At 65.9% G+C, this 56,321-nt stretch carries 48 protein-coding genes and 1 tRNA gene (2 of these 49 running past the window's edge); 19 read left to right on the top strand and 30 right to left on the bottom strand.

The features are described from left to right. On the top strand, positions 1-1,456 hold the 3' portion of the coding sequence (locus tag AC56DV_RS17945; RefSeq protein WP_496315594.1) for a glycoside hydrolase family 43 protein. The gene continues 143 nt to the left of window position 1, outside the view; 1,456 of the gene's 1,599 nt are visible here — the last part of the coding sequence; its start codon lies beyond the left edge, outside the window; the stop codon is at positions 1,454-1,456. A 109-nt stretch (positions 1,457-1,565) separates the two neighbouring features. Beyond that, on the top strand, positions 1,566-3,203 hold the full coding sequence (locus AC56DV_RS17940) for a M28 family metallopeptidase (RefSeq protein ID WP_496315593.1): 1,638 nt from the start codon (positions 1,566-1,568) through the stop codon (positions 3,201-3,203). 193 nt (positions 3,204-3,396) lie between these two features. On the opposite strand, the gene AC56DV_RS17935 is transcribed toward AC56DV_RS17940, so the two are convergent. From AC56DV_RS17935 to AC56DV_RS17905, 7 genes are all read right to left on the bottom strand, one after another. Next, entirely contained in the window at positions 3,397-3,891 is a 495-nt protein-coding gene (locus AC56DV_RS17935; protein WP_496315592.1) for an SRPBCC family protein, read from the bottom strand. Then, entirely contained in the window at positions 3,888-4,217 is a 330-nt protein-coding gene (locus AC56DV_RS17930) for an ArsR/SmtB family transcription factor (protein ID WP_496315591.1), read from the bottom strand. The genes AC56DV_RS17935 and AC56DV_RS17930 overlap by 4 nt, the downstream gene beginning before the upstream one ends. Positions 4,218-4,340: 123 nt before the next feature. Then, positions 4,341-6,893: a TonB-dependent receptor plug domain-containing protein gene (locus AC56DV_RS17925; protein ID WP_496315590.1), complete on the bottom strand. Its 2,553-nt coding sequence runs from the start codon at positions 6,891-6,893 to the stop codon at positions 4,341-4,343. 279 nt (positions 6,894-7,172) lie between these two features. Continuing rightward, positions 7,173-7,415: a hypothetical protein gene (locus AC56DV_RS17920; RefSeq protein ID WP_496315648.1), complete on the bottom strand. Its 243-nt coding sequence runs from the start codon at positions 7,413-7,415 to the stop codon at positions 7,173-7,175. A 13-nt stretch (positions 7,416-7,428) separates the two neighbouring features. Then, positions 7,429-9,078, bottom strand: coding sequence for a M28 family peptidase (locus AC56DV_RS17915; protein ID WP_496315589.1), 1,650 nt, complete (start codon positions 9,076-9,078; stop codon positions 7,429-7,431). A 19-nt stretch (positions 9,079-9,097) separates the two neighbouring features. Beyond that, the gene (locus AC56DV_RS17910) at positions 9,098-9,796 is read right to left on the bottom strand and encodes a glutathione S-transferase N-terminal domain-containing protein (protein WP_496315588.1); all 699 of its coding nucleotides are present in this window, start codon (positions 9,794-9,796) and stop codon (positions 9,098-9,100) included. A 79-nt stretch (positions 9,797-9,875) separates the two neighbouring features. Then, entirely contained in the window at positions 9,876-11,519 is a 1,644-nt protein-coding gene (locus AC56DV_RS17905; protein ID WP_496315587.1) for an isovaleryl-CoA dehydrogenase, read from the bottom strand. An 82-nt stretch (positions 11,520-11,601) separates the two neighbouring features. Between AC56DV_RS17905 and AC56DV_RS17900 the strand changes: the two genes are divergently transcribed. Further along, a complete protein-coding gene (locus AC56DV_RS17900) occupies positions 11,602-12,249 on the top strand; it encodes a TetR/AcrR family transcriptional regulator (RefSeq protein ID WP_496315586.1) in 648 nt (215 codons plus the stop codon). 272 nt (positions 12,250-12,521) lie between these two features. After that, positions 12,522-13,166: a PEP-CTERM sorting domain-containing protein gene (locus AC56DV_RS17895; RefSeq protein ID WP_496315585.1), complete on the top strand. Its 645-nt coding sequence runs from the start codon at positions 12,522-12,524 to the stop codon at positions 13,164-13,166. Here the strand turns inward: AC56DV_RS17895 and AC56DV_RS17890 are convergent. Continuing rightward, entirely contained in the window at positions 13,163-14,068 is a 906-nt protein-coding gene (locus AC56DV_RS17890; protein ID WP_496315584.1) for a LysR substrate-binding domain-containing protein, read from the bottom strand. The genes AC56DV_RS17895 and AC56DV_RS17890 overlap by 4 nt on opposite strands. Before the next feature lie 111 nt (positions 14,069-14,179). Here AC56DV_RS17890 and AC56DV_RS17885 point away from each other — a divergent pair, with 111 nt between their 5' ends. After that, a complete protein-coding gene (locus AC56DV_RS17885) occupies positions 14,180-14,968 on the top strand; it encodes an SDR family NAD(P)-dependent oxidoreductase (protein WP_496315583.1) in 789 nt (262 codons plus the stop codon). Between the two features lie 38 nt (positions 14,969-15,006). On the opposite strand, the gene AC56DV_RS17880 is transcribed toward AC56DV_RS17885, so the two are convergent. Beyond that, the gene (locus tag AC56DV_RS17880; RefSeq protein ID WP_496315582.1) at positions 15,007-16,518 is read right to left on the bottom strand and encodes a histidine kinase dimerization/phospho-acceptor domain-containing protein; all 1,512 of its coding nucleotides are present in this window, start codon (positions 16,516-16,518) and stop codon (positions 15,007-15,009) included. Between the two features lie 216 nt (positions 16,519-16,734). On the opposite strand from AC56DV_RS17880, the gene AC56DV_RS17875 reads away from it, so the two are divergent. Continuing rightward, positions 16,735-17,370 (top strand): GIN domain-containing protein, encoded by a 636-nt coding sequence (locus AC56DV_RS17875; RefSeq protein WP_496315581.1) that lies wholly within the window; start codon positions 16,735-16,737, stop codon positions 17,368-17,370. 3 nt (positions 17,371-17,373) lie between these two features. On the opposite strand, the gene AC56DV_RS17870 is transcribed toward AC56DV_RS17875, so the two are convergent. The 3 genes from AC56DV_RS17870 to AC56DV_RS17860 form a co-directional block, all read right to left on the bottom strand. After that, the gene (locus AC56DV_RS17870; RefSeq protein ID WP_496315580.1) at positions 17,374-18,657 is read right to left on the bottom strand and encodes a hypothetical protein; all 1,284 of its coding nucleotides are present in this window, start codon (positions 18,655-18,657) and stop codon (positions 17,374-17,376) included. A gap of 10 nt (positions 18,658-18,667) precedes the next feature. Then, a complete protein-coding gene (locus tag AC56DV_RS17865; protein WP_496315579.1) occupies positions 18,668-19,564 on the bottom strand; it encodes a CsgG/HfaB family protein in 897 nt (298 codons plus the stop codon). 136 nt (positions 19,565-19,700) lie between these two features. Next, complete coding sequence (locus tag AC56DV_RS17860) at positions 19,701-21,155, bottom strand: cytochrome P450 (RefSeq protein WP_496315578.1); 1,455 nt, start codon at positions 21,153-21,155, stop codon at positions 19,701-19,703. Between the two features lie 71 nt (positions 21,156-21,226). On the opposite strand from AC56DV_RS17860, the gene AC56DV_RS17855 reads away from it, so the two are divergent. Beyond that, a complete protein-coding gene (locus AC56DV_RS17855; RefSeq protein WP_496315577.1) occupies positions 21,227-22,282 on the top strand; it encodes a hypothetical protein in 1,056 nt (351 codons plus the stop codon). 18 nt (positions 22,283-22,300) lie between these two features. Here the strand turns inward: AC56DV_RS17855 and AC56DV_RS17850 are convergent, their stop codons facing one another. The 4 genes from AC56DV_RS17850 to AC56DV_RS17835 all read right to left on the bottom strand — a co-directional run bounded on the left by AC56DV_RS17850 (position 22,301) and on the right by AC56DV_RS17835 (position 29,681). Then, positions 22,301-23,737, bottom strand: a complete 1,437-nt coding sequence (locus AC56DV_RS17850) for a sulfatase family protein (RefSeq protein WP_496315576.1) — start codon at positions 23,735-23,737, stop codon at positions 22,301-22,303. A 13-nt stretch (positions 23,738-23,750) separates the two neighbouring features. Then, positions 23,751-26,072, bottom strand: coding sequence for a TonB-dependent receptor (locus AC56DV_RS17845; RefSeq protein ID WP_496315647.1), 2,322 nt, complete (start codon positions 26,070-26,072; stop codon positions 23,751-23,753). 195 nt (positions 26,073-26,267) lie between these two features. Next, the gene (locus AC56DV_RS17840) at positions 26,268-27,671 is read right to left on the bottom strand and encodes an aryl-sulfate sulfotransferase (protein ID WP_496315575.1); all 1,404 of its coding nucleotides are present in this window, start codon (positions 27,669-27,671) and stop codon (positions 26,268-26,270) included. A 135-nt stretch (positions 27,672-27,806) separates the two neighbouring features. Beyond that, positions 27,807-29,681: a hypothetical protein gene (locus AC56DV_RS17835; RefSeq protein WP_496315574.1), complete on the bottom strand. Its 1,875-nt coding sequence runs from the start codon at positions 29,679-29,681 to the stop codon at positions 27,807-27,809. A gap of 108 nt (positions 29,682-29,789) precedes the next feature. On the opposite strand from AC56DV_RS17835, the gene AC56DV_RS17830 reads away from it, so the two are divergent. Next, positions 29,790-29,865: transfer RNA gene (locus AC56DV_RS17830), tRNA-Phe, on the top strand. A gap of 47 nt (positions 29,866-29,912) precedes the next feature. Here AC56DV_RS17830 and AC56DV_RS17825 read toward each other — a convergent pair. Both AC56DV_RS17825 and AC56DV_RS17820 read right to left on the bottom strand, forming a co-directional pair. Continuing rightward, the gene (locus tag AC56DV_RS17825; RefSeq protein ID WP_496315573.1) at positions 29,913-30,497 is read right to left on the bottom strand and encodes a histidine phosphatase family protein; all 585 of its coding nucleotides are present in this window, start codon (positions 30,495-30,497) and stop codon (positions 29,913-29,915) included. 126 nt (positions 30,498-30,623) lie between these two features. Further along, a complete protein-coding gene (locus tag AC56DV_RS17820) occupies positions 30,624-31,514 on the bottom strand; it encodes a LysR substrate-binding domain-containing protein (protein ID WP_496315572.1) in 891 nt (296 codons plus the stop codon). Positions 31,515-31,618: 104 nt separating this feature from the next. On the opposite strand from AC56DV_RS17820, the gene AC56DV_RS17815 reads away from it, so the two are divergent. Next, the gene (locus tag AC56DV_RS17815) at positions 31,619-32,329 is read left to right on the top strand and encodes a glutathione S-transferase family protein (RefSeq protein ID WP_496315571.1); all 711 of its coding nucleotides are present in this window, start codon (positions 31,619-31,621) and stop codon (positions 32,327-32,329) included. Between the two features lie 47 nt (positions 32,330-32,376). Here AC56DV_RS17815 and AC56DV_RS17810 read toward each other — a convergent pair whose 3' ends face one another. The 4 genes from AC56DV_RS17810 to AC56DV_RS17795 form a co-directional block, all read right to left on the bottom strand. Next, positions 32,377-33,912 carry a pectate lyase family protein gene (locus AC56DV_RS17810; RefSeq protein ID WP_496315570.1) on the bottom strand — a complete coding sequence of 512 codons (1,536 nt, stop codon included), beginning with the start codon at positions 33,910-33,912 and terminating at the stop codon, positions 32,377-32,379. 288 nt (positions 33,913-34,200) lie between these two features. After that, entirely contained in the window at positions 34,201-34,425 is a 225-nt protein-coding gene (locus AC56DV_RS17805) for a hypothetical protein (protein ID WP_496315569.1), read from the bottom strand. Beyond that, positions 34,422-34,835 (bottom strand): SRPBCC family protein, encoded by a 414-nt coding sequence (locus AC56DV_RS17800; protein ID WP_496315568.1) that lies wholly within the window; start codon positions 34,833-34,835, stop codon positions 34,422-34,424. The genes AC56DV_RS17805 and AC56DV_RS17800 overlap by 4 nt, the downstream gene beginning before the upstream one ends. Then, on the bottom strand, positions 34,832-35,155 hold the full coding sequence (locus tag AC56DV_RS17795) for an ArsR/SmtB family transcription factor (RefSeq protein WP_496315567.1): 324 nt from the start codon (positions 35,153-35,155) through the stop codon (positions 34,832-34,834). Before AC56DV_RS17795 ends, AC56DV_RS17800 begins: the two co-directional genes overlap by 4 nt. 165 nt (positions 35,156-35,320) lie before the next feature. On the opposite strand from AC56DV_RS17795, the gene AC56DV_RS17790 reads away from it, so the two are divergent. Together AC56DV_RS17790 and AC56DV_RS17785 are read left to right on the top strand one after the other, a co-directional pair. Continuing rightward, positions 35,321-37,006, top strand: coding sequence for a GH39 family glycosyl hydrolase (locus AC56DV_RS17790; RefSeq protein WP_496315566.1), 1,686 nt, complete (start codon positions 35,321-35,323; stop codon positions 37,004-37,006). A gap of 77 nt (positions 37,007-37,083) precedes the next feature. Beyond that, the gene (locus AC56DV_RS17785; RefSeq protein ID WP_496315565.1) at positions 37,084-37,335 is read left to right on the top strand and encodes a DUF1059 domain-containing protein; all 252 of its coding nucleotides are present in this window, start codon (positions 37,084-37,086) and stop codon (positions 37,333-37,335) included. A 48-nt stretch (positions 37,336-37,383) separates the two neighbouring features. On the opposite strand, the gene AC56DV_RS17780 is transcribed toward AC56DV_RS17785, so the two are convergent. Then, positions 37,384-38,193: a class I SAM-dependent methyltransferase gene (locus tag AC56DV_RS17780; protein ID WP_496315564.1), complete on the bottom strand. Its 810-nt coding sequence runs from the start codon at positions 38,191-38,193 to the stop codon at positions 37,384-37,386. Between the two features lie 70 nt (positions 38,194-38,263). Further along, positions 38,264-40,324 (bottom strand): beta strand repeat-containing protein, encoded by a 2,061-nt coding sequence (locus AC56DV_RS17775; protein ID WP_496315563.1) that lies wholly within the window; start codon positions 40,322-40,324, stop codon positions 38,264-38,266. Between the two features lie 156 nt (positions 40,325-40,480). Between AC56DV_RS17775 and AC56DV_RS17770 the strand changes: the two genes are divergently transcribed. From AC56DV_RS17770 to AC56DV_RS17760, 3 genes are all read left to right on the top strand, one after another. Continuing rightward, positions 40,481-40,876 (top strand): hypothetical protein, encoded by a 396-nt coding sequence (locus tag AC56DV_RS17770; protein ID WP_496315562.1) that lies wholly within the window; start codon positions 40,481-40,483, stop codon positions 40,874-40,876. Between the two features lie 150 nt (positions 40,877-41,026). Beyond that, entirely contained in the window at positions 41,027-41,368 is a 342-nt protein-coding gene (locus tag AC56DV_RS17765) for a DUF1840 domain-containing protein (RefSeq protein WP_496315561.1), read from the top strand. 62 nt (positions 41,369-41,430) lie between these two features. After that, positions 41,431-43,059 (top strand): glycosyltransferase family protein, encoded by a 1,629-nt coding sequence (locus AC56DV_RS17760; protein WP_496315560.1) that lies wholly within the window; start codon positions 41,431-41,433, stop codon positions 43,057-43,059. Here AC56DV_RS17760 and AC56DV_RS17755 read toward each other — a convergent pair. Continuing rightward, positions 43,031-43,702: an acetyltransferase gene (locus tag AC56DV_RS17755; protein WP_496315559.1), complete on the bottom strand. Its 672-nt coding sequence runs from the start codon at positions 43,700-43,702 to the stop codon at positions 43,031-43,033. The two genes, AC56DV_RS17760 and AC56DV_RS17755, sit on opposite strands and share 29 nt — an antisense overlap. 23 nt (positions 43,703-43,725) lie before the next feature. Beyond that, positions 43,726-44,568 (bottom strand): beta-keto acid cleavage family enzyme, encoded by an 843-nt coding sequence (locus AC56DV_RS17750; RefSeq protein ID WP_496315646.1) that lies wholly within the window; start codon positions 44,566-44,568, stop codon positions 43,726-43,728. 288 nt (positions 44,569-44,856) lie between these two features. Between AC56DV_RS17750 and AC56DV_RS17745 the strand changes: the two genes are divergently transcribed. Further along, complete coding sequence (locus AC56DV_RS17745; protein ID WP_496315558.1) at positions 44,857-46,437, top strand: isocitrate lyase; 1,581 nt, start codon at positions 44,857-44,859, stop codon at positions 46,435-46,437. Between the two features lie 76 nt (positions 46,438-46,513). Here the strand turns inward: AC56DV_RS17745 and AC56DV_RS17740 are convergent, their stop codons facing one another. After that, on the bottom strand, positions 46,514-47,482 hold the full coding sequence (locus tag AC56DV_RS17740; protein ID WP_496315557.1) for a GlxA family transcriptional regulator: 969 nt from the start codon (positions 47,480-47,482) through the stop codon (positions 46,514-46,516). Between the two features lie 106 nt (positions 47,483-47,588). Here AC56DV_RS17740 and AC56DV_RS17735 point away from each other — a divergent pair, with 106 nt between their 5' ends. Continuing rightward, on the top strand, positions 47,589-48,197 hold the full coding sequence (locus AC56DV_RS17735) for a cysteine hydrolase family protein (RefSeq protein ID WP_496315556.1): 609 nt from the start codon (positions 47,589-47,591) through the stop codon (positions 48,195-48,197). A gap of 4 nt (positions 48,198-48,201) precedes the next feature. Here the strand turns inward: AC56DV_RS17735 and AC56DV_RS17730 are convergent, their stop codons facing one another. Beyond that, positions 48,202-48,738 (bottom strand): DUF2058 domain-containing protein, encoded by a 537-nt coding sequence (locus AC56DV_RS17730; protein WP_496315555.1) that lies wholly within the window; start codon positions 48,736-48,738, stop codon positions 48,202-48,204. A 151-nt stretch (positions 48,739-48,889) separates the two neighbouring features. Between AC56DV_RS17730 and AC56DV_RS17725 the strand changes: the two genes are divergently transcribed. Then, the gene (locus tag AC56DV_RS17725; RefSeq protein ID WP_496315554.1) at positions 48,890-49,333 is read left to right on the top strand and encodes a nuclear transport factor 2 family protein; all 444 of its coding nucleotides are present in this window, start codon (positions 48,890-48,892) and stop codon (positions 49,331-49,333) included. 60 nt (positions 49,334-49,393) lie between these two features. Then, positions 49,394-50,662 carry an erythromycin esterase family protein gene (locus tag AC56DV_RS17720; protein WP_496315553.1) on the top strand — a complete coding sequence of 423 codons (1,269 nt, stop codon included), beginning with the start codon at positions 49,394-49,396 and terminating at the stop codon, positions 50,660-50,662. A 16-nt stretch (positions 50,663-50,678) separates the two neighbouring features. Here AC56DV_RS17720 and AC56DV_RS17715 read toward each other — a convergent pair whose 3' ends face one another. After that, entirely contained in the window at positions 50,679-53,666 is a 2,988-nt protein-coding gene (locus tag AC56DV_RS17715) for a TonB-dependent receptor (RefSeq protein ID WP_496315552.1), read from the bottom strand. Positions 53,667-53,830: 164 nt separating this feature from the next. Next, complete coding sequence (locus AC56DV_RS17710; RefSeq protein ID WP_496315551.1) at positions 53,831-54,979, bottom strand: sensor histidine kinase; 1,149 nt, start codon at positions 54,977-54,979, stop codon at positions 53,831-53,833. A 186-nt stretch (positions 54,980-55,165) separates the two neighbouring features. On the opposite strand from AC56DV_RS17710, the gene AC56DV_RS17705 reads away from it, so the two are divergent. Beyond that, a protein-coding gene (locus AC56DV_RS17705; RefSeq protein WP_496315550.1) for a TIGR04552 family protein crosses the window boundary here: on the top strand, positions 55,166-56,321 show its 5' portion. It continues 53 nt past the right edge of the window; 1,156 of the gene's 1,209 nt are visible here — the first part of the coding sequence; it begins with the start codon at positions 55,166-55,168; its stop codon lies beyond the right edge, outside the window.

The raw sequence follows: 56,321 nt of genomic DNA, 5'->3' as shown, positions 1-56,321 counted from the left end.
CGTGGGCGACACCTATTACATGACCTCGTCCAGCTTCAACAGTGCCCCCGGCCTGCCGCTGCTGCAATCGAAGGACCTGGTGAACTGGGAGCTGGTGGGCCACGCGCTGCCGAAGCAGGTGCCGGCCGCGCACTTTGACGTGCCCCGCTTTGGGGCCGGCGTGTGGGCGCCCTGCCTGCGCTACCACGACGGCAAGTTCTGGATCTTCTACCCGGACCCGGACTTCGGCATCTACGTCATCACCGCGCAGAACTTCAGCGGGCCATGGAGCGAACCGCACCTGCTGCTGCCGGGGCGCGGCCTGATCGACCCTACCCCGCTGTGGGACGACGACGGCAAGGCCTTCCTGCTGCACGGCTGGGCCAAGAGCCGCGCCGGCTTTAACAATGTGCTCACGCTGCACCCGATGACGCCGGACGGCAAGCGTGTGCTGGACCCGGCCGGCAAGGTGGTCATCGACGGCAACAAGCTGCCGGGCTACCGCACGCTGGAAGGGCCCAAGTTCTACAAGCAGGACGGCTGGTACTACGTGTTCGCGCCGGCCGGCGGCGTGGAGGAAGGCTGGCAGACCGTGTTCCGCTCGCGCAGCATCGACGGTCCGTATGAGGACCGCATCGTGCTCGAACAGGGCGCCACGGCGGTGAACGGCCCGCACCAGGGCGCGTGGGTGCGCGCGCAGGACGGCAAGGACTGGTTCCTGCATTTCCAGGACCGCAAAGCCTACGGCCGCGTGGTGCACCTGCAGCCGATGACGTGGACTGACGGCTGGCCGCTGATCGGCCAGCCGGGCCCCAAGCCTGGCGTCGGCAACCCGGTGGCAAGCTACCGCAAACCGGTGGCCGGCCAAGCCGTGAAGGTGCCCGCCACCAGCGATGAATTCAGCGGCAAGACGCTCGGCCTGCAGTGGCAATGGAACGCCAATCCGCAGCAGGGCTGGTACTCGCTTGGCGCGCGGCCGGGCCACCTGCGCCTGCCGGTGCTGGCGGCGCCGCAAGCGGACGGCTATGTGCGCGCCGCGCCCAACATCCTCGGCCAGAAGCTGCCGGCCGGCGCGTTCACGGTGGACACGCGCATCGAGCTGCACGGCGCGGCCGAGGGCGACCGCGCGGGCCTGATCCTGAACGGCATGAGCTATGCGTGGCTGGGGCTGCGCAAGCAAGGCGGCGACACGCAGCTGGTGTACGCCGCCTGCACGCCCTTCGCGCCGCGCTGCAAGGAGCAGAGCACGGTGCTGCTGCCGCAGGCGCCTGCCGCGCTGGCGCTGCGCATGGTGATGGCGGACGGCGCGCAGGCGCAGTTCCACTACAGCCTGGATGGCAAGGAGTACATCGCCGCCGGGGCGCCGTTCGCGGCCACCAAGGGGCACTGGGTAGGCGCGCAAGTGGGCCTGTTCAGCGTCGGCAGCGCTGCCGGCAGCGGCTACCTGGACGCCGACTACTTCCGCCTCGGCCGCTGAAGCCGGCTCCACGCCGGCCGCGCCGCCGTTGACCTCCGCAATGTTTAGGCCGATACTTGCAGCGTTTTTGCCTATCCATTACCCAAGGAGGTTCACAGTGAAAAACGCCATGCTAGCCACCCTGCTGCTATCCGCAGCTGCGGCGCAGGCCAACGATACGCCCAAGTTCGATCCGCAGCGCCTGTCGCAGGACGTCAAAGTATTGTCATCGGACGAATTCGAAGGCCGTGGGCCGAACACCGCCGGCGAAACCAAAACTGTGGACTACCTGATCGAGCAATTCAAGGCGGCCGGCATGAAGCCGGGCGGCGACCTGGTCAACGGCAAGCGCAGCTGGACCCAGGAAGTGCCGCTGGGCCGCTTCGAAATCCAGGGCCCGGTCACGCTGTCGCTGAACGACGCCAAGGGCAGCCAGCCCTTCCTGCAGGGCGACCAGATGGCCGTGCGCGCCGCCATGAACGGCGCCAAGCGGGTGGACTTCGACAAGGCGCCGCTGGTGTTCGTCGGCTACGGCGTGAACGCGCCGGAGCGCAAGTGGGACGACTTCAAGGGCGTGGACCTGAAGGGCAAGCTGGCCGTGGTGCTGATCAACGACCCGGACTTCGAGACCGGCGACGGCGACTTCGGCGGCAAGGCCATGACCTACTACGGCCGCTGGACCTACAAGTATGAAGAGATGGCGCGCCGCGGCGCGCTGGGCACCATCATCGTGCACGAAACCGCGCCCGCCTCCTACGGCTGGCCGACGGTGAAGAACTCCAACACCAACACCATGTACGACATCGTGCGCAAGCAACCGGGCAAGGCGCACGCGCCGATGGAAGCCTGGATCCAGCGCGACGTGATCGTGGACCTGTTCAAGCGCGCCGGCCTGGACTTCGAGGCGGCCAAGAAGCAGGCGCAAACGCGCGCCTTCAAGCCGGTGCCGCTGACCGGCCTGACCCTGTCCGCGCACTACGCGGTGGACACGCAGGTGATCAAGTCGAAGAACGTGGCGGCCCTGATGGAAGGCAGCGAGCGTCCCAAGCAGACCGTGATCTACAGCGGCCACTGGGACCACCTGGGCGTAGGCCTGCCGGACGCCAAGGGCGACAAGATCTACAACGGCGCGGTGGACAACGCCACCGGCATCGCCGCGCTGCTGGAGCTGGCGCGCGTGTACGGCAAGCAGCCCGCGCCCAAGCGCAGCGTGGTGTTCCTGGCCGTGACGGCCGAGGAAAAAGGCCTGCTGGGTTCCGAATACTACGGCGCCAACCCGCTGTACCCGCTGGACCAGACCGCAGGCGTGATCAATATGGACGCCCTGAGCCCGATGGGCCCGTCGCGCAACTTCACCATTTCCGGCAGCGCCAAGCTGGAACTGATCGACCAGACCATCGAGAAAGCCAAGCGCTGGAACATGGTCTATTCGCCGGATCCGAAACCGGAAGCGGGCCACTTCTTCCGCTCCGACCACTTCTCGATGGCCAAGCGCGGCGTGCCGGCGTTCTCCATCGGCTCGGGTGAGGACTGGATCGACGGCGGCCTGGCGGCAGGCAAGGCGGCCGAGGTGGCGTACAACACCAACAACTACCACCAGCCGTCCGACGAGTGGAGCGCGCAGTGGCCGTTCACCGGCCTGGCGCGCGACCTGGAGCTGCTGTACACCGTGGGCCGCGACCTGGCCGACTCCAAGGACTGGCCGAACTGGGGCAAGGACTCCGAGTTCCGCGCCATCCGCGACCAGAGCGCAAACAAGCGTAAATAAGCGCAAATAAGCCGCGCCATCGAAAGCAAGAAAGCCTGCGCGAGCAGGCTTTCTTTTTTTGTTGGTGCCGGTATATTTCCCGACCGCCGGCGCCGGTAGTAGCGTCTCTGTGTACGCTATGCCCGGTTGTCTCCTCCAACCTCCAACCAGACATTCATCGTAGCAATCCCGGCGCGCCGCGCCTTGATATTCGTCAAACAGCCTGCTTGCGCAGGTAGGCTTCCAGCTGGTCGAAAGTGCCGCCGTAACCCTGCTGCAACGACGGGCGCAGCTCGTCGAAGAACTGGTATTCGGGGGCGGTCTCGCCAAAAGGGATGGCGCTCAGCGCCACCGTGGTGACGCCGTCCTGCTCGCTGAACACCACGGTGTTTTCGATCTCCAGCGGACACACCGGGCTGAACGGCGCGCGCTCGATGCCGCAGTGCTCGTTGGCGAAGGAGTTCAGCCACACGATGCGCTGCTGCGGCGCGATCTCGCGGTAGTTGAAGCGGCCCCACATGGCCGGCGCGCCGGCGAAAAGCATGGCGTAGTGGAAAAAGCCGCCGGGGCGGAACTCCAGCCGCTTCACTTCCACCGTGCAGCCCTGCGGTCCCCACCACTGCTGCAGTCGCTCGGCCTCGGTCCAGGCTTGCCACACGGTGGCCAGCGGCTGCGGGTACTGGCGGGTAATGGTGAATGCTTGCTTCATGTCTGCTTCCCTTCCTTGTTGAGATAGTCGCCCAGCCGGTCGAAACGGTCTTCCCACATGCCGCGGTAGGTGTCCAGCCAGTCCGCCACTTCCTTCAGCCGCGCCGCCTCCAGCTTGCACGGCCGCGTCTGCGCCAGGCGGCTGCGCGAGACCAGGCCGGCCTGCTCCAGCACCTTGATGTGCTTGGAGATGGCCGGCTGCGTCATGGCGAACGGCTCGGCCAGTTCGTTAACGGTGGCCTCGCCCGACGCCAGGCGCGCCAGGATGGCGCGCCGCGTGGGATCGGCCAGCGCCGAAAAGGCGCGGTTGAGGGTATCGGGGTGCATGGCGTCGCTTTTGTATATAACCATGTTGGAATATAAGCCTGCGGCCGCGCCCTGTCAAACAAAAAAAACCGCCCGGCTTGCACCGGGCGGCTTGGGGGCGTACCCCGTGGGACTGCGTTGCGTTTAGAAGCGATAGTTCAGCGACGCGGCGAAGGTGCGGCCCAGCTGGCTGAACTGCGAACCGTCGTAGGTCACCATCGAGTAGCGGCCGTTGAAGGTGATCAGGTTGCGCTGCACTTCAGCCGGCGTCATGCCGTAGGCGTCGACGGCCTTGTTGTCCAGCAGCGCCTGGCCGGTGGAGTTCAGCGCGCGGATGCTCCACTTCGGCGTCACGTTGAACATATTGTTCACGTTGAACGACAAGGTGACCGACTTGTTCAGGTTGTAGTTCAGCGCGAAGTCGGTCAGGGTCTTGGTCTTGAACGCGGTTTCCAGGTTGGCGTCCAGGCCGGCCTGGCGGAAGTAGGTCGGGCCGAACACGGTGTTGTTCAGCGAGAAGTTGACGTCCTTGTAGTCCAGGTCCGCACCGATGATGGTCTTGAACTTGGGACGCGAGGTGAACATCAGCGCTTCCTGGGTGGCGTCCAGCACGGACTGGTTGGCGGTGGCCACCGGACCCGGATTGTTCACCGCGCCGTCGCGCTCGTTTTTCAGCGAGTAGTTGCCCGACAGATTAAGCGTCAGCTTGCCGCCGGCCAGCGGGATGTTCTTGCGCGACACCACGTAGTCGATGCCCGAGGTTACGCTGTCGAGCGCGTTGACGAAGAAGCTGACCGAGACGATGCCGTTGGCCTTCAGGATCTGGTCCAGCGCCTGCGACGGATCGCCGCTCGGCTTGATCTCCTTGCCCAGGATGATGCGGTCTTTTACCCGGATATGGTAGAAGTCCAGCGTCAGGCTGGTGTCGGCGTCCGGCTTCAGGCCCAGGCCGACGGTGATGTTGTTCGACTTCTCCGCCTTCAGCTTGGGCACGCCCAGCGCCACCGCCTGCGCCGACACGTTGTTCACCAGGCCGGACACCTGGATGCCGGAGCCCGGCACGAAGGAGTACTGCGCCTTCTGCGTGAAGGTTTGCGCCAGCGACGGCGCGCGGAAACCGGTCGAGGCCGAGCCGCGCAGCGTGACCTGCTCGTTCACCTTGTAGCGGGTGGACGCTTTCCACACGAAGGCGCTGCCGAAGTCGGTGTACTTCTCGAAGCGGCCGGTGCCGTCCACCAGGAAGGCGTCGCTGATGTCCCAGGTGGCGCCGCCATACACGCCGTAGTTCGAACGCGACGATGGGAAGGAGTTTTCCGGCGAGTTGCCCGCATACGAGTCGGCGCCGCCCAGGATATAGGACGCTTCTTCGCCCGCGATGACGCGGTATTTCTCGTGGCGCAGTTCGGTGCCGGCGTAGGCGTTGACGGTGGGGCTGAGCTGCTTGGAGACGTCGCCGTTGAACACGAAGTGCTCGAACTTGACGCCGCCCGCGTTAAAGCTGGTCGGCGAGCGCACCTTGCTGGTGCCGGCCAGGAAGGCGTCTTCCATGCCGCGGTTGACCGAGTTGGCCACGCCGTATTCCTGCTCGTTGCCGCCATAGGTCAGGCTGGCGTCGGCGTTCCAGCCGGCCAGCGGGAACTTGACGCCGGCGGTGGCGTTGTAGTCGTCCAGCTTGCCGATGAAGCTCGGCACATAGCCCAGGTAGGGCGTGCCGGCCGGATGCAGCAGGCCGTAGTCGGTCGGACGCCAGTACGGCGTGCGGTAGTTGGCGAAGCTGTCGATTTTCTTGTGGATGTAGGCGGCGTTGCCGTAGACCGACACGCCGTCGCTCAGTTCATAGCGGCTGTTGACCAGGCCCTTGAAAGCTTCGGTGGCGGGCGAGCCGTTGATGTTGCCGGCGTCCGGCTTGATGGCCAGGAAGTCCTGCACCTGCTTCACGGTGGCGCCGAAATCGCTCGCCTCGCCCCTGGCGTCCACCAGGCCGGGACGGTTGGACAGCTTGGTCTTGGACACGTCCAAGGTGAAGTTGACGAAACCGCTGTCGCCCAGCGCCACGCCCTTGTTCAGGCTCAGGCCGCCCATCTCGCCGTCGCTCTCGTGGGTGATGCCAGCGCGCGCCGTCAGCGAGCCGCCTTCGGCCGCGTCCTTCAGGATGATGTTGACCACGCCGGCGATGGCGTCCGAGCCGTACTGGGCGGACGCGCCGTCGCGCAGCACTTCGATGCGCTTGATGGCGTCGGTCGGGATGGCGGAAATGTCGGCGCCGCTTTCGCCGCGGCCGGGAGAAGTCTGGGTGTAGATCAGCGAGCTGGCGTTCTTGCGCTTGCCGTTGATCAGGATCAGCACGCGGCTCGGGCCCATGTTGCGGATTTCGTACGGGTCCAGCAGGGAAGTCGCGTCGTTGACCGGCGTTTGCACGGTGTTAAAGGAAGGCACGCGGAACTGCATCGATTTGTCGAGCGAGTTCTGGCCGGTCTTGGTCAGCTCGCGCGCGCTCAGGATATCGATCGGCACCGGGGTGTCGACCAGGGTGCGCTGCGCGCCACGGCTACCGGTCGAAACGATGACCACCTTCTGGATGTCTTCCGCCGCGGCTTCGGCTGCGGCCGGCGCGGTAGTGGCGGGCTTGACTTCCTGCGCCAGGATGTAGGGGCTGGCGGACAACATCAACACTGCAAACGGAAAACTTTTCTTCATGGATCTTCTCTCTTGTAACGGTGTTTTCTAGGTATGGGTGCGCTTGTGGCGGTGTTACTAAGGTTGAATGTATATGTAACATTGCTATGCGTCCATTCAATACGGTTATGGGAGCAGGAATACAACGTTCCGTGAAGTTTCCCGATAAGACTTGTGATACTTGGTACTTTTTCTGTGTAAGATGAGCACGCGGCCCGTCCGCGCGGCGGACGATACCACTTTATTTTTACAGCTTGACGGCAGGGGAAAATCGGGCCGCGCGAACGGCGGCCCGGGGGATCAGCGGCGCGGCTTGCCCGGCGCGTTTTTTGGTGCTTTTTGAGCTGCGGAGGCCGCAGAATAAAGGGTTTTCGCGTCCTTGTGGGCCTGGTCCAGGGTACGCAATGCCTTGTCTTCGTCATGTTTGACGAAGAACTCCGCATCCTGCGCGGCTACTACCAGTTTGATGGCGGCCGCATCGGCCAGGCTGTACTTCTCGACGATCAAGGTGGTCACCTCGTCGAGATACTCTTCGTATGTCATTTCACTTGCCATTTCATTTCCTAAATGTGTCGCCGAAGAAGTCGCCCTTGTTCCAGCTTGGCCTGTCGGCGGCGTTGGCGATCTCCAGCGCGATGTTGTAATTGAGCTGGGCAAAGCGCGCAGCGGCGTCGAAATTGAACGGCAGCTTCAGGTCGTCCGTCGGCTGATGGTAGTTCGTGCCGAGGAAGTGTTCCCACTGCTTGGCGCCGTCTTCGCCCTTCTGGAAGGACGCCATGCCGGTGGCCAGGAAAATCGACGGGATGCCCTGGCGCACGAACATGTAGTGGTCGGAACGGGTAAACAGGCCCTGCTCCGGCCACGGGTCCGGAATCAGCTCCAGGTTCATCGGCTTGAGCGCGCGCGTCAGGTTGCCCTTCAGGCTGGAATGCTCGGCGCCGAAGGCCATCACGTTCTTGAAGTCGAAGGTCAGCAGCGGCATGTCGAGGTTGACGTTGGCCACGATGGAGCCGGCCGGCACGGTCGGATTGGTGGCGAAGTAGTCCGCGCCCAGCAAGCCCTTTTCCTCGCCGGTGACGGCCACGAACAGGATGGAGCGCTTGGGCTTGACCTTGCCCTGGGTGAACAAGCGCGCCGTTTCGATCAGCGTGGCCACGCCGGAAGCGTTGTCCATGGCGCCGTTGAAGATGTTGTCACCGCTCTTTTCCTTCACCTGGCCCAGGTGGTCCAGGTGGGCGCTGAACACCACGTACTCGTTCTTCAGCTTTGGGTCGCTGCCTTCTATCATGCCGACCACGTTGCTGCTCTTCAGGTCGTTGCGCGTGCTTTGCGAAGCCATGCGGGCAGAAACGCCCAGGTCGCCGCGCTGCACCGGCTTGTCGGCTGCCACCTGTTCATAGATGCTGTCCAGTTTCATGCCGGACTGCGCGAACAGCTTGCGCGCGGCGGGGATGCTGAGGTTGTAGCGGTTCTGCAAGGTGGGCTGCTGGTGCGCCGCCACGCCGTTCTTGTCCACCCAGCTCATGCTGGGGATGTAGCGGTAGTCCTTCAGCTTGGCGAACGGTACGGCTTTCTCCGAGCCCGGCGTGGGGATGGTGATCATGCCGACGGCGCCGTGGCGGGCGGCCGCCTCGCGCTTCTGCTCGCCGCTGGCGAAGTGCGCGCCTTCCTCGGTGGGGAAGCTGCGCGGCTTGCCTGAGAGCACCACCACGATCTTGCCCTTCACGTCCACGCCCGCGTAGTCGTGGTGCTTGAAGCGGTCCGCCTCGATGCCGTAGCCGACGAACACCAGCGGCGCGCCGACGGCGGACTGGTCTTCCAGCAGGCTGCCGGAGGTCACATATTCGTCCAGGTAGGCCAGCTTTTCGGTGCCGGCCTTGCTGCTCAGTTCCAGCAGCGGCGACTCCTGCACCAGGCGCGTGGCGCGCAGCGGCACCTGCTGCAGAAAGCTGCCCTGGTCGCCCTTGGGCGCCAGGCCGTATTGCAGGAACTGCGTGGTGACATAGTGCGCGGCGATGTCGTAGCCCCGGCTGCCGGTTTCGCGGCCTTCCAGCAGGTCGTCCGCAAGGAAGGTCAGGTGGGCCCTGATCATGTTTTTGTCGGCGCGGATGTCTTGCGTGTTCTGCACAGCCTGCGCAGGTTGCGCGTGCGCGCCGGCCGCCAGGGCCAGCAGGCCCGCCGCCAGTATGGAACGATGTTTCAGCACTATGTCTTCCTTAGTCTTGTCAAGTTGGGCGCTTCGGGATTTCCAGGCCGCGCTGCACGGCGGGTCGCGCCAGGCAGCGTTCCAGCCAGGCCGGCACGCGCGACAGGCTGGCGTAGTCCACCAGCTCGCCCGCGCCGTAGAAGCCGATCAGGTTGCGCACCCAGCCTATCATGGAGATGTCCGCGATGGAATAGCCATGGTCCATGATGTAGTCGCGGCCTTCCAGGCGCGTCTCCAGCACCGCCAGCAGGCGCTTGCTCTCGTTCACGTAGCGTTGCAGCGGGCGCTTGTCCTCGTATTCGCGGCCGGCGAACTTGTGGAAGAAGCCCACCTGGCCGAATATCGGGCCGATGGCGGCCATCTGGAAGAACACCCACTGGATGGTTTCGTAGCGTGCGGCCGGATCGGCGGGCAGGAACCGGCCGCTCTTCTCGGCCAGGTAGAGCAGGATGGCGCCCGATTCGAACAGCGCCAGCGGCTTGCCGCCCGGGCCGTTGGGGTCGACGATGGCGGGGATTTTGCCGTTGGGGTTGAGCGACTTGAATTCCGGCGTATTGCTCTCGTCCTTCATGATGTCGACCAGGTGCGGCTCGTAGGCCAGGCCGGTTTCTTCCAGCATGATGGATACTTTCACGCCGTTCGGCGTGGGCAGCGAATACAGCTGGATGCGTTCCGGGTGTTGGGCGGGCCAGCGCTGGGCGATGCTAAGGTCGGACATGGGGGATCTCCATCTTCAGTGAGAGATGGGAGTGTAACGCGATGCCACCGGCTTTGCCGGCGGCGCCGCGAACGTGCATCTACCCCTGCCACGCCTGCGCCAGCACCGCGCCGCAATCGACGCGCGCGTCGAGCGAACCGAACACCCGCCCCCATTCGCTGTCGTAGCGGCTGGCGATGAACGCCTCCGCGCTGGCCTGCGAAGCCGATTCGCGCATCAGCACCGCCTGCGCCGCCAGCATCAGCTTCTGCGTGTAGCGCCGCGCGCCCGCTTCCAGCTGTTCCGGCGGCTGGCGCAGCGCGTCGCGCAGGCCGGCGATCTCGGCATGCAGGCGCACCTCGTCGCCGGCGCGGCGCTGCAAATCGTCCAGCAGCACCTGCATGCTGTCCGGATGGCGCGCGATGGCGCGCAGCACGTCCAGGCACATCACATTGCCCGAGCCTTCCCAGATCGAATTGACGGGCGCTTCGCGGAACAGGCGCGCCATCGGCCCGTCCTCCACGTAGCCGTTGCCGCCAAAGACCTCCATCGCCTCGCCCGCCATCTCCACCGCGCGCTTGCAGATCCAGAACTTGGCGGCCGGCGTGACGATGCGCTTCCACGCCTGCGCCGCCTCGCCCTGCTGGCCGAACGCCTCCGCCAGCCGCATGGACACGCGCAGCGCCGCCTCGCTTTCCAGCGCCATGTCGGCCAGCACGGAGCGCATCAGCGGCTGCTCGATCAAGGTGCGGCCGAAGGCCTTGCGCTGGCGCGTGTGGTTCAGCGCCTGCACCAGCGCCTGGCGCATGAAGGCCGCGCTGGAGATGCTGTTGTGCAGCCGCGTGTTGGTGGCCATCTCGATGATGGTGGGGATGCCGCGCCCCTCCTCGCCCACCATCACGCCCCAGGCGCCGTGGAACTCCACCTCGCTGCTGGAATTGGAGCGGTTGCCCAGCTTGTCCTTCAGGCGCTGGATGTGGATGGGATTCTTGCTGCCGTCCGGGCGCCAGCGCGGCACGTAAAAGCAGGACAGGCCGGCATCGGTGCGCGCCAGCACCAGGTGCGCGTCGCACATGGGCGCCGAGAAGAACCACTTGTGGCCGACGATGCTGTACTCGCCGCCCCGTCCCCCCGCGCCGCCGGTATGCGTGGCGCGCGTGGTGTTGGAACGCACGTCGGTGCCGCCCTGCTTTTCCGTCATGCCCATGCCCACCATGATGGACTTCTTGGCGGCGGCGGGAATGTCGCGCGCGTCGTGCTCGTTGGAGAACAGCAGCGGCTGCAGCTGCGCGAACAGCGCCGGTTCCTGCTGCAGCACCGGGATGCAGGCGAAGGTCATGCTGGCCGGGCAGAAGGAACCGGCTTCGATCTGGTTGTGCATGTACTGGCTGGCGGCGTAGGCGGTCCACGCACCGGCGCGCCGCTCGGTGAAAGGCTGCGAGACCAGGCCGTGACGACGCGTGATGGCCAGGAACTCGTGCCAGCTGGGGTGGAACTCCACCACGTCGATGCGCTCGCCGGTGCGGCTGTGCGTGTGCAGCTCGGGCGGGTGGCGGTTGGCCAGCTCGCCCATGCGGATCACCGCCTCGCTGCCCAGCAGCGCACCCTGCCCGGCCAGCGCATCGGCGTGCCAGCCCGCGCCGCCGCGCCGCACCGCGTCCTGCAGCAGCGGGTCGGTCAGGTAGAGGTTGTAGTCTTTCAGTTCAGCAGCCTGGTTGCTGATCTCGTGGGTTTCCCATTGCATGTCAGTCTCCGTGGTCCGGTCGAATGATTCCGATCGAACTAGTATAGGATTAAAGTTTGTTCAGCATGTTCGGATTCCCCCCATGACAGATTCCAGCCGCGCGGTCCGCCAGAAGCCCCGCCGCAGGCCGCTCCAGGCGCGCTCCTGGGCCACTTCGCTGGCCGTGCAGGAAGCCTTTGTTCGGGTTTTGCTGGAACGCGGCTACGAGGGCGTGACCATCCGCGAGGTGGCGGCCGTGGCCGGCGTGGGCGTCGGCACCTTCTACGAGTACTTCCCCAACAAGGAGGCGCTGGCCGCCGTCTGCCTGCGCACGCGCATGAAGGCGGTGGTCACCGAGCTGGCCGAAACTGCGGAGCTTGCCAAGCCGGCCGGGCTGGTGGACGCCATGCTGGACCGCATGGTGCAGCGCTTTGCGGGCAGCGCGGCGGAATGGCAGGCGCTGCTGCACCTGGAGCGGCGCATCTCCACGCCGGAAGCCTACGCGCGCCTGTACCGGCTGGCCACCGATATGTGGGCCGCCGCGCTGGCCCGCGCCGTGCGGCCGGGGCCGGAGCAGGAGCAGGAGCCGGCTGCTGCGCTGGGGCAGGCCGCCTGGGTGGTCCATACCGCGTCCTACAGCCTGCTCACCCAGCGCATCATGGAAGACGGCCCGCGCACCGACGCGGCCGCGCTGCGGCGCCAGCTCGGCGTGCTGGTGCATGCCTACCTGGCGGCCGAGGGCTACGGCTAGCCGCTGCTGGTGGACGCCATGAAGAAAATGACGCTGACCGACGCCAGGAACATCCTCAGCGGCGGCGACGCAAGGATCCGCCCGGCACCGGCGGCAAGCTGATCGGCAAAGTGTTCGGCGCCTTGATATAACAGACTGCCACACCGGACTGTCGAGAAACTTTACAGTCCTGGTAACACTGCCCCCGCAAACCCTTGATTTCAGCGCGTTTGCGGAACAGGCATGAAACATGCTTAATATTTCTCATTTACAAATATTTCCTGGGATTAAGCATGAAACGCCTGTTCCTCGCGGCTCTGCTCGCTGCCTGCACCTCGCTGGCCCACGCCGACGTCATCTACGATAACGGCCTGGGGCAGGACTTCTCGCCGGCCAGCGGCTACTTTTCCACCGCGCTGCAGCAGCAGCGCCTGTACGACGATTTCAGCCTGGCCGGCACGCGCAACATCGACAGCGTGTTCTTCCAGATGGGCCTGACGGAAGATCCCTTCTTCGGCGCTTACACCTTTACCGTTTACAACGACGCCGGAAACGGCAGCATCGGCAGCGCCGTCTACACCCGCACGCTCAATATCGGCGACTACACGGCCATACCGAACACCATCGTCAGCTACCCCTTCACCACGTTCTACGACGTGAGCTTCAACACCAGCGGGCTGATGCTGGACGCCGGCAATTACCTGCTGAGCTTCTATGGGCTGGATCTGGAATTCCGTACCGCCAATACCGACGACCCGAACGGCAGCTTCCTGCACCAGCATGAAGACACCGGCACGGTGCTGGTGCGCGCCGGCGGCATCCCCTTCCGCCTGGACGGCAGCACGCCGGCCTCGACCATCCCTGAACCTTCCAGCCTGCTGCTGTCGGCCGCCGCGCTGGGCGCGCTGGCCCTCCACCGGCGCCGCCGCAAAGGCTAAGCCGCGGCCAGTAGCGGGCTCGCGCGTTCGAGCAGGAAATCGATGAACACGCGCACCCGCAACGGCATATGGCGCTGATTGCTGAAGATAGCAGTGATCTCTTCCGTATCGCCCGGGTTGTAGTCGGTCAGCAGCTCCACCAGCCGTCCGGCTTGCACGTCGGCCGCCACGTGGAACATGGCCAGGCGGCTGATGCCCAGGCCGTCCAACGTGAGCTGGCGCATGGTTTCGCCGTTGTTGGTGAGGATGCCGCCCTGTACCGGCAGGTGCACCGTCTGCCCGCCGATGCGAAATGGCCACTCGTCCAGCGAGCGCCTGAAATTGAAATTGAAGCAGCGGTGCCTGGCCAGCGCGCCGGGCTCCTGCGGCACGCCCCACTGCTCCAGGTAGCGCGGCGCGGCCACCACTGCGCGCCGGCTGCGGCCCAGCACGCGGGCGCGGAAGCTGGCGTCGGCCAGCGGCCCCATGCGGATGGCCACGTCCACCGCCTCGCGCTGCAGATCCGCCAGCGCGTCCGTCAGAGACAAGTCCAGTACCACGTCCGGGTAGCGCTGCGTGAACTCCGGCAGCAGCGGCAGGATCAGGTGCGTGCCGAAAGGCAGCGACACGTTCACCCGCAGCACGCCGCCCGGCGCCACCGCATCGCCCGCCACCCCCTGCTCCGCTTCTTCGATGTCGGCCAGGATGCGCACGCAGCTGTCGTAATAGCGCCGCCCTTCCGGCGTGACGGCCAAGTGCCGCGTGGAACGCTGGAACAGCAGCGCCCCAAGCCGCCCCTCGAGCCGCGTAATGAGCTTGCTGACCGCCGACGCGCTCAGCTGCAGCAGTTTGCCCGCCGCTGAAAAACTGCCCGTCTCGACCACCTTGGTGAATACCAGCATTTCGCCGCTACGGCTGTCCAAGCGCTGCCCCATATGTGAATTCAATTCCCAAATCATATTCCATTACAAGCAATTATCAAAGCAATCGCGCGCAACCATACTGGCTCCACCAATCAACCGAGGAGTGCTGTCATGGATTTGAATCTGCAAGGTAAAACCGCGCTGGTAAGCGCATCGACTTCCGGCATCGGCTACGCCATTGCCGCCCAACTGCTGGAGGACGGGGCCAGCGTTATCGTCAATGGCCGCAGCGCGGCCACGGTGGAGCGCGCGGTGGCCGCGCTTGGCGCGCGCTTCGGCGCCGGCCGCGTGCTGCCGCTGGTGGCCGACATGAGCGTGGCCGGCAGCGAACTGGCCGCCGCCGCCGCGTACCCGCAGGTGGACGTCCTGGTCAACAACATGGGCAGCTATGCGCTGAGCGATTTTTTCAGCACCACTGATGAAGCCTGGCAGGCCATGTTCGAAACCAATGTGTGGAGCGGCGTTCGGCTGGCGCGTACCTATATGAAGGGCATGCTGGAGCGCGGCCACGGGCGCGTGATCTTCATCTCCAGCGAAGTGGCGCTCACGCCGATGGCCGCCATGGCGCACTACAGCGCCAGCAAGGCCACCCAGCTGTCGGTCTCGCGCAGCCTGGCCGAGCTGACCAGGGGCACCGCCGTCACCGTCAACGCGGTGTTACCGGGGCCGACCGAGACGGAGAGCCTGAAGGGCTTTATCGAATCGGTCAATCCGGGGCTGGCGTATGCGGATGCCGAGCGCAAGTTCATGCAGGAGAATCGGCCGTCGTCGCTGATCTACCGCTTGGCCAAGCCGGCCGAGGTGGCCAACGTGGTGGCGTTCCTGGCCAGCGAACGCGCCGCCGTCATCAACGGCGCAGCCATCCGCGCCGAGGGCGGCACGGTGCAGACCATTGCCTGACACGCGCCGGAGCGGCTTGGCCGCTGCTTGGCCGCTGCTTACCCCGTGCTGCGGGCCTGCTGCAGCGCGTCCCACAGTTCGCGGTATTCGAGCCGTTCCGCCATCGCTTCGATGCCGCGCGCCAGCACCGGGTGCTGCGGCGCCACGCGCAGCAGCAGCTCATTGAGCTGGTTGCGGTCCAGGTGCTGGACGGCGTTGCACAGCGCGTTGTAGATGGCGCCGTCCAGCGCCTGCACGTCGGCCGGCAGCACGGCGGCGGGCGCCGAGCCGGGCGCCGGCTCATCCCCGGCGCCGGCCGAAGCCTGCGACTGCAGCTGCTGCGGCGGCGGCAGCGTGGGCAGCGTGCCGAGCTGGCCGACGTCGCTCAGCGCGCCCGCCGCCTGCTCCGCATCCGTGCGCGACAGCGCCAGCACCTGGTCGATCAGCGTCAGCAAATGCTTGCCCGAGTAATGGATGAAGCGCAAGTTCTCCAGCTCGTCCTCGCCCAGCGACTGCGAACGCGTCATCAGCTCCGAGAACCCGATGACCGCATTGAGCGGCGTGCGCAGCTCGTGGCTCATGTTCGACAGGAACACGCTCTTGGCGCGATTGGCCGCTTCGGCCCGGTCCAGCGCCCTGGCCAGCGCGCGCGTGCGTTCGTCCACCAGCTGCTCCAGCCGGCTGCGGTAGCTGGCCAGCTCCTTCTCAGCCAGCGTGCGCTCGGCGTCGGTCTGCGCCAGGCGCTGCTGGGTTTCCCCTATCCAGCCCAGCACACTGTCGCGCGGCGCGTCCGGCAGCGGGGCGGAAAAGTCGCCGCTGCCCAGGCGGGCGATGTGGCTGTACAGCTGCGGCACGGTGCCGCCCAGCACCGCCAGCACTTCGCCGCGCGCCATCCACACCAGCACCAGCAGCATGGCCACCAGGCCCAGGAACACCACCCGCAGCTGCAGCGCGCGCTGCTCGCTGAGCCGCACCGCGGTCAGCGTGCGCTGGTCTGTCATGATGGCGAACTGGCGGATCGGCTCCATGATGCCGGCCTTGGCGCGATGGTAGGCGGCGTCGTGCAGCATGGCGCTGGCCTGCGCGCGCGCCGCCGCGCTGCCCGGCGTCCCCGGCACGGCCTGCTCCACCAGGCGCATGGCGGCAAATTCCGTGGCCGTCAGCGCATCCGTGCGCTGCCTGGCCTGCTCCAGCACGCCGATCTCCTGCGGGTTGAAGCCGGCGCGCCGTATCAGTTCGTGCAGCGGCACGGCGTTGCCCGGCGGGCCGGTGAAGGTGGCGTCCGCCGGCAGGTCCCAGTAGATGTCCGGGTGCTTGGCGGCGCGCGGCAGGCGCCCGTCCCGTACCGCCAGGATCTGCTCGAAGTGGCGCTTGTAGACCGGGTCGCCGGTGGCGGCGAAGCTGCGCGCCATGCGGGTCAGCTCGTCCGAGGACTGGCGCAGCTCGCCGGCCAGGAAGGTGGAGCGCTGGCGCACGTCGTTGGCGACGTCTATCCTTTTTTCCGCCCGCACGTAGAACACGAAGCTGGCGGCCAGCAGCAGCGACACGCCCAGCGTCAGCCAGAGGTGCACTGAAAGGCGGGACAGGCGTCGGTTAGGGGCGGCCGTGCTGCGCATAGTCGATCGGGTCTGTGAAGGCGCGCCCATGGTATGCCTATCACCCCGCAGGGGCAAGCGATGTTGCAATTGACTCCCGCGAATTTGCAGTTCGTCGCAAAAACCACCAAGGCGGCGCGCGCGAAATTACAATGGCCTCACTGACAACTCATATAAATCCAGGGAAAAACCATGCGCCGTCTCCTGATCCAAACCGCCATCGCCACGCTCGCCTTCTCCGCCTCCGCCGCCGTCCACGCCGATGAACAGGTACGCACGCTGCAGCCGTTCACCGCCATCGACAGCAAAGGCGCTTACAGCATCGTGGTGGAAGCCGGTAAAACGCAATCCGTGAAACTGTCCGGCACCGATAAATTCATCAGCAACCTGGCCACCGAGGTGGTGAACGGCGAACTGAAAATCTACCACCGCGACGGCGGCACCAAGAATTCCAACGGCGATCCGCGCATCATCATCACGGTGCCGTCGCTGGTCAAATTCATCGGCGAAGGCGCGGGCGAGACGGTGTTGAAGAACATGTCGGGCGAACGCCTAGACGTGAGCTACCAGGGCGCGGGCCGCTTCGCCGCGCAGGGTAAAGTCAAGCTGCTGCGCCTGAAGGCGCAGGGCGTGGGCGAAGTGGACACCAAGGAGCTCGACACCGAGCGCGCCGACGTGAACTTCAACGGCATCGGCAATGTGAAGGTCACCGCGCGCGACACGCTGAACGCGGTGGTGAACGGCATGGGCAGCCTGACCTACTACGGCAAACCGCGCCACATGCACAAGACCGTCAACGGCATCGGCAACGTCAACGCCGGCGACTGACGGTCAGCGCAGGCTGCCGGCCAGGCGCGGCGACGACAGCAGCTGGCGGAACGCCGCCCAGCGCTGGGCGCGCGCCGTTTCGGGATCGGCCGAGGTGGCGTGACGCTTCACGTAGTCGCCAACCAGGTCGGCGCCCACGGTGTAGTTGATGACGTAGCCCCGATTGGCGTCGTAGAAGCGGATGCGCTGCTCGGCCTTCTCGGGCGGATACAGCAGCACGTTCACCAGCCACTCCACGGTTTGCGCGCGGGTGGCCTTGCCGTCCAGGTAGGCGCGCGCGGCGTCGTTGTCGGCGTAGGCCAGCTTGCTGAACAGCTGCGTCAGCGCCGCGTATTTTTCGGCCAGCGCCGGATCCAGCCCGGCCAGCGGATAGAGCACGTCGCGCTCGAAGGCCAGCCGCTCCTCCGGCGTGAACGCCATCAGGATGCCGTAGTTGGCGCTGCCCTCGGCCACCAGCGACATGGGCGAATACAGCGGATAGACGCTGAACTCCTGCCAGTTCCGGCCCTTGACCAGGGTCTGCTCCAGCAGCGCGTTGTAGACGTGGTGGCCGGGATAACCTTCATGGCAGCCCAGGTCCACCGCGCGGTCGATATAGATCGGGAATTCGGTATTAATCTGGATCAGGCTGTGCGCGTCGCCCTTGTACCAGTTGTAGCCGGACCAGGGCTGGTTCTGCACGAACTCCAGCACGAAGCTTTCATTGGCCGGCATGGAGATATACTTCGCGCTGCGCTCGCGGCAGGCGCGGATGGCAGCCTCCATCACGGGACGCAGCTTGTCCTTGGGGATTTCAACGCGGGCGCGGAACGCTTTCACGCGGTCGGCCAGCGGGCCTTCTCCGCCCAACAGCTTGCCGATGCGCTCCTGCAGCTCCAGGTAGTAGGCGCGGTCGTTGCGGGGCGCCACCGCGTTGTACATGGTGGCGGTTTCCTCGTCGAAGCTGAACTTCTTCCCGCCCAGCATATCGACCCGCATCACCATGGACTGCAGCTGCTTGTCGAGGAAGGCGATGCGCAACGCTTCATCCGCGTCGCCGCCGCCGGCCGGGGGCAGCGCCTTGCGCGCCGCCTCCGCCTCAGTGCGGATGGCGGCCAGGCTCAGTTTCTCCCTGGCCGCCTGCTCCTGCAGCTGCGCCGGTCCGTAATAGGCGTCCACATAGGAAGCGTCATGCTGGCCCACGGCCAGCACCAGCTTCATGTAGCGCTCCCCCACCTCCTGAACCGGAGCCGCCCAGGCACTGCCTGCGATCAGCATGGCCACTCCTCCCGCAAGCAGTTTACGCATGCACTATCCTTTACTTTTTCTTGGTGTCCTTCTTGGCAGGAGTCTTGGTGGCTGGCGCCGCCGGCTGCGAGGCCGGCGTGCTGCCGCCCTGCACGCCCAGCGCGCCGCCGGTACCCAGGCCGCCCGCGACTTCCTGCGCCTTGTAGTTGCGCACCGCTTTCACCAGCTGGTTGTACGAATCCATGAAGGCGGCGATCAGGATTTTACCCTCAGGCGTATTGGAATAGCCACCCGCGCCTGCAAAGCCGCCCGCGAACACGCCGCCGAACATGTTGAAGTCGAAGTTCTTGGCGCTGCCTTCGGCTGCGGCCAGCTGCACGCCGGAGCGGTTGTCGATCATGATCAGCGTGGTGGCCGCTTCATTCGATTTCATGCCGCCCGCGACCATGCCGGCCACGCTGCCGATCAGGCCGAAGCCGCCCAGCGCGCCGCCCACGCCGGAAGTGCCCTTCTGGCTGAAGGCGATGGTGGGGCTCATGGTGTAGTCGGCGGCCACCATCTGGCCCTTGCCGAAGCTGCTGCCGGCGCGCATTTCGCCGCTCTGCTGGATGTCGCGCTCCATGTTCATGTTCTTCAGCGCCGCGCCGCGCTCGACCACCACGAAGCAGTTGGACTGCTGGATCATCATGCGCAGCACCGGCACGGTGGAGCCCAGCTTGTACTGGGACAGCGCGTGGTACCACGGCGCGGACTGGTCTTCCACCACGCCCAGCGTGCCGAGCGGCTTGTCGCATTTTTCCAGCTGAGAGCTGGCGTTGGCCGCAGTGGCGCCGCCGGCCGCGCCGGTGGCGACGGTGCCGCCGCCGCCCAGTTGCGGCTGGGTGCCGGCGCAGCCGGACAGGGCCAGTGCGGCGATGGCTGCTGCGAGATATTTCCCCTGGATCTGGATCGTTTTATTGGTCTTCATGGTTGTACTCCCCTGGTCGTTTGCGTGGGCAAAGCTGAGCTTCATTTTAGTCGTGGGGGAGTATATTTCAATCAACTAGTTGGATTCTATACAATTGTCACAGTAGTAATTATATTTAACAATCGATGGTATCGAGTTAATAGTGTTCTACGCGCATGGTCAACCTGAGCGCCAGGCTTTCCGGCGACATGACAAAGCCCATGATTTCCTGCGCCTCCGCGCCGGAGGCGGTGTGCACGGCGGCCACGTCGTAACGCGCCAGCACCATGGCCATGGCGATCTTAATCTCCAGCAACGCCAGGTAGCGCCCGGGACAAGTGCGCGGCCCGGCGCCGAACGGCACGCCCACCTTCTTGTCGGCCGCCACCGCGCCCTGCGCATCCGGCAGCCAGCGCTGCGGATCGAATTCGGCGGCGCGCGGGAAATGGCTGTCGGCCACACTGTCGTGGCGCAGCACGCACCACACCAGATCGCCCGCCTTCACTTCAATGCCCGCCACCGCCGTGTCGCGCAGCGCTTCCAGCGGCATGAAAGGCGCCACCGGTTTCAGCCGCATGGCTTCCTGGATGCAGGCGTCCAGGTAGTCCAGCGCGTCCATCTGCTCGATGCTGAAGGCGGCGGCGTCCGGCGCGTGGCGCAGCACTTCCTCGCGCGCCCTTTGCATGGCCTGAGGATGGCGCTGCAGCAGGTACAGCAGCCAGGCGATGGTGTTGGCGGTGGTGTCCTCGCCGGCCAGCAGCATGGTCGAAACGTTGCCGGCCACGGCGCGGTCGTCCACGCCGCTGTCCGGCTGGTCGGCGGCGGCGATCATGGCTTCCAGCAGGTTGCCGGGACGGGCGGCGCGTGACGGGTCGGCCGCCATGCGCGCGCGGGCCTGGGCGATCAGCTCATCGACGGCGCTCGCCAGGGCCGCCACGGAGCGGTCCAGGCGGCGGTCCTGCGGCAACTTGAAGTAGCGCCAGTACGGGAACAGCGCGATGCTGCGGCGCGCGACCGCGGGCAGGATCACGTCCAGATGGCGCTGTATGGTGTCCTCGCCGCCGTCGATGGTGTTGACTTCGGTTCCGAAGGCCAGGCCGGCAATGATGTCCACCGTGTAGCGCTTCAGGTCCGCCGCCAGGTCGATGTCCTGCCCGGCCTGCGCGGCGCCGTCCCAACGGCGCCGCAGCCGCAGCGCCACCTTCACCAGCGATGGGAAATAAGCCTTGATGGCGTGCGGCGCGAAGCCCTGCATCACCATGCGGCGCTGGTTGCGCCACTCGCTGCCCTCGGTCATGAACAGGCCTGGCATGCCGCCCATCTCGTCGGATACCCGGGCCGTCACGGTGGGGCGGCGAAAACCGTCCGGCCGGTCGCGCAGGATGGCGGCCACCGCTTCGTGGCCGGCCACCACCAGCACCTGGGTGCGGCCGAAATACACGGGAAAGAAGGCGCCGTAGCGCCGGCACCAGCGCTCGATGTCGCGGTGCACGCTGAGCGGCTTCACTTGCAGCAGGTTGCCCACCAGCGGCCAGGGGCGCGGTCCGGGCAGCGACGAGATGGGCCGCAACGGCGGCCGGCCTTCATCAGGCAGGGTGATGGCAGTAGACATATTGGCATCATAGCCGATATATCCACGCCTGCGGTGCGATGCGAAAAGCCGCGCCGGCGTACCATCATGGCATGGATCCGCACCGCATTCCGGCACGGCTGGCCGCAGCCGCGCTCTCGCTGGCAAGCTGCTGCGCCGCCGTGGCGCAGCAGGCGGGCGGCTCCGCACCTTCGCCTTCCGCCGCGCCTGCCGTGCCCACCGTGACCATCCCCTACACGCGCGACCCGGTCGACAAGTCCTACCGCAAGATGGTGCGCGGCATGGAACGCTACCAGCGCGCACGCGCGCTGGCGCCGCGTTCCGTGCTGCGCTTCCAGGTGCTGCCGCGCCTGCCCGGCGTGAAACTGGACGGCGTGTCCCTGAAGGTGGTGGGCGACAGCATCGCGCTGCCGGTGGCCATGGCGCCGGACCACAGCTTCACGCTGGAGCGCAATGAACAGGCCCTGCGCGAAGATGCGGCGCTGGTGGCCAACCGCAAGACCAGCAGCATGACCTGGCGCGCCATGGTGCGCAGCGAGGGCGTGCCGGCGGGGATGCGGCGCCTCGGCGACCTGCGGCTGGAATGCCTGGTGGGGATGGAGGCGGGACTGGTGTCGAACAACTCCGCCCTGTTCGCGTGGCTGACCGATATGCTGGCCGACGCCGACAGGGTGTGCGGTTCGCCCGAGGGAAATTACCTGCAGTTTGCGGACCGGCCGCTGTTCGGGGTGACGCTGCATACGGGCGGGCGCAGCATGGCGCTGCCGTTCCGGGCCTTGTACGCGGGCGGCACGCAAACCGAAGCCACCCTGCCCTATTGCGATTGCCAGGTGCTGCTGGACCGCAGCTACTACGCGCCGGTGTGGGACCGCAGCTGGCCGGACGATACGCTGCTCAGTTTCGAATACATGGATGACGCGGGGCCGCCGGTGCCGCCCGGCGTGGCCAGCAAAGAAGCGGCGCGCGCGGCGCTGGGGGAGCCAGCGGCCGCGCTGCGCTTCGACAGCGGCTATGAGGTATGGCAGTACCAGTACCCGCCCGCCGCAAGCCTGCCGAAGGGGGAGGACGGCAGGCCGCAAATGGCGGAACTGGTGCTGCTGTTCGACAGCGCCGGCGTAACACTCCAATACCGCCGCCGCGAACCATAGCCGCCGTGTGACATCGCCTCAGTCGTTGGCCTGGGGCGAATACTTGTCGGCCTGCGCCTTCGCGCCGACGCCGTGGGTGCGCACATCGGCGGCAATCGGCAGCATGGACGAATCCCACGTCTCCCACTGCTGCTTCAGATCCGCCAGCCGCTCAGGATGCTTGCGCGCCAGGTTGGCCCGCTCGCGCTGGTCCTGCTCCACATTGAACAGATACTCGTTGCCATTGATCTTCAAATACTTCCAGTCGCCCGCCCGCACCGCGCGCTGCGCGTTGGCCTTGTAGCGCCAGAACAGCGTGCGCTCCACCGGCGCCTGCTCGCCCAGCAGCACCGGCAGCAGGTTGCGGCCGTCGGAGGGATAGGCCGCATCCGGCTGCGTGCCCGCCGCCGCCAGCAGGGTGGGCAGCCAGTCCATGCTGATGGCCACCTGCTTGCTGACCTGCCCCGCTTTCACGCGCCCCGGCCAGCGCACGATGCCGGGCACGCGGATGCCGCCTTCCAGCAGCTCGGTCTTCTGCCCGCTGAACGGCCAGGTTTTCGAGAACCGTTCGCCGCCGTTGTCGCTGGTGAAGACCACGATGGTGTTCTCGGCAAGTCCCTGCTTTTCCAGCGCCTGCAGCACGCGGCCGATGGACGCGTCCAGCGCCACCACCATCTTGGCGTAGGTCGCCAGGTCGCCGCCGTCGTAGTGAAAGATGTTGTCGATCTGTTTGGACACTTCCTCGTCCTTCGGCCCTTCCCACGGCCAATGCGGGGCGGTGTAGTGCAGCGACAGGAAGAAGGGCTTGGACTTGTCCTGCTTCTTCACGTAGGCGGCGGCGCGGTCGCCCAGCAGGTCGGTGTAGTAGCCCACTTCGCTCACCGCCACTTCGCCTTCGTACAGGTCTTCCTTCACGTTCGGGCCCACGCCCGGCTTGTGGGTGAAGTAGTCGATGGCGCCGCCGTAGTTGCCGTAGAAGGAATCGTAGCCGCTCTTCAGCGGGCCGAAATTGGGCAGGGAACCCAGGTGCCACTTGCCGATCAGCGCGGTGTTGTAGCCGGCCTTTTTCAGCAGCGACGGCAAGGTGGGATGCTCGGGCGGCAGGCCGATGGTGTCGGAGGCGCCGTGGATCGGCTCCTCCAGGCCGCCGCGCAGGCGGTACTGGTAACGGCCCGTGATCAGCCCGAAGCGGGTGGCCGAGCACACCGCCGAGTTGGAATAGGCCTGCGTCAGGCGCACGCCCTGCGCCGCCAGCTTGTCCAGGTGAGGGGTGCGGAAGTCGGTCTGTCCATACACACTCAGGTCGCCCCAGCCAAGGTCGTCGGCCAGGATGAAGATGACGTTGGGCTGGCCGTGGACGCGGTCGGCGTTCTTGCCGGCCTTGCCGGCGGCCAGCGCCAGCGCTGGCGACAGCGCCAGTGTGGACAGCCCACCCAGGCCACCGATTACTGTACGGCGTTTCTTGTTGATGCTCATGTCTGCTCCTTGTTCAGAATTCGTGGCGGGCTGTCACGCCCACGGTGCGCGGGGTGGCGATCACCGCGTTGTAGGAACCGAAACCGCTGTTCCACATGCTGGTGTAGTAGTGCTTGTCGAAGGCGTTCTTCAGCCACAGCGACACGTCCCACGCCGCGCCGCGCGTGGTGCGCAGGCCGGCCGAGAAATTGCTCACGCTGTAGCCGGGAATCTTCGAGTATTCGGACGCGTCCAGCGTGCCGTAGGTGGCGGCGCGGTAGGCGTAGTTGGCGTTGTAGTAGGCCTGCAGGCCTTCCGCCGCCGCGTGCGCATATTGCGCGCCCAGGTTGCCTATCCAGCGCGGCGCGTTCACCAGCGCGTTGCGGCCGGACAGGTCGCAGAAGGTGGCGCTGCGCTCCGGCGGGCACGGCGCGTTGCGGTAGTCCAGGTAGCTGGCGTCATTGAAGGAGCCGTTGGCGCGCAGGGTCAGCCCTTTGAACGGCGTGGCGATAGCTTCAAGCTCCAGGCCGCGCGTGCGCACGTCGCCGGCGTTGGTCAGGTAGGAGCTGCGGCTGATCGGGTCATACGCGTTGCTCTGGTAGCCGTGCACCACGGTGGCGAACAGGTTGCCGTTCAGTTGCAGCCGGTTGTTCAGCAAGGTGCTTTTCACGCCCAGCTCCAGCGCGTTGGCGCGCTCGGTGCCCACCAGCATCGAGGCCACGCCGCCCGCGCCCGGCACCGACAGGTTGATGCCGCCGGATTTTTCGCCGTGCGACAGGCTGGAATACAGCAGCACTTCCGGCGTGGCCTTGTAGCCTACGCTGAGCAGCGCGGTGGGGCTGAACTGGGTCAGGCCCAGGCTGCCGGAATCGTAGACGCCGTAGCGGGCGTTGCGCGCGGCCAGCGCGGCAGCGGAGATTGCGGTGACGGCGGCGCCGCCGGTGGGCGCGAAACGCACCACGCGCGCCGTCTTGTCCTCGTAGCTGGCGCGCACGCCGGCGGTGAAGTCCAGCTTGTCCGTGGCGTGCCAGGTGGACTGGGCGAACAGCGCGTAGCTGTTCACGCGCAGCTGGCCGGGCGCGTTGCTGCTCACGTTGGACCAGGCGCCGGCCGGGTTGCCGTTGTAGACGTCGGCCAGCGGGCCGTTGACGGTGAAGGAGTTGTTGTCCAGCTCCTGGTAGTAGTAATAGGCGCCGAACACCGACTCCAGCGGCTGGCCGGACGGGGTGGCCCAGCGCAGCTCCTGCGTGAACTGCTTGTGGCGCGCCGAGGCGCCCACGTTCAGCGTGACCGGCACGGCCAGGCCGTCGTCGTTGCGCGGCGTGAAGTTCCAGTAGCGGTAGGCGGTGACGGAAGTGAGCTTGTGGTCGCCCGCCAGCGTCCAGTTGGCCTCGGCCGAGGCGCCGCCCTGGTGTACGGTCACGTGCGAACCGGAGTCCAGGTTGACGGCGCGCTGGGTGGGATCGAGCACCGGCGTGGCGCCCACCAGCCTGGCCTGCGCAATCGCCCTGCCGCTCGGACCGGCGTTGTAGAAGACCAGCGTGCCGTTGTTCGAATCTTCCTCGTTGTAGTCGGCGATCACGCGCAGGCTGAAGTCGCGGTTCGGCTCATACAGTGCCTGGGCGCGGAAGCCCTGGCGGTCGCCGCCCTGCACCTTGCCGCCGTCGTACAGATTGGTGATGTAGCCGTCGTCCCGCGTTTTGTAGGCCGACAAGCGGCCGGCCAGCGTGTCGGTCAGGCCGCCGGACAGCACCAGCTTGGCCTGGCCGTAGCCGAACTGGCCGCCCGACAGTTCCACGCTGCGCTCGGGGTTGAAGGTGGGTTTTCTGGTGGCGATATTGAGCACGCCGGCAGTGGTGTTCTTGCCGAACAGCGTGCCTTGCGGGCCGCGCAGCAGTTCCAGCTGCTGCACGTCGAGCGCGTCGAAAGCGGCCATGCCGGGGCGGGCCAGGTAGACGTTGTCCAGGTAGATACCGACGCTGCCTTCCAGGCCGTCGCTGGCCGGGTTGTTGCCCAGGCCGCGCACCGCGAAGCTCATCTGGCGGGCGTGCACGTAGTTGATGGTGGTGCTGGGCAGCAGCTGCTGCAAGTCCTGCACGCGGTAGGTGCGGCTGCCGTCCAGCGCGTCCTCGCCCAGCACGGTCATCGGCGTGGGCACGTTCTGCGAACTTTCGACGCGGCGGCGCGTCGTCACCAGCACGCTCTGCACGGCGCCGACGATGACCGGCTCGGCGCCGCTGGCGGCGGCAGTGCCCACGCTGGCGGCAGTGGCGGCGAAGGCCTCGGCCTGCGCTTCATCCGCAGCCGCAGCCGCAGCAGCGGCATGGACCGGCGCGGCCAGCACCGTGGTGGCCATCACGGCCAGCGCGATAGTACTCAGTTGCGTATTCAGTTGCGTATTCAGTTGCGGAAGCGGCCGCGATGAACTGCGCCGGACGTTACGGTCTACTGCAAAAAGCTGTACCACATTACTCCCCTTGTTTGAAATTTTTGGGCGAGCGCCTCCCTGCCGTGCGGCATGCCGCAAGCGGGGGCGCTGCTGTTTTGCTTGTTATTTGTCGGCGAGCGCTTTTTCCGAGCGCGGAGTGCCCTGTGGTACCCATTCGTAAGGGACCGGCTGCGCGCGATAGACCCAGTTGGTCCTCACCTGCTTGCCTCCACCGCCGACGGCGGAATTGCCGAAATAGGGACTGACGTATTCCCACACGATGTCGCCCTGCGGCGTCACCTGAAAGAAGCGTCCGTTCATGCCTTCGTCCACCAGCGTGTTCCCGTTCGGCAGCCGGCGCGCGCTGCTGATAAAGGCGCTATAGAAGCTCCACTGGGTCTGGCTGGAATCGGCGGCCGTGTACTGCCACACGATCTGCTTGCTGATGGGATCGATCTCCAGCACCCGCGAGTGCGGGAAGATGCCGGGGCTCACGCGCGGATAGCCCGCCTCGCCCTGGTTATCGAACACCAGGATATTGCCCGCGCCGGGCAGGCCCTTGGCGATCAAGTGCGCGTCGTGAAGGCCGATGATCTGGTCCACCGGCCGCGGTACCTTGCTGCCCGCGATGGCCGGATAGTCCGGCCCCAGGTTCCACACCACCTTGCCGCTCTTCTTGTCGATGATGGCGATGAAGTTAGCCTCGCGCGAATCGATGATGATGTTATCGGGGTGGAAGCGCTGGTCGCCCTGGTCGAACCACTTGTTCGCGCCCAGCACCGCCATATTGTTCACGTGCAGATAGTCGACCGGACCGGCGCCGTAGCGCGGCTGCGCGGCGCGCACCAGCTTCAGCGCTTCGGGCGTGAAGCCAAATTCCTCCAGGTGCTCGGAGGCCACCCATTTCCACGCGATGGAACCGGACGGCGTGACCTCGTAGATCACATCGTCCAGCACCTGCGCGGCCTGGAAGCCGGCCACGCCGTGCACCAGGTTGGCCAGCACCAGCGTGTTGCCGTTGGCGAGGCGGCGCCAGTCGTGGTGCTGCTTGGCCGCGCCGCCCGGCGCGCCGCCGCTGGCCACCGAGGCCGAACCGTAGGCCTCCTGCGCGCCGGCGCCCCACTGCCACACCACCTTGCCGTTCCAATCGAGTTCGCCGATGCTGGTGTTGCCCAGGCCATTGCCGGTGGTTTGCGCGCCCGGCACGCTACCCAGCTGCAGCAGGACGTTGCCGCGCTTGCCGCCGGCCAGCGCGGGGTCCAGCAGCACCGGCGGGAAGCCCTCGTGCGGCCACTGGCGCACCTCGTTCCCGTTCATGTCGATCAGGTGGGTCTTCTTGTCCTGGCCGCTGAACAGCACGTAGCTGTTATGGGCGCGGGCCGGATCGTAGCGCGTCACGCCGGTGGGGAAGACGCTGGGCGCCGCCATCACGGCAGTTGCAGACATCGCCAGGCAAGCGCCCACTGCCACCACCTGAGCCGTCCATGCCGCCGCACGCACTGCCGTCCCCGCCTTCGCTACCGCCATCACAGCCTCCTTGTTCGTCTCGCAATGTTGAAATCCGAGACTGCATCATAGGGAGGCCGCCGGCGCGGCACCACGAATCATTTCGCATACTGTTATTTGGCGTCCGGGCATTAGCTCATAGCCAAACACGCAGGTTCAGCGCGGCGCCGCCGTGACGGGGCACAGCTGGTAGGGATAAGGATCGGCGCCGATGAATGCCGGGTAGATCTTGCAGGCCGCGCCGTCCAGCGCCAGGCGGTAGCCTTGCAGCGTCTTCTGCGCTTCGGCCACTACCGCGCGGTCCAGCGCCGGCAAATCCATGCGGTACTTGGGCTGCAGCTCCAGCGCGCAGTGCTGGCCGCCCGGCGCGCCTTCCAGCGGCAGCATCTGCACCTGGAAGCGCACGCGCTTCAGGATGCGGTCCAGCTTAGCGCAGCTTGCCGCGCTATCGGTCAGGCCCAGCATCTGCGCCAGCTTGAGCTTTCGCGGCACGCTGTCCTGCTTGTAATTCTTACTGGCGAACAGCATCGCGTAATGCGGCCCCGGGCGGCTGGCGATGACGGCGTTGATGCGGTCCGTATACGCCTGCGTGCCGGGGAAGCCGACCAGCGACACCACGCTCACCTCTTTCGGCATCAGCGTGGCCATCCAGCCCATGGCCGGATGCACGTGCGCGGTGAACACGATGGTGGACGCCGGCTGCGTGAACGGCGGCACCTCGGCGCTGAAGCTCTTGCTGGCCCAGGGCGCGTGGCCCCAGGTGACGAAGGGGAACACCGCCAGCGTGGTGAAGGCCAGCACCCAGCCACCCACGCGGCGCGCGGCGCCTTGCGGCAGCACGCGCTGCAGCAGCACCCACACCACCAGCGGCGCCAGCAGCTCGATCGGGATCAGGTAGCGGTGGATGCTGAACAGCTTCAGCCAAGCCAGGTAGCCGAGCGCGAAGAACAGCAGCAGGAAGCAGGCGCGCGGCGCCAGCGCCGGCTTGCCGTTGCTCTTGCCGGCCACGCGCAGGTACAGCAGGTAGCCGCACACGCCGATGAACAGCAGGTACACGATAGGCCAGATGGTCTGGCGCAGTTCGACTTCCGACACGCGCAGGAAGTCGAAGGTGAACACCACCGGCCAGAACAGCGTTTCGAGCATGTTCTTGGGGAAGTGGAAGGTGTCCATCACGGCCACCTGCTGCGCCAGCGGGCTGCGGAAGATGCTGTTAAATTGCGGGAACAGGGGATTGCCGAAGGCCTGCCACATTTTCAGCCACCACCAGCCGGCCGTCACGGCGATGCCGGCCAGGGTGGCCACGCCGAACAGGAAGGCCAGGCGGAAGCGCAGCCACAGGGTGCCGGGCGCCACGAAGAAGGCGGCGCACAGCGCCACCGCATAGGTGGCGTTGGTCAGTTTCAGGCCGGTGCCCAGGCCCATGACGAAGCCGGCGCCCAGCGCGGCCAGCACGGCGGCGCGGCTCCATTGCTGCAGCTGGTCCCAGCGCTTGAGCAGGATCAGCAGCGCGGCCAGCACCATCAGCGCCGTCATATTGTCGCCCATGGAGTTGCCCAGTTCGGACAGGAAGCCGGCGCTGCAGGAGCCGGCAATGGCCAGCAGCAGCGGCACGCGGTAGCCGCCGCCCTGATCCGCGCCCAGCACGTTGCGCGCAATGGCGAACACCAGCACGAAGTTCAGGCCGTGCAGCACGCCGAACACGAAGCCGACCACCGGCCCCGGGAACCAGGTCGTCATCAAATAATAGGGAACGTCCAGCGTGGGGTTGAAGTAGCTGTGCCACTGGGCCGGCGCGACGTCGATGTCCATGCGGCCGTTCAGCAGCGCGTACGGATTGTAGATGTGATAGTTCTTCATATCCCAGCCGTCGTCCTGGCCCAGCAGCAGCGACATCAGGCCGAACAGCAGCGGCACCAGCAGCGCAGCGATAAAGGGCGCGCGCGGGCCGGACAGCGCGCGGGTGCGGCGCGCGAACCAGGCTTCCAGCGGAGCGAAGGGCCGGAGCGGCAAGGGGGTGGATGGCGTCATATTCAAAGAACAAGAATTCGGAAAGCACGCATTATAGTGCGTCCCTCATGCCGCCAACAAAGAGGGGCTTGGCAAAACGAAATTTGGTTTGTATAATTGCGGGCTCTTGGCCTGGTAGCTCAGTTGGTAGAGCAGAGGATTGAAAATCCTTGTGTCGGTGGTTCGATTCCGCCCCGGGCCACCAAGAATTTAGAAAACGCCACCTTCGGGTGGCGTTTTTGTTTTTGCGGTTCAGCGGGTCAGCTCTGCAATGGTGGCGACAGCTTCGATAACCAGCTCGCCGCTGGCCGCCGCCGAGGCGATCACGATGCTGCCCGGCTCGACATACTGCGCAACCAGCGCGCGGATGTTGACGTCGTGGGTGACAAGCACCGTGTTGCCCGGTGCGCGCCTGGCTGACAGATAGGTGCGCAACTGCGCCAGCTTGCGCTCGCGCGCTGCCCCGTCGTCATTGAACATGGAGTCCAGCATGGCGGCGGGCTGCACGCGGCCGAATGCCAGCTGCGCAGTGTCGATGCAGCGGCACCATCGGCTCGACAGCACCTCGCCGAGGGGCACCGCGTGCCGCCGGAAGGCCGCGCCGACATTGCCCGCGTCTATCCGTCCCGCGTCCGACAGATTGCGCTGGGTGGCGCAATCACCCAGCTTGAATCCGGGCGGGTCGCCAATGCCGGGGACAGTAGCGGCGTGGCGCATCAGGATGATATGGCGGCCGGCCCGAAGCAGATCCCAGGGCCCGTTTGCCGCGCGGCCGGCGCCGCGCGCCGCCGGCAAGGCCAGCGCGGGAAGCAGGGCAAAAAAGCGGCGTCTCAGCATGGCGGCTCGCAAGGAGGACGATAACGCGGAAAGTATGCCCCGTTCCGCAACGGCGCGGCGCGGCGTACGCTGCCGGCGAAGCGCGATTTGACGGCCGTTCGCCCGGCACACGGGCAAACAAGGTGCTCATTTACGCTGCGCACCCCGCGCAATGGCGTCCGCCACCAGGCGCACGGACGGCAATTGCCCGCGCCGATGCGGCATCAGCAGCGTGGTGGTCACCGTGCCGGCCCGCCACCCGGGCAGCACGCGCTGCACGCGGCCCGCTGCCAGTGACTCGTCGACCATGCGCTGCGGCAGGCAGGCAATGCCCAGCCCCGCCTCGGCGGCGCGCAGCAGCACGCTCGATTCATCCGCATGCATGCGCGCCGCGAGCGATACCTCCGCCTGTTCGCCGGAGTCGCTCTCCAGCCGCCATGCGCCGCCGGTCATGGTGCTCATCAGGCCATCGTGCCGCGCCAGGTCTTGCGGCGCCTGCGGCTCGGCGCGCGCGGCAAGATAGGCGGGAGAAGCCACCAGATACACGCCCTCGGTGGCCACGCGCCGTTGCACCAGCCCGGAATCGGGCAATGGCGCGAAGTGGTCGCGTACGGCCATGTCGAAGCCCTCCTGCACCAGGTCCACCATGCGGTCGGTCACGTGCACGGATACCTGGATCTTGGGGTAAGCCACCGCCAGGTCGACCAGCACTTCGGCCAGCACCGTCTGCACGGTGGGCACGGACGCCGTGATCCGCACTGCGCCGCTTGGCTCGGCCAGCCGTCCTTTCACCACGTTTTCGGCCGCATCGGCCTCGATCAGCATGGCCGATGCGTGGCGATAGAACTCCTGCCCCAGCTCCGTCACGGTGAAGCGCCGCGAGGTACGCTGGATCAGGCGTACCCCCAGTTCCGCTTCCAGCGCAGCCAGCCGCGTCGAGAGGGTCGATTTTGGCAGGCCGCTGTGCCGTGCCGCCTGCGCAAAGCCACCCTGCTCAACCACCAGCACAAAGTAAAAGTAATCGTTCAGGTTTCGCATTTATCGTTCAAATTTACGGACTTTGAATCCATATTTTGCCATCTTTTCGACCATCGTTCGCATGCGTATATTCTGCCTGTCAATCACACATGGAGAAAATCAAAATGGAACCTGTCATTTTTTACGGCGTACCCAGCGGCTGCTCGCTGGCCTCGGTCATCGCATCGGAGTGGCTTGGCGAGCCTTACCGCCTGGTCCGCATCGAGATGATGGAGCAATGGCCCGAGCGCTTCGCGCAAGTGAACCCGCGCATGAAGACCCCTGCCATGCTGACCGCACATGGCCACAGCCTGACCGAAAGCCTGGCGATCCTGCAGCACATCGGCCAGCGCGGCGCAGCGAAAGGCCTGGGCTTCGCACCGGGCACGCACGACGCCGACCGCCTGGCGGCAATGCTGTCCTACCTGGTGACGGACCTGTTCGCAGCGTTCGCGCCGCTGTGGGCCTTGTACGACAAGGGCGTTGACGACCCGCTGGTGAAGGACGTGCTGCGCAAGCATGGCGAAGGCAATGTGCGCGAGGAGTATGCCTATCTCGACGCCCTGCTCGCCGACCGCGAATGGCTGCTGGGCGGCGACAAGCCGACCGTTGCCGACGCCTACCTGTTCGCGATCGGCCGCTGGGCCGAGTACCACAAGGTGTGCGTGCTGGAAGACAGCTATCCGAACGTGGCGCGCTACCTGCGCAAGCTGGCGGCCGATCCGGCCGTCCGCTTCGCGCTGGAAGTCGAAATGAACGGCGACAAGGGCGGCACCGGCAGCGCCAGTTGCCTGGGCCATGTGAGCCTGGCGCAGCTGGACCTGCTGGCGGCGTAGACCGGACTCCCGCATATCGCCGGGAGCCCGGACTGCCGTCCCGGCTATTACAGTTTGCCGACGCCCGCAGTGGCCGGCACGGTGGTGGCCAGGTTGGCCGTGGCTTCCACCGAATAGCTGTAGTAGCTGGCCGGCGTGGCCGACGGGGTGGCGGCAGGGTTGGCAGCGGACGACCAGGGCGTGCTGCTGATGGTTACCAGCGAGTTGGCGCTCTTGGCGGTGGCGCTGAGGTTCACTGCCGCGCCGTTGAGCAGGTTGCCGCTGTCGTAGATGTACGGCGAGCAGCGCGCCGTGCTCATGCCGGACAGGGCGGCGCAATTGGTGAGCGCGCTGCCGGAGCTGACCGAGGCGCCTATCGTGTCGCTGGCCGCCGCGCCGCCGCTGATGGCAAACACATTGTTCTCGATATACAGTTTCGAGCCCTGGCCCGACGTGATGCCCACCATCCAGTCATAGTGCGCGGCCGTGTTGCTGCCGGCGAAGTAGTTGTTGTAGAGGTGGACCATGCCGTAGCGCACGCGCGGCTTGCGCTGCACCAGGTTCTGGAAGTAGTTGTGGTGGAAGGTCACTTTCAGCACGCCCGGATTTTCCGCCGTCAGGCTGGCCGAATCGGTGCCGCCCATCAGCATGGACTTGTCGTGGTCATGTAGGTGGTTGTGCGACACAGTGATCAGGTTGGCCGATTTGGTGATGTCGAGCAGGCCGTCGTGATGCTGGACGTGATAGAGCTCGCCGTCATACGGGGCCGCCCACACGGAAGGGAACTGGTCATCGGTACGCGCACCGTCGGAGAAGGTGCAGTGATCGATCCAGACGTGGGTCGCGTGCTGGATCGACACGGTGTCGTAGTTCGAATTCCAGCGGCCGCCGGAATCGGTCGGGTCCCACGCGGGGAAGAAGTCGAACGCGTCTTCGAAGGCGACGTTGCGGATCACCACATTGTCCACCGGCGCGGCCGAGCTGGCGCCGCTGATCATCAGGGTGCCGTGGATGATCCTGGCGGTGGCGCCGTTGCCGATGATGGACGTGTTCGACGGCACGGTCAGCACGATGTTTTTCTTCAGCTGGTTGCTGGCGCAGGCGCGCGCCGCTTCCACCGCGTCGCTGGACGGCGGAACGTTCGCGTAAGGCGGCTTGTAGGCGGCCAGGTAGGCGTTCCAGAGCTGGGTGAAGCTGGTGTAGCCGTAGCCGGCGCAAGTGGTGCTGGCGGCGTTGGCGTAGGTGAGATAGTCATTGGCGGTCAGTTCGGTGCCGGCCGCGTTCTGGTTCAGGCTGATGGTGCCCGAGATGTAGATGATCTTCTTGCTGTTGTCTAGCGTGCCGCTGAAGGAGCCGTTGGCCTTGATGGTGGCGGTGTTGCCGTACAGGGCCTGGATCAGGCCGGCACGCGTGGTGACGGTATAGATCTTGGCCGCTGCCGCGCCATGGCCGCCGGTGGTGCCGGTTCCGCCCAGGTTGTTGGTGCCGGTAGCGGCCCAGCCGGTTGCGCCGAGCGAGGAAATTTGCGCGCTGGCGCTGGCGCCGGCCATCAGGACGGCGCCAGCGCACAGTGCCCGGTAGAGCTGTTTCTTTGAAATTGTCATGCTTGTCTCCAAGAGGTGGGGTGCGATTTTTTATGTGCACTGTTTTTGGGCACCATCCACACCCTGGTGCCTGCTGCTGCACCAAGCCACTTGGATTCCACACCTGTAGCCGCCATAATTGGTCCGTCCAATTAATGACAATTTGGCGTGGATAGCGCCTGCTTATCGATTTTGGTCAGGCCAATTCGATAAAGCAGTATGGGCGCAATTTCGTTAACTAACAACCGAAACGTGTTGCAATGTTGTGAAAGGTAAACGGGGAGCGCGCGTAGCACGGAGGGCGGCTGGCTATCGATGCAAGCTTCCGCCCATGCGCGCGAACGCCTGCCGCACAAGGTGCCCCTTCCACATCCACAGTCCCAGCAGCACAATGGCCGGGAAAAAGCCGTAGCGTATTGAGGCGGCGTAGTTATGCAGCTGGTCAATCGGTCCGTATATGTAGCCGGCGACCGGGATCGCCAGCAAGGCGTGCGTCCAGCGGAGCAGCGCGCGTTTGGTGGATTCGCCCATCATGCCGCCTCCGCCGCCACCACCTGCTCCAGCTGCTGGAAGAAGTTCTGCCAGCCGTACTGCGCGCCCTGGTAGGCCTGTTCCTGGTCCAGGCGGAAGCCGGCCTGCTCCATCCTCAGGTGCGTGCCTTTGCTTGTCGCGGCCAGGGTCCAGGTGACGACGGTCTCCACGCCATAGGCGGACCAGGTGTAGGACAGCGTCTTCTGCGGTTCCACTTCTTCCACCTGGCACTCGACCGAACCCCAGTCCGCGTTGAAATGGAACTTGTGGCCGGCAACCGGCTGGAAATCGCTCTTCATCAGCCAGGCTTCGATCAGGTGCGGCTGGGTGAGCGCGCGCCAGAGCTTTTCCGGCGGATGCGGGAACTCGCGTTCGACTACGACAGTGCGGAGTTGTTGGGCAGCTTGGTTCATTGGTCCATCCTTTTTAAAAGGTCATCAAGATCGTCGAACCGGCCTTCCCAGAATCGGGTCATCTGGTTGGTCCAGTCCTGCAACGGAGCCAGCGCGTTGAGCTGTGCGCTGTAGTGGGTCTGGCGGCCCTGGTGCCGGTCCAGCACGAGGCCGGCCTGCTTGAGTACCGCCAGATGTTTGGAGACGGCCGGCTGTGAAATCCGCGCGTGCGCGGTGAGCCCGCCAACGGTCTGTTCGCCGCCGCTGCACAGCTGTTCAAAAATTGCCCGCCGCGTGGGGTCGGCAAGCGCCCGGAAGAGCGCGTCGCGAGTGTTTGTCATCGGAAATCCATAGCCATCGAGTTATTGATTAACTATAGCCATCCGGTTATGGGTTGTCAAGCGTGCGGGATGCCGAATTCGATATAGCGTGCGGCAAATTTGTTATTGGACCGCCACGCCGCAGCGGCCTACCATCGAGCCACCGCCCTTTCCAAGAGAACAATAATGAAGAGACTTCTTGCCGCCCTGAGCCTGCTGGCCAGCGCGCCGCTGTGCCTGGCTGCCTCCCCTATCCCGGCAGCGGCGCCGGTCCTGCTGACCGTCGATGCGGCCCAGGCCAAGGGGCCGATGAGCCCGATCTGGGCCTGGTTCGGCTACGACGAGCCCAATTACACCACCGCGCCCAACGGCAAGAAGCTGCTCAGCGATATTGCCGCCCTGAGCCCGGTGCCGGTGTACGTGCGCGCGCACAACCTGATGACCTCGGGCGACGGCAGCTACGCGCTCAAATGGGGCTCGACCGGCATGTACAGCGAGGACAAGGACGGCAAGCCCGTCTACAACTGGACCATCGTCGACCAGATCTTCGACACCTATATCGAACGCGGGATGAAGCCGCTGGCGCAGATCGGCTTCATGCCCGAAGCGCTGTCGCAGCGCCCGCAGCCTTACCAGCACCGCTGGAAGCCGGGCACGCCCTACAAGGAGATCATGACCGGCTGGGCCACGCCGCCGAAGGATTACGACAAGTGGGCCGAGCTGATCTACCAGTGGGTGCGGCATTGCGTGGAGCGCTACGGGCAACGGGAAGTGGAAAGCTGGTACTGGGAAGTGTGGAACGAGCCGGACGGCGACTACCTGATCGCGCAGGACACCAAGCTGGAGTACTTCAAGATGTACGACTACGCGGCCGACGCCGTCAAGCGCGCGCTGCCGACGGCGCGCATGGGCGGCCCGCACACGGCGGGCACCGGGCGCTTCATGGACGATTTCCTGCAGCACGTGCTGCACGGCAAAAACTTCAAGACCGGCAAAACCGGTTCGCCGCTGGACTTCGTGGCCTTCCACGCCAAGGGCTCGCCCAAGGTGGTCAACGGCGTGGTGCAGATGGGCATGGGCATCCACTTCAAGCGCCTGGACTCGGGCTTCGCGCTGGTGGAGAAGTATCCGGAACTGAAGGGCCTGCCGGTCATCATCGGCGAGTCCGATCCGGAAGGCTGCGCCGCCTGCGGCATGCAGACCAACCCGGAAAACGCCTACCGCAACGGCACCCTGTATTCGAGCTATACGGCGGCGTCGGTTGCGCGCGAATTCGACCTGGCCGCGCGGCGCGGCGTCAACCTGATCGGCGCGGTCAACTGGTCGTTCGAGTTTGAAGACCAGCCCTGGTTCGCCGGCTTCCGCGACCTGGCCACCAACGGCGTGAACAAGCCGGTGCTGAACGTGTTCCGCATGTTCGGCATGATGCGCGGCGAGCGGGTGGCGGTGGGCGGCGACCAGGCTTACGACGCGGCCGCCATCATGGCCGGCGGCGTGCGCGGCGCGCGCACCGACATCAACGCGCTGGCCAGCAGGGACCAGCGCAGCATCGCCGTCTTGGTCTGGAACTACCATGACGACGACGTGATCGACGCCGGCTCGCCGGTGGAACTGCGTATCGCCGGCATACCCGCCGGCCAGGTGCAGCTGCGCCACTACCGCATCGACAACGACAACAGCAATTCCTACAGCGCGTGGAAGCGCATGGGCTCGCCGGCCAATCCGACTGCGGCGCAAGTGGCCGAACTGCAGAAGGCCAGCGAACTGGCGCAGCTGGGCCCGGCGGAAACGCTGAGAACACCGCAGGGCAAGGCCACCGTCAAGATGCAGCTGCCGCGCCAGGCGGTGTCGCTGGTCACGCTGAGCTACTAGCGCTGGATCACCTGCGGCGCATGGCTATACTGAAACGAGCGGACACCGCGTCCGCCCTTTCAGTGAAGGAGTTGATCATGACGCGCAAATTCATCGACTGCCGTGAGTTCCCGAGCGATACGCATTGCTCGGTTGCGATATCGGCCGACAGCGAGGAAGAGCTATTGCAAGTTGCTGCGGAGCATGCGGTCTCGGTGCACGGCCATACCGATACGCCGGAACTGCGCGCGCAGCTGCGCCAGCTGTTCAAGGACGGCATGCCGCCGGAACACCTGCCCATGCCTGCGCAGCCCGCCACGCCCGGCGCCACGGCACCGCGCGCGCATTGAGCGCGGCTACATGGCCAGGCGCTGCGCTTGGCAATCACCGCTTGACGGTCACCGCTTGACGATCACCACCTCCAGGTACTCGGCCGGCACGATCAGCGAGCCGGCGCCGGCCGTGTTGGAGCGCTCGAGCAAAGCGGTCAGGTCGCGTTCGAGCGCCTGCGCGCCGGCCTCGTCGAGCGCGCCGAAGGCCTTGTGCACGGGGCCGTAGAAATCGCGGAACACTTGCAGCCAGTGCGCCGCGGAGGCGTAGCGGAAGTTGAACACTTTGCGCTGCGCCTCGATGCTGCCCGCCTGCGCGCCAAACAGTTCGTTCAGATAGCCTTCGGTACCCCACATGGCGGGCGATTTCAGGCCGGCCGGCGGCGGCACGTGCTGTCCTATGGTCTTGAACAGCTGGCCGATGAATCCGTCCGGCGTCCAGTTCGCCATGCCGATGCGGCCGCCGGGCCGCAGCACGCGCATCATCTCGCTGGACGACTGCGCGTGGTTGGGCGTGAACATGATGCCGAAGGTCGACAGCGCCGCGTCGAAGCTGGCGTCGTCGAACGGCAAGGCCTCGGCGTCCGCTTCCCGGAAGTCCACCGCCAGCCCTTCGGCGGCGGCGCGGGCGCGGCCTTTTTCAAGCAGCGCCGGCACGTAGTCGGTGGAGGTGACTTTGGCAAAACGGTGCGCGGCGGCCAGCGTGGCGTTGCCGTTGCCCGCCGCGATGTCGATCACCTGTTGACCGGCGCGGATGTCGGCGGCCTCCGCCAACGACTCGCCCACTATCTGCAGCGTCACGCCGATGACGGCGAAATCGCCGCTGGCCCACGTTCCCTGCTGGCGTACTTTTATTGCAGCAAAATCCGGCTGGCTCATGACGTTCTCCTGGTTAAAGAGAAAGCATAGTTGGCGAACCGGGATTTACAAGCTTGAGCAAGCGCCTGAATCAGGCCCGGCCGGCGCGGCGGCGGCGGCGCTGCAAGCCCAGCACGGCCAGACCGGTCAGCAGCAGCGCCAGGCTGGCCGGTTCCGGCACTTGCGCCTGCAGCTGCATGACCCTGGTGTAGGTGCCGTCGAACGCGAACACCGCCGCCAGGTTGTCGATGGTGGTCATGCGCATCAACTCCAGGAAACTGCTGTTGCCGGACAGGTCACCCAGGAAGCGCAAGGCGTAGCCCGGCGCGCCTGCCCCGCCCGATGCGCGCTGGAAACGCAGGAATTCGCCGGCGGCGAAGTTGCCCAGGTCGTTGAAGGTCAGCGAGGACGAGCCCAGGTCGATGATGGAGCTGTCCTCCAGGAACAGGCTGGCGAAAGTCTGCCCTTCCGCGCCGGCGTCCTGCAGTATCAGTTGGCCGCCGCGCAACACCAGCGCGCTTTGCGCGGAGAGGCGGTTGGCGCCGGCCAGCGTCAGGCTGCCGCCGCCAAGCACGGTGCTGCCGGTGTAGCTGCTCTGGCCCGACAACGTCACGTCGCCGCTCTGGATTTCCACGCTGCTGAAATTGGAGATCGCTCCGTCGTAGGCGAAGCGGTTGCCGGCGCCGGCGTCCATCGTCATCTTGTTGTTGGCGCCGCTGCCGCCGTTGATGCTGCCGATCACGGAGGCGCTGCCGCCACTGATGATCAGCGTGTTGCTGGCGCTGCCCATTTCGATGGCCTTGCCGCTGGTGCCGCCGTTGATGGCGCCGGCATTGACGATGACGGTCTTGTCCGCGCCGGTGCGGATGGCGGCGTTCAGCAGGCCGCCGCCGGCGATGGTGGCGCCGGCGTGGTTGTTGATGGTGACGGTGTAGCCGCTGGCCGCGCTTTGCGCCACGATGGCGGAGTCGCTTCCGCCGCGGATCAGGCCGCCCGCCTGGTTGGTGATGACGGCATTGCCATACAGGCCCTCGCGGGTGCCGGCCAGCGGGCCGCTGGCAATGTCGTTGCCGGCCAGCGTGATACCGCGCCCCACCGCATTGGCGTTGCCGGGCGCAACCAGGCCTTCGATGGTGCCGGCATTGACGATGCTGCCGCCGCCGGCCGAAATGCCCTCGCTGTACGCGGTGCCGGCGGCGGGCAGGTTGAAGGCGTTGGCCGAACGGATGATGCCGGTGTTGGTGATGTTGACCATGCCGTCCACGTCCACGCCGTCGCCGTCGCCGGTCACGCCGGTGCCGACAATGGTGCCGTGGTTGAGCACCGTGACCAGCTGGCCGGCGCCGAAGCCGTCCAGATTCAGGCCGGCGCCGTTGCTGCCCTGGATCAGGCCACCGAGGCTGTTGGTGACGTTCATGGTGAAGGCCGAGGCGCTGCTGGCCTGGCCTGCGGTGATGCCGTGGCGGGCGCCGTCGATCACGCCGGTGGCGCCGTTGTTCACCTGGATGCCGCTGTTGCTTTGGCCATCGACGCCGTCGCTGCTGCTGCCGCTGGCGGTGGCGGAGCGGATCTGCCCCGCGTTGTTCACCACGCCGTTCGCGCCGGGCCGCACCGCGTCGGCCTCGCTGGCGCGCAGCACGCCGCCCGCATGGTTGTTCACGACGTTCACACCGGTCACCACGGAAAAGTCCACCGCCTGCGCGCCGCCGGCCGAAGCGTTCTGCGAGATCATGGAGCCGTAGTTGTTCAGCGTGACGCTGGCCGACGGCACGTTCATCTGGATCACGTCTGCGTCCGCCGTGCGCATCACCGCGCCCGAGTTGCCGGCGCTGCCGTTGTTGATGGTCAACCCGCTCACGCCGGTGTTGTCGCGCACCGCGCGGCCGGTGCCGGTCTGCGCGATGGTGCCTTCATTGTTGAGGGTGGCGTTGCTGCCCGTGATGGCCACCGCCACCGTTGAACCGCCCACCGTCAGCGACTTGCCGGCCATGACCGTGCCGCTCTGGCCGCTGCCCGAACCCAGCGTTTGCGCGGTGGTGCTGTTGGTGGTGATGGTGAACGTGGTGGCCAGGGCGGGCTGCACTGCGAATGGCAGTGCGGCGGCGAGCAGGCAGGCGCGCAAGGGGAAGGCGCGGGGCATAGGCTTCAACATGGGGGATCTCCGGTGGCGTTTTTGCCCACCACCATAGACTATCTTTATGACAACTAAGTGACATGGAGACAACACTGTTGTGCGGAAGTCAATCCGCGCCGGGCCCCGGGCGGCGCTGCTACACTGTCGCGTTTTCCCGTCCCCGGAGCTGACTTCATGCAGAAAATTACCGAACGCGTCACGGCGCTGGCCATGCTGGTTATTGCGGCGGCGCTATGCTGCATCGCCTGGCAATCGGTGCGCCGGGACCAGCCTCCCGAAACCGGCACGGCCTACCAGGCGGTGGCCTTGATGAATGGCCAGCTGTTTTACGGCCGCCTGGACCAGGGCGGGCAGGAGTATGTCGCGCTGCGCGACGTGTTCTATATCCAGACCCGGCAGAATCCCGACACAAGGGCGGTGGCCAATGTGCTGATCAAGCGCGGCGGCGAAGCGCACGCGCCGGACCGCATGCTGATCAACCGCCAGCAGGTGCTGCTGATCGAGCCGGTCAAAGCGGATTCGCCAATCGCCAAACTGATCGCCCAGCAGGACGGGAAGGCGGGGCCTTAAAGCCTGCTTAAACGCTCGGATTTCATTTGGGAATTTAGCCGAACGGGTCTAATGTCTACTCAACAGGCAGCACAAATACCAGCTGCTGCCTGGGCCAAGGTAGTGCATTGAAAACGTCATCCTGTATGACATGACCCAGGAAGAGTTCGTATGTTAATTTCATTCAAATCCAAATCCTCCCCGGAAGTATTGATGTACCAGGAACACGCCGAGCGCATTCTGCGGCTGCTGCACAAGAGCCCCCAGCGCGGCGTGATCACGGCGGCCGAAGCAGCCGAAGCGCTGGCGCTGCTGGAGCAGGAAGTGGCCTACACCAAGCAGCACCCGGACGAGGACGTCGAGCATGACGTGCATACGCCCGAGCAGGAGCAAGGCGAAAGCACGGAGCACGCGCTGCTGCAAAGAGTGAGCTTTTCAGCCCGCTCCTATCCGCTGCTGGAAATGCTGCGCTCGGCCAGCAAGGAGAACGAGTACATCATGTGGGGCGTGTGACGAGCGGCAAAGCGTGATGCGGGGCTAGCCGGCGATGGCGGCGGTAGTGCGGATGGCCGCGCTTGTGCCATAATCTGCGCGTGCCTTCCGACTCCACTTTCGATTCCAATCACCTGCTGCTATTGAGCGACGCCGTTGACCGCACGCTGGCCAATCCGGCCGGCAGCCACTGCTGGCTGAACCTCAACAAGCTAACGTACGACATCCAGGACGACGGCGTGCTGGCGCAGGTCATAGCGGCCATCGCTGCCGGCGTTCCGGACCAAGGCCTGCCCGGTTATTACCGCGCGCTGTACCTGGATACCGCCACGGGCAACTTGCGCCACGCGGGGCGCGCCGCCGCCATTGCCGGCACACTGGCGCCGCGCGACCAGGACCGCCTGGCGGCACTGTTCGACAGCAACTGGAAGCGCGCCCTGCTGTACGCGGACGACCGTCCCACTTTCATCAGCAACCTGCACACCATGGGCGTACCCGCCCTGGCCATGCTGCTGAACGCGGACGACAGTGCCGCGCCGCCCTCTACGCACACCCCGCACACTCCGCCCACAATCGGGACGTTGCGGCGCGCAGTCTTGATCGCGCCCGTCCTGACCACGCCGCGCCATCCACCTACGCGCATGCTGCTGGATCAAGCGGAAGTACTGCTGCGCAACGGCATCGAGGTGACGCTGGTCTCCTGCCAGGAATGTAGCGGCCCGGAATTCAAGCACTTGCTGGGCCGCCAAGCGGCCACGCAGGACGAGGCGGCCGACCTGAGCGAATGGCAAGCGGGCGCAGGCGCCAAGCTGTACTTCAGCGCGCCGCACGCCAGCATCCGGCGCCGCTGGCGCGACATGCTGCCCCTCATCGAGGCGGCCGCGCCCGACCTTGTCATGCTGGTCGGCCTGCATTCAGGACTGGTGAATGCGCTGTACCGGCGCTACCCCGTGCTGGGCCTGGCGACCAACTCGGTGCCGCCGATGGCGCCCACCGACGTGTGGCTGACGGCGCTGGCGGAGATGCACGGGCGGCAGGACTCGCCATGGCAAGCGGGCTTGCCTGTGAGCCAGGCCTGGCACCACCCTTTCCGCGCGCGCCGAAAACCCTGCGCCGGGCCGCTGGCGCGCAGCGCCATGGGCGTACCGGACGACGCGGTGCTGGCCATCAGCCTTGGCAGCCATCTGGATATCAAGATCGGCGGCGAGTGGGCGCAACGCATGTGCCGGGCGATGGAGGAACATCCGCGCCTGCATTGGCTGCTGCTGGGCGGCATTGCCAAAATTCCGCCCGCGCTGGCCGCATTGGCCGCGCAAGTGCCGGCAAGGCTGACCTGCCTGCCCTACGCCACCCAGGCCACCGGGATGCTGGCCGCCAGCGATCTGTATCTCAACCCGCCCATGATGGGCGGCGGCATCTCGGTGGCCGAAGCCATGTCGCAGGGGGTTCCTGTTCTCAGCCTGGCAGGCAGCGACGGCGGCGACAAGCTGGGCGAATACGCGCTGGACAGCATGGACGCCTATTTCGCGCAATTGCAGGCCTGGATGGCAGACCCCGGCTTGCGGCGCGCCGCCGGCGCCCGCCAGCGAGCCCGCTTCGACAGCGCGCTAGACCTGGAGCAGTCGGACGCCAGCCTGCTGGGCGCCTGCGAACTGGCGCGCCAGCGCTACCGGCTGCGCAGCGCTATTGCGGAGCCGCCAGCGACTTCTTGAATTTGGCCGGAATGCCGACCATGAGCACGCGCGGCTCGACATCGCCGGTGACCACGGCACCGGCGCCGATGAAGGCGCCGTCACCGATCACCAGGCGCTCGATCACGGTGGCGCCGATGCCCACGGTTACGCCCTCGCCGATACGCGTCAGCCCGCCCACGTTGGCGCCCGGCTGCACCCGGCTGTACGCGCCCACGCTGGTGTCATGGCCGATGGTGACGCCGCGGTTGATGAAGACATGGGGCGCCAGGCGCGCGCCAGGCCCGATCACGCTGTTGGCGCCGACAAACACCCCCGGCGAGAGCCTGCTGAGCGGCGACACGTATGAGGTGGGATGGACCAGCGTGCAGAACTCCAGGCCGTGGCGCTGCTGCACCAGCCGCGCCAGCTCGGCGCGCGCCGGCGTGGTCGGTCCCAGCAGGTATTGCTGGCCGGGCTGCGGCACGAAATCGTCCAGCGCCACCAGCCCGGGCCGCATGCCGAGCGCCGCCAGTTGCTCCAGCCGCTGCGCCAGCGGCAGGCTGCGGTCGTCGTCCGGCTCGGGCAGATGCGTCACCACTTGGTCTATCTGCATCCCCTGCGCCAGCGCGCAATCGAACAGGTCCGATACGATATTGCTGCCGCCAAAAATCACCAGTCCCATCACTACCCCTTTTTCATTATTTTTTATTGTTTGTTTGGCGACAGGCCCAGGCGCGCCCTCACCTCGGCCGGCGTGGCCAGCGGCCGGCCCTGCGCGCGCGCCAGCGCCGCAACCCGCTCCACCAGCTGCAGATTGGTGGCCTTGACCGTGCGTGACTGATCCAGCCACAGATTGTCCTCCAGCCCAGTGCGCACGCCGTCGCCCATCACGCTGCCCAGCGCCGTGGCCTGATCCTGGAAGCGGCCGATGCCGGCCACCGCCCATACCGAGCCTGCAGGCAGATCGTTCACCAGCATGCCCAAGTGCAGCAAGGAGACCTGCGCCGTGGCCGGATTTCCCAGCAGGATGTTGAAGTAGTACGGCGCCTTCAGCAGCCCCTTGTCGATCAGCATGCGCGCCACATTGACCATGCCCAGGTCGAACACCTCCAGCTCCGGCTTGATGCCGCGCTCGAGCATGATCTCGGCCAGCCGCATCACGGTGGCCGGGGAATTCATGCTGGGATCGCGCACAAAGTTCATTGAACCCAAGGTCAGGCTGGCCATGTCGGGCTTGGCATCGCCTTCCAGGTACAAGGCGGCGGCGCGGCGCTCCACCTCCGGCTCATTGCGGCCGCTGGTGGTGGCGGTGATGACGATATCCGGCGCATTGGCGCGCACCGCGCGTATCAACGCCGCGACCGTATCCGGGTCCGCGCTCGGCACGCCGGCGGCGTCGCGCGCGTGCAAATGCACCATGGCCACGCCCAGCGCAGCGCAGCGCGCCACGTCGCTGGCGATCTCGGCCACGGAAAGGGGAACATGGGGAGAGTCGGAACGGGTGGGCACCATACCGGTCGGTGCCAAATTGATAATGAGAGGGTGCATCATGGCGGCCATGATAAGCGAAAAAATCCGGCATCTGATCCAAAGGCCGAAAAATCATTTCACATGATGGGATAACGCACAAAATCCGGCAGCGCAATCCATTCCATTTTTTGAAAATTTATTCCACATTGCAAAATCTAAAATCTATATCATTGAAATATAAGGAATAAATTTTACTTATATGTCTTATATAAGACCCTGTTGCGCCGCAATAAAAAGGCCTACTATTAATGCATGCGGTTTCACTTTCTTGCATCACTTTCTTGCATTACTACCTAGGAGATTCACATGTCCCAGTACCAAGACGACATCAACGCCATCGGCGCCCTGAAAGAACAGCAAGGCAGCGCCTGGAACGCGATCAATCCGGAATCGGCCGCCCGCATGCGCGCCCAGAACAAGTTCAAAACCGGCCTGGACATCGCCAAGTACACCGCCAAGATCATGCGCGCCGACATGGCCGCCTATGACGCCGATCCGTCCAAGTACACGCAATCGCTGGGCTGCTGGCACGGTTTCATCGGCCAGCAAAAAATGATCTCCATTAAGAAGCACTTCAACAGCACCGACCGCCGCTACCTCTACCTGTCGGGCTGGATGGTGGCCGCGCTGCGCTCCGAGTTCGGCCCGCTGCCGGACCAGTCGATGCATGAAAAAACCGCCGTCTCGGCGCTGATCAAAGAGCTGTACACCTTCCTGCGCCAGGCCGATGCGCGCGAGCTGGGCGGCCTGTTCCGCCAGCTGGACGCGGCCGAAGGCGCGGCCAAGGCCGCCATCCAGGCCCAGATCGACAACCACGTGACCCACGTGGTGCCTATCATCGCCGACATCGACGCCGGTTTCGGCAATGCCGAAGCGACCTACCTGCTGGCCAAGCAATTCATCGAAGCGGGCGCCTGCTGCATCCAGATCGAGAACCAGGTGTCGGACGAGAAGCAGTGCGGCCACCAGGACGGCAAGGTCACCGTGCCGCACGAGGACTTCCTGGCCAAGATCCGCGCCATCCGCTACGCCTTCCTGGAACTGGGCGTGGACGACGGCATCATCGTGGCCCGCACCGACTCGCTGGGCGCCGGCCTGACCAAGCAGATCGCCGTGACCGCCAAGCCGGGCGACCTGGGCGACCAGTACAATTCCTTCCTCGATTGCGACGAAGTGTCGGCCGACGCGCTGGGCAACGGCGACGTGATCATCAAGCGCGACGGCAAGCTGCTGCGTCCGAAGCGCCTGCCGAGCAACCTGTTCCAGTTCCGTCCCGGTACCGGCGAAGCGCGCTGCGTGCTGGACTGCATCACCTCGCTGCAGAACGGCGCCGACCTGCTGTGGATTGAAACCGAAAAACCGCATATCGCCCAGATCGGCGGCATGGTCAGCGAAATCCGCAAGGTCATCCCGAACGCCAAGCTGGTGTACAACAACAGCCCGTCGTTCAACTGGACGCTGAACTTCCGCCAGCAGGTGTACGACGCGATGCAGGAAGCAGGCAAGGACGTGTCGGCCTACGAGCGCAGCAAGCTGATGAGCGTGGAGTACGACAGCACCGAGCTGGCCATCGCCGCCGACGAGAAGATCCGCACCTTCCAGGCCGACGCGGCCCGCGAAGCGGGCATCTTCCACCACCTGATCACGCTGCCGACCTACCATACCGCCGCGCTGTCGACCGACAACCTGGCCAAGGAATACTTCGGCGAGCAAGGCATGCTGGGCTACGTGGCCGGCGTGCAGCGCAAGGAAATCCGCCAGGGCATCGCCTGCGTCAAGCACCAGAACATGTCCGGCTCGGACATCGGCGACGACCACAAGGATTACTTCAGCGGCGAAGCGGCCCTGAAAGCCGCCGGTAAAGACAACACCATGAACCAGTTCTAAGTACTACCTAGTTTTACCCTCGCCCACAAGGCAACCGGTCGCAAGCCCCCGCGCTGTATCCAGCGCGGGGGCTTGTTCATTTTGGCCTGAACTGTTTGCGGTAGGCCGCCGGCGACAACGAGAACGCGGCCGTGAATTGCTGGCGCAGCGAGACGGTGGAACCGAAGCCGGCGATTTCGGCGATGCGGTCGATGGCCTGGTCGCCGGTTTCCAGCAGGCGCTGGGCAGCCGCCAGGCGGTGGTTCAGCAGCCACTGGGTGACGGTGGCGCCGGTCTTGGCCCTGAAGCGGCGCGTGAAGTTGCGCCGGCTCATGGCAGCGCGCTCGGCCAGCAGGTCCAGGCACAGCGGCTGGTCCAGGTGGGCCAGCGCCCAGGCCAGCACGGCGCCCAGCTGGTCGCCGCTGTCGGCCTTGGGCAGCGGCTGTTCGATGTACTGCGCCTGGCCGCCGTCGCGGTGCGGCGCCACCACCATGCGGCGCGCCACGCGGTTGGCCACGTCGGCGCCGTGGTCGCAGCGCAGCAGGTGCAGGCAGCAGTCGATGGCGGCGGCCGTGCCGGCCGAGGTGAGGATGTCGCCATCGTCCACGTACAGCACTTTCTGGTCCAGCTTGACCTTGGGGTATTTGCGCGCGAAGTCCGCGCTCCAGACCCAGTGGGTGGACGCTTCGCGCCCATCCAGCAGGCCGGCTTCAGCCAGCACGAAAGCCCCCAGGCACAGGCCCACCACGCGCGCGCCTCGTCCGTGCGCATCACGCAAGGCCTGCAGCAGGGCTTCGGAGGGGCGTTCGTCGGGGTCGCGCCAGGCGGGCACGATGACGGTGTCGGCCCGCTCCAGCGCGGACAGGCCGTGCGGCACGTCGATGCTGAAGCCGGACATGGTGGGGATCAGGCCGGCCTGCTCGCCGCAGACCAGCAGCTCGTAGCGCGGCCCGCCCAGCCGGGCCAGGTCGTCGCCGAACACCATGCAGGGCACGGACAGGTGAAAGGGGCTGATGCCTTCGAAGGCAACGATGGCGACGGTGTGGCCAATGATGGAATTCGGCATGGCCCGATCCTATCACATGTTGTCCTGCGGGACACTTTCGCGGCAGCCGCGGCGGCGCGATACTGGCCTCACTTGCTGCACAGTGAACAACCCACCAGGAGATCAAATGAACCATCCCACCATCCGCACCCTGGCCGGCGCCAGCGCCCCGCAAACCATCGAAGCTGGCAGCACCGCGCTGCTGGTGATCGATTTTCAGAACGAGTATTTCAGCGGCAGGATGCCGATCCCGGACGGCCTGGCGGCCCTGCGCAACACGCAGCGCCTGGTGGCGCACGCGGACCGCGCGGGCATGCCGGTATTTCACATCCAGCACGTCACGCCGGCCGGCAGCCCTATCTTCGCGGAGGATGGCGACACGGTGCAGTTCCACAGCGAGCTGCAGCCCGCGCCGCACCATGCGGTGGTGAAAAAGTCGCAAGTGAGCGCCTTCCAGGGCACGGACCTGGACCAGCGCCTGAAGGCGGCCGGCGTCAAGACGCTGATCGTGTCCGGCCTGATGACCCATATGTGCGTGACCGGCGCCGCGCGCGACGCGGTGCCGCTGGGCTACGCCGTGATCGTGCCGGACGACGCCTGCGCCACGCGCGACCTGGACGGGCCCGGCGGCGTGCTGCCGCATGCCACGCTGCACCGCGCCGCGCTGGCCGCCATCTCGGACGCTTTCGGCCCCGTCATGAGCACCGGGCAGGTGCTGGAACTGCCGCTCGCCTGAGGGCTTACCACATCAGGTCGTCGGGGATCTTGAAGGCTGCGTACGGATCGTCCTCGTCGACCTCGGTGCTGCTCTGCTTCACGCGCACCACCAGGGACTCGTCGCGCTCGGCGATCTTGTCGGCGATCACGCGCGGCACCAGTTCCACGGCGCCGTTCAGGCACACGATCACCAGGCGGCCGGCGATCAGGTGGGCCTGCACTTCCGGCGACACGTAGATGCGCTCGATCTTGGTGCCGTGCGTGAAGTTGTAGGCCACGTCGCCCTTGCCCTTGTTCTGGCGATTCTGCTGCACCATCTGCGCGATCTGCGCCTGGATCGCCTTCTGGGCGGCGGCCGCGTCGCGCTGGGCGTTCAGCTCGCGTGCGCGCTCGGCCTGCTTGCGCTGCATTTCCTGCGCAGCCAGGCGCGCCTCGTCCACGCTCTCGGTGCCGGTGCGGCGCTCTTCCTTCTTCTGCTTGCTCTTGTCCTGCTGGACTACCTTGACCTTCTTCTTATCGACCAGGCCAGCCTTGAGCAGTTGATCTGCCAACGAAACCATATTCATTACTCCGTACGAAAGACGCTAGCATAGCAAACCTTGGCGCCGTCCTTGACTTCCAGTTTGCTAGCACTAGGCTGAACTGACCGGCTGTCTGCGGCACGACCATCCGCGACTGCTGTTGGACTGCCGGCTTATCAGGAGGCATGTCATGGGAATACAGGAAAACAAAAAGCTGGTGATGGACGGCTATCGCCTGTTCCAAACCGGGGATATCCGCAACCTGCTGGACCGTTACCACGACGACGCGGAGTGGGTCGGGCCCGATTCAGAGTTTGTTCCGTTCGCCGGCCGCTACCACGGCAAGGCGGAGATTGCGCAGTTCTTCCAGAAGCTGGACCAGGCGGTGAAACCGGTCCGCTTTGAACCGAAACAGTTCATCGCCGAGGGCGACATGGTGGTGGTGACCGGTGAGGCTTCCTGGCAAGCCAGGCAGACCGGGCTCACCTACGACAGCCCTTGGGTCCACGTCTTTACCCTGCGCGACGGCAAGGTAGAGCGCTTCCAATCCTATTACGACACTGCCGCCAGCGAACGCGCGCTGCACGTCGAACAACCCGGCCAGGCCGCGAGCGCGGCCCAGCTGCATCACTAAGCTATTGCTTCCGCCGAATATTGGTATTACATTGGTATTTTTCATGTATTCGGAGGAAGCATGCAACGCACAGTCCTGGCCGCCCTGGCCCTGGCGGCGCTTTTGCCGCCGGCTCAAGCGCAGACGCAGGCGCAAGCCAGCCAGCCCTGGCCTGTCGCCAGCACCAGTCCGCAGCACGAAGACTACAGCGACCTGAAGCCCTTCGCCGACGCCATCGGCAATGCGCGCGTCGTGGCGCTGGGGGAACAGACCCACGGCGGGCGCGAAGAATATCTGCTGAAAACGCGCCTGCTCACATTCCTGCACGAGAAAATGGGCTTCGACGTGTTGCTGCTGGAGAGCGGCTTCTACGACATGGCGCGCCTGGCCGAACGCGTGGAGCGCGGCGAGAAGCTGGACGACATCGCGCCCGGCAGCGTGTTCTTCATGTACGCCAACACCGAGGAAGGGCGCGGCATGCTGCAGTACTTCGACCGCCAGCGCGCGCAGGGCAAGCCGATGGCGCTGGGCGGCATCGACAGCCAGCACACCGGCGAGACCAGCAAGAAGGAGCTGCTGCCGCGCCTGCAGGCCTATCTGAAGACAGCCGCGCCGGCGCTGGCCGAAGGCGATGGATGGCGGCGATACGCGCAAGCGGCCCAGCCGCTGCTGGAGATGCAGCGCACGCCGCCGCCCGCCGAGGCGCAGGCAGCTTTCCGCCAGCACGCCGCCGCGCTGCGCACCGCCCTGTGCCGGGCAGCGCCTCCGGCCGCCGGCTCCGGCACGGGCACGGCCGCCGGCGTGTTTGCCGGCCCGGCCTTCTGGTGCCAGGCAGTGAAGAGCGTGGACGCGCAAGCGGCCAGCTACTGGAGCGCGGACCACGACTACCAGCGCGACAACCAGATGGGCGACAACGCCATCTGGCTGGCGGACCAGCTCTACCCCGGCCGCAAGGTGGTGATCTGGGCGCACACGGTGCACACCGCGCGCGGCTTTCAGCGCACGCCGGTGAACCTGCAGGCGGGGGAAGTAATGCACCGCCACTGGGGCGCCAGCTACAAGATCGTGCAGTTCAGCGGCGCCGGCGGCCGGATCCTGGATTTCGTGACCAACCGCCCCCTGGCCCTGCCCGCCATACCGCCGGACAGCCTGGAAGCCAGCCTGGCCAAACAGCCGCACGCCCTGCTCGGCCTGACCGCCGCCGCACTGCCGCAGCTGCAGCGAGAGCAGCCGCAACCGCAGCCCCAGTTCAGCTACGAATACGAACTGCAGCGCGGCGGCCAGCTGGGCGTGAACTGGGACGTGCTGTTCTTCATCCGCCAGATCACCCCCGTCAGCATGGCGCGCTAGACCCGCTCGACACTTCTCAATACTTGTACGTCAGCCCCAGCACGAACGTGCGGCCGGAGTGGACGTACAGCAGCGTGTCGTTGCGCTGCAGGTCGCGGCCGTAGCGCAGCGGGGTGTCGGTCAAGTTCTGGCCTTCCAGGCTCACGCGCAGCTTCGGCGTGAGGTTGTAGGACAGGCTGAAGTCGACACTGGTGGAGCCGTCCACCACCGTGAAGTCGTGCCCCGCCACGTCGCCCAGCACGTTCAGCAGGTAGGACGAACGGTGCGCCGCCGACACCCGCGCGCTGAACTTCGGATCTTCGTAGAACAGCGTGATGTTGTGCGCGTTCGGCGACAGGCCGGTGAAGTTGGCGGTCTTGCTGAGCAGCTCGTTGGCCGGCGTGTTCGGATTGTCCACCCGCGTCACGTAGGTGATCTTGGAGTCGACGTGGGTATAGTTGGCCAGCAGGCCGAAGTTGCTCCAGACGCCGGGCAGGAAGCTGAACGGCGCCTGCAGGTTCAATTCGAAGCCGTTCAGCGGGCCGCCCGGCGTGTTGACCTTGCGGCCCACCGTCACCACCGTGTCCGGCAGCGTCGGGCAGGCCGGCGTGCCGCCGGTGATGCTGCAGCCGCCGCCGATCAGCACCGAATCGGGCAGCCCCAGCGAGGAGAACACGGCGCGCTCGGACACGCCCTGGATGAAGGTGTTGATCTCCTTGCGGAAGTAGCCCACCGACACCAGCGCGTTCTTGGCGTAGTACCACTCGGCCTGCAGGTCATAGGTGCGGGCGCGGATGGGATCGAGTTTCGGGTTGCCGATGGTGACCGACTGGCTTTGCGTGGTTAGCGTAGCCGACGGCGCCAGGTCGGTGTACTCGGGGCGCGACAGCGTCTTGCCGGCCGAGAAGCGCACCAGCACGTCCTTCGGCAGCGAGGCGGTGACGTTCAGCGCCGGCAGCACGTCGCGGTACTTGTGCTCGACGGTGGCAGGGGTCAAGGCGCCGTTGGCGTTGATCAGCGCGAACGAGGTGGCCTTGGTTTCCGCGCCGCGCACGCCCACGTTGCCGCGCAGGCCGACCGGGCCCACGTCGTACTTGAAGTCGACCATGCCGTACAGCGCGTTGATGCCCTCTTCCACGCCGCGGTTGGCCTGCCCCAGGATGTTGTATTCCGAACCCGGCACTTTCGAGCAGTGGCATTCGATGTCGTACACGGCGCGGAACTTGTCCAGGTCCACCGCCGTCCACGAAGTGGGCACGCCGCTGCCGCCCAGGCCGCGCCCGAAGCCGTCGATCTGGCGCGTGATGCTGGCCATGGTGGTGCCGGCCGGCAGCGCCAGGCCGTTGCCGCCCGAGCCGATTTCCACGTTGGTCCAGGTGTTCTTGCGGTTGGAGACGCCGCCGCGCAGCGTGATGTTGTCGTTGACCTCGAAGCTGGCGTTGATGGCGTTGGTGCGCAGCTTGTTCTTGGTGTGCAGGTAGCGGCCCACGAACTGGCCGTGGAAGGTGCCGTCCGCCTCCTGCGGCGCGAAGGTGAACAGGTTGGGATTGGCCACGTCCATGCCGAAGTTCAGCGTCGGCACGTTGCGGTTGTTGCGGAAGTCGAACGAGAAGCCGTTCACGTTCGGCGTGTCGAACTGCACGGTGGCGCGCATCGGCTCGTCCAGGTCGGAGTTCGATACGCCGGTCAGGAAGTCCACCTTGAGGCGGTCGGTGATCTCGCGGCTGCCGGACAGCACCTGCTGGCGGAACAAGGTGGTGTACTTGTCCAGCAGGCCTTCGGTGCGGATGTCGACCGCGTTGAACTTGCCGTAGTCCCAGCTGCCGTTGCTGTCGAAGTGCGCGTCCACGATGGACGATTGCGGCTTGCCGTTGGACTGGCCCAGCGTGCGCCCGAAGGAGATGGCGGAGATGTAGTTGTCGTAGCGGTCGTTCTCGAACTTGCCGCCCATGAAGTCCAGGTTCAGCTCGGTCTTGGTGTCCGGGCGCCATTGCGCGGAGGCGGTGATGCCGGTGCGCTCGTAGTTGGTGAGCGAGCGGCGGTAGCGCGGGATGCGCGGCGCGAACGCGCCCGAGCCGGCGGCCGGGCTGGCGACGGTGCCGCCATAGTTGTCGGTGCGGCCCATCACGTCGTTGTAGGCGGCCAGGCTGGAGGTGCGCGGCACGCCGGTGCCGCAATGGGTGGCGGTGATGCCCTTGGACGGCGTGTTGACCGGGTTTTGCGGCGCGTAGCCGAGCGGCGAGCAGAAGCCGCCTTCCTGGCTGGCGCTCAGCAGTTCCACCGCCTCGTAGCCTTCTTCCTGGATGGTGCGCTTGGAGTAGGCCACCGAGGCCAGCGCGCCGATCTTGCCGATCGGCGTGTCCCAGCGGTCCGAATAGAGCGCGGTCACGCGCGGCTCGGCCTTGCGCGACAGCTCGTTCCACGTGCCCTGCCCGCCCAGGCTGAAGGTCCGGCCCTTGAAGTCGAACGGACGCGCGGTGCGCAGGTCCACGGTGGCGCCCAGCGAGCCTTCTTCCACACCCGCTTCGGAGGTCTTGCGCACTTCCAGGCTGTTGAACAGTTCGGAGGCGAACACGCTGAAGTCGAAACCGCGCCCGCGGTTGGTGCTGCCATTGATGTCGGAAGCGCCGGTGGCGGTCACGCCTTCGATGCCGTTGATGCGCACCCGCGTAAAGCCCGCGTTCAGGCCGCGCACGGTGATCTGCTTGCCCTCGCCGCCATCGCCGCGCGTGAGCGAAACGCCCGGGACGCGCTGCAGCGATTCAGCCAGGTTGGCGTCGGGGAACTTGGCGATGTCCTCGGCCTTGATGACGTCGACGATGCCGTCGCTGTTTTTCTTGGTGTTCAGCGCGCTGTTCAGGCTGGCGCGGAAGCCGGTCACCACCACCACGTTGTCGTCTGCCTTGGCCTCCTGCGCTTGCGCTTGCAGCGAGGCGGCCAGCGCAAACACGGCCAGGGCAATCAGGGTGGGCTTGAATGAAGATGAGGCAGGAGAGGTACTGGTGCTACGGTGCCGGCTAGTCATTGTGTTTCCTTGTGATCTATTTATTCGGAAATGAAGCGCGCGTCCCAACGCGATTGGGATCATATGCGGATTCATTTCGCCCGGAGCGCGGCGAGGTCAAATAGTCAACTTGTTGATTGAGGAAAAACTTGGGCGGGCACCCGCGCAGGAAGCCAAGCGGAGAATCAGGCCACTGAGGCCGCGCCCTGGAACGGGCGCGCGTCGCGCGGAATGTCGATGACGAAGGTGGTGCCGTCCTGTGGGTTGCTGGCAACAATGATGCTGCCGCCGTGGGCCTCGGCCACCTTGCGCGCGAACGGCAGCCCCACGCCCCAGCCGCGCGTGGCGTAGCTGCCGTGCGCGGCGCGGCGGTACAGCTGGAATATGCTCTCGCAGTCCTCGGGCGCAATCGGGTCGCCGTGATTGTGCACTGCGATCTTGACGCGCTCGAAATTCATGCTCACCGTCAGCCGCACCGGGGCGCCGGGACGGCCATACTTGAAGGCGTTGCCGAGCAGGTTTTCCATCGCGCGCCGCAGCGTTTCCCGGCACCAGTGGCCGATCAGCGGCTGCGGCGGCAAATCCAGTTCCACGCGCTGGGCGGCGTCGATGGCGCCGGCCACTTCGCGCGCCAGTTCGGCCAGGTCGAATTCGTCGATGCGCAGGGCCAGCTTGCCGCTGCCGCCGAATACGATCCTGTCGAGCAGCTCGCAGGTCATGGCGTCTATCCTTTGCGCGCTGCGCAGGATGGTCCGGGCCAGCTGGCGCACATCGTCGTCGGCCGCCATCCGCTCGATCAGCTCGGCTGCCATGCGCGCGTTCGACAGCGGCGTGCGCAGGTCGTGCGTGAGCGATGCCACGAACTGCTCGCGCAGCGCGGCCTGCACGGCGGCGAAGGCGTTGGCGCTGTCGCGCATCATGTTGTCGAGACTGTTGGCGATCAGCGTGCGCTGCCCCGGCTCCAGCGGCACGCCGGCCCGTTCCATCTGGGCAAACAGCACTTGCTTGAACAGCTGCAACTCGTGGATCAGCGTGGTAATGTCGTAGGGCGTCAGGCGCGCGCGTTCACCGCCGTGCTCGGTTGCCAGCGCGGCCAGGTCGCTCGCGGCGTGGCTCTGTTCCGAGTCCGTCAACAGCAGCGCCACCGTGTCGACGATGGCGGGCAAGGTGTTGCCCAGGATGGCGACGTGCAAAGGAACGGCTTTGGGCACGGTGTTGCGCACCGTGTCCATCCAGGCTGTTACCACCTGCTCGCGGCAAGCCATCAGGGCGCGCGTGGCCGGCGCCAGGCCAGGCTGCGCAGGATCGGCTGTACCTGTCAGATTGGAGCTCATGACTATCAATATAGCGCGCTGCCGGCCCCGGCGACGCCCGCTTGGATGCAGGCTTCCAGGCGTGCTGCAGCGCACCAGGCGGGGCGCCGCGCAGCGATGAATTTGCAACGCCGCGCCGTGTCCGATTGACCGTTGCGCGGCGCAGGGGGATACTTGCTTGTCGGATAACGCTGATGGCTTAGAGACATGACCGAACTGCATGCTTCACTCAAGTGCGCGCACAAATTCTCGCTGAACTGGGGTTATCTGAACGCCATTGCCAGCGGCGTGTCCGCCATCGACCTGGGCGCACTGGCGCTGCGCAATCTGCACGACGCGCGCCAGTTCGTGCTGGAGTATGGTTTCGACCTGGCCCAGCCGGCCGCGCCCGCCATCATCGCCCGCGCGCACCGGGAAGCGGTGGCCTTCATCGCCGGCACCTTCCTGGAGCCGGGCCAGGAAGCGCTGATCCCGGCCGAGGTGCGCGCGCCGCATGACCCGCTGGAGCTGCTGGTGTATGCCTCACGGCGCGGCTTGCAGGCGGACGCGCTGCGCATGTGGTCGTGCGCGGTGCTGAAAGTGATGCACGGCATTTTCTACATCGACAACAATCTCAAGCTGCGCCATTTCCACACCATCCGCGAGCAGGTGTTCGCCTCGCTGGACGAAGTGATCCGCTGCGACGGCGGCCAGTATTTCCTGACGCACGGCGACACCTGTTTGCCGCTGCTGCATTTCGACCGCAAGAACAACAAGGGCCGCAACAGCATCCTGCTCAAGCTGCTGCAGAAGGCGGCCTACCTGGCGGCGGACGTGTACGACCACCTGGGCGTGCGCATGATCTTCAACACCCGCTTCGAGTGCCTGCTGGCCTTGCAGACCCTGCAGCGCGCGCACCTGCTGTCGGTCACCAACGTGGATTCTCAACGCACCCGCAACACGCTGCTGGACATGGAGGCAGCCAAGGAGGTGTTCTGCAAGTACCGGCCCATGCTGGAGCGCAGCGCGCACTATCCGGCCGAGCTGCTGCAGCGCATGGACCAGGAGCTGCTGGCGCATTCGGAGCAGCAGACCCGCAGCGACAATCCGCACAGCGGCGAAGGCTTCAGCAGCATCCAGGTGACGGTGCGCAAAATGATCCACCTGCACGCCAGCGACGCGGGCGGCAGCAGCCTGCCCATCTTCGCCGCGCAGGACGCCGCCGCGCAGGATTCGGCCGAGCCGGATTACGACGTGGGCTTTTTCTTCGAGTACGAAATCCAGCTGATGGACAAGGCCAGCCATGACCTCAGCCTGAGCGGGCCGGCCAGCCACGAAGCCTACAAGCGGCGCCAGGTGGAAACGGCGCGCCTGCGCGTGCTGG

The sequence above is a fragment of the Massilia sp. BGA-UO-ETr-WB1 genome (genome assembly GCF_059567845.1).
The sequence above is the reverse complement of the archived record's forward strand: the minus strand, read 5'-3'. Positions and strand labels throughout refer to the sequence as shown.

Excerpts from the sequence above, each read along its gene's own strand:
- AC56DV_RS17855 (WP_496315577.1), top strand. The coding sequence starts at position 21,227 with ATGGATCCGCACCGCATTCCGGCACGGCTGGCCGCAGCCGCGCTCTCG.
- AC56DV_RS17785 (WP_496315565.1), top strand. The coding sequence starts at position 37,084 with ATGACGCGCAAATTCATCGACTGCCGTGAGTTCCCGAGCGATACGCAT.
- AC56DV_RS17910 (WP_496315588.1), bottom strand. The coding sequence starts at position 9,796 with ATGTCCGACCTTAGCATCGCCCAGCGCTGGCCCGCCCAACACCCGGAA.
- AC56DV_RS17905 (WP_496315587.1), bottom strand. The coding sequence starts at position 11,519 with ATGCAATGGGAAACCCACGAGATCAGCAACCAGGCTGCTGAACTGAAA.
- AC56DV_RS17850 (WP_496315576.1), bottom strand. The coding sequence starts at position 23,737 with ATGAGCATCAACAAGAAACGCCGTACAGTAATCGGTGGCCTGGGTGGG.
- AC56DV_RS17875 (WP_496315581.1), top strand. The coding sequence starts at position 16,735 with ATGCGCCGTCTCCTGATCCAAACCGCCATCGCCACGCTCGCCTTCTCC.
- AC56DV_RS17835 (WP_496315574.1), bottom strand. The coding sequence starts at position 29,681 with ATGACGCCATCCACCCCCTTGCCGCTCCGGCCCTTCGCTCCGCTGGAA.
- AC56DV_RS17710 (WP_496315551.1), bottom strand. The coding sequence starts at position 54,979 with ATGAGCTCCAATCTGACAGGTACAGCCGATCCTGCGCAGCCTGGCCTG.
- AC56DV_RS17715 (WP_496315552.1), bottom strand. The coding sequence starts at position 53,666 with ATGACTAGCCGGCACCGTAGCACCAGTACCTCTCCTGCCTCATCTTCA.
- AC56DV_RS17725 (WP_496315554.1), top strand. The coding sequence starts at position 48,890 with ATGGGAATACAGGAAAACAAAAAGCTGGTGATGGACGGCTATCGCCTG.
- AC56DV_RS17810 (WP_496315570.1), bottom strand. The coding sequence starts at position 33,912 with ATGACAATTTCAAAGAAACAGCTCTACCGGGCACTGTGCGCTGGCGCC.
- AC56DV_RS17735 (WP_496315556.1), top strand. The coding sequence starts at position 47,589 with ATGAACCATCCCACCATCCGCACCCTGGCCGGCGCCAGCGCCCCGCAA.
- AC56DV_RS17840 (WP_496315575.1), bottom strand. The coding sequence starts at position 27,671 with ATGGCGGTAGCGAAGGCGGGGACGGCAGTGCGTGCGGCGGCATGGACG.
- AC56DV_RS17720 (WP_496315553.1), top strand. The coding sequence starts at position 49,394 with ATGCAACGCACAGTCCTGGCCGCCCTGGCCCTGGCGGCGCTTTTGCCG.
- AC56DV_RS17900 (WP_496315586.1), top strand. The coding sequence starts at position 11,602 with ATGACAGATTCCAGCCGCGCGGTCCGCCAGAAGCCCCGCCGCAGGCCG.
- AC56DV_RS17820 (WP_496315572.1), bottom strand. The coding sequence starts at position 31,514 with ATGCGAAACCTGAACGATTACTTTTACTTTGTGCTGGTGGTTGAGCAG.
- AC56DV_RS17940 (WP_496315593.1), top strand. The coding sequence starts at position 1,566 with ATGCTAGCCACCCTGCTGCTATCCGCAGCTGCGGCGCAGGCCAACGAT.
- AC56DV_RS17895 (WP_496315585.1), top strand. The coding sequence starts at position 12,522 with ATGAAACGCCTGTTCCTCGCGGCTCTGCTCGCTGCCTGCACCTCGCTG.
- AC56DV_RS17930 (WP_496315591.1), bottom strand. The coding sequence starts at position 4,217 with ATGCACCCCGATACCCTCAACCGCGCCTTTTCGGCGCTGGCCGATCCC.
- AC56DV_RS17920 (WP_496315648.1), bottom strand. The coding sequence starts at position 7,415 with ATGACATACGAAGAGTATCTCGACGAGGTGACCACCTTGATCGTCGAG.
- AC56DV_RS17795 (WP_496315567.1), bottom strand. The coding sequence starts at position 35,155 with ATGACAAACACTCGCGACGCGCTCTTCCGGGCGCTTGCCGACCCCACG.
- AC56DV_RS17805 (WP_496315569.1), bottom strand. The coding sequence starts at position 34,425 with ATGATGGGCGAATCCACCAAACGCGCGCTGCTCCGCTGGACGCACGCC.
- AC56DV_RS17925 (WP_496315590.1), bottom strand. The coding sequence starts at position 6,893 with ATGAAGAAAAGTTTTCCGTTTGCAGTGTTGATGTTGTCCGCCAGCCCC.
- AC56DV_RS17780 (WP_496315564.1), bottom strand. The coding sequence starts at position 38,193 with ATGAGCCAGCCGGATTTTGCTGCAATAAAAGTACGCCAGCAGGGAACG.
- AC56DV_RS17775 (WP_496315563.1), bottom strand. The coding sequence starts at position 40,324 with ATGTTGAAGCCTATGCCCCGCGCCTTCCCCTTGCGCGCCTGCCTGCTC.
- AC56DV_RS17800 (WP_496315568.1), bottom strand. The coding sequence starts at position 34,835 with ATGAACCAAGCTGCCCAACAACTCCGCACTGTCGTAGTCGAACGCGAG.
- AC56DV_RS17870 (WP_496315580.1), bottom strand. The coding sequence starts at position 18,657 with ATGCGTAAACTGCTTGCGGGAGGAGTGGCCATGCTGATCGCAGGCAGT.
- AC56DV_RS17935 (WP_496315592.1), bottom strand. The coding sequence starts at position 3,891 with ATGAAGCAAGCATTCACCATTACCCGCCAGTACCCGCAGCCGCTGGCC.
- AC56DV_RS17845 (WP_496315647.1), bottom strand. The coding sequence starts at position 26,072 with ATGGCCACCACGGTGCTGGCCGCGCCGGTCCATGCCGCTGCTGCGGCT.
- AC56DV_RS17755 (WP_496315559.1), bottom strand. The coding sequence starts at position 43,702 with ATGGGACTGGTGATTTTTGGCGGCAGCAATATCGTATCGGACCTGTTC.
- AC56DV_RS17860 (WP_496315578.1), bottom strand. The coding sequence starts at position 21,155 with ATGTCTACTGCCATCACCCTGCCTGATGAAGGCCGGCCGCCGTTGCGG.
- AC56DV_RS17740 (WP_496315557.1), bottom strand. The coding sequence starts at position 47,482 with ATGCCGAATTCCATCATTGGCCACACCGTCGCCATCGTTGCCTTCGAA.
- AC56DV_RS17885 (WP_496315583.1), top strand. The coding sequence starts at position 14,180 with ATGGATTTGAATCTGCAAGGTAAAACCGCGCTGGTAAGCGCATCGACT.
- AC56DV_RS17790 (WP_496315566.1), top strand. The coding sequence starts at position 35,321 with ATGAAGAGACTTCTTGCCGCCCTGAGCCTGCTGGCCAGCGCGCCGCTG.
- AC56DV_RS17750 (WP_496315646.1), bottom strand. The coding sequence starts at position 44,568 with ATGCACCCTCTCATTATCAATTTGGCACCGACCGGTATGGTGCCCACC.
- AC56DV_RS17815 (WP_496315571.1), top strand. The coding sequence starts at position 31,619 with ATGGAACCTGTCATTTTTTACGGCGTACCCAGCGGCTGCTCGCTGGCC.
- AC56DV_RS17765 (WP_496315561.1), top strand. The coding sequence starts at position 41,027 with ATGTTAATTTCATTCAAATCCAAATCCTCCCCGGAAGTATTGATGTAC.
- AC56DV_RS17865 (WP_496315579.1), bottom strand. The coding sequence starts at position 19,564 with ATGAAGACCAATAAAACGATCCAGATCCAGGGGAAATATCTCGCAGCA.
- AC56DV_RS17825 (WP_496315573.1), bottom strand. The coding sequence starts at position 30,497 with ATGCTGAGACGCCGCTTTTTTGCCCTGCTTCCCGCGCTGGCCTTGCCG.
- AC56DV_RS17745 (WP_496315558.1), top strand. The coding sequence starts at position 44,857 with ATGTCCCAGTACCAAGACGACATCAACGCCATCGGCGCCCTGAAAGAA.
- AC56DV_RS17730 (WP_496315555.1), bottom strand. The coding sequence starts at position 48,738 with ATGGTTTCGTTGGCAGATCAACTGCTCAAGGCTGGCCTGGTCGATAAG.
- AC56DV_RS17770 (WP_496315562.1), top strand. The coding sequence starts at position 40,481 with ATGCAGAAAATTACCGAACGCGTCACGGCGCTGGCCATGCTGGTTATT.